Annotated in this window: 59 protein-coding genes and 1 other annotated feature (2 of these 60 running past the window's edge); of the genes, 45 read left to right on the forward strand and 14 right to left on the reverse strand. The window is 41.2% G+C overall.

Annotation, left to right across the window (positions count from 1 at the left end):
• From dxs to spo0A, 6 genes are all read left to right on the forward strand, one after another.
• On the forward strand, positions 1–56 hold the end of the coding sequence (gene dxs, locus ACIQXV_RS04575) for a 1-deoxy-D-xylulose-5-phosphate synthase (RefSeq protein WP_402957128.1). Its footprint begins 1,840 nt before the window's first position; only the last 56 of its 1,896 coding nucleotides appear in the window; its start codon lies off the left edge, out of view; its stop codon occupies positions 54–56.
• Between the two features lie 3 nt (positions 57–59).
• Positions 60–899 (forward strand): TlyA family RNA methyltransferase, encoded by an 840-nt coding sequence (locus ACIQXV_RS04580; RefSeq protein ID WP_402956461.1) that lies wholly within the window; start codon positions 60–62, stop codon positions 897–899.
• 116 nt (positions 900–1,015) lie between these two features.
• Entirely contained in the window at positions 1,016–1,465 is a 450-nt protein-coding gene (gene ahrC / locus ACIQXV_RS04585; protein ID WP_007087923.1) for a transcriptional regulator AhrC/ArgR, read from the forward strand.
• Positions 1,466–1,480: 15 nt separating this feature from the next.
• Positions 1,481–3,169, forward strand: coding sequence for a DNA repair protein RecN (gene recN / locus ACIQXV_RS04590; protein WP_402956464.1), 1,689 nt, complete (start codon positions 1,481–1,483; stop codon positions 3,167–3,169).
• A 129-nt stretch (positions 3,170–3,298) separates the two neighbouring features.
• Entirely contained in the window at positions 3,299–4,594 is a 1,296-nt protein-coding gene (gene spoIVB / locus ACIQXV_RS04595) for a SpoIVB peptidase (protein ID WP_402956466.1), read from the forward strand.
• 285 nt (positions 4,595–4,879) lie between these two features.
• Positions 4,880–5,671, forward strand: a complete 792-nt coding sequence (gene spo0A / locus ACIQXV_RS04600; protein ID WP_402956468.1) for a sporulation transcription factor Spo0A — start codon at positions 4,880–4,882, stop codon at positions 5,669–5,671.
• Positions 5,672–5,803: 132 nt separating this feature from the next.
• On the opposite strand, the gene ACIQXV_RS04605 is transcribed toward spo0A, so the two are convergent.
• On the reverse strand, positions 5,804–5,944 hold the full coding sequence (locus tag ACIQXV_RS04605; protein WP_402956470.1) for a YycC family protein: 141 nt from the start codon (positions 5,942–5,944) through the stop codon (positions 5,804–5,806).
• A 38-nt stretch (positions 5,945–5,982) separates the two neighbouring features.
• Between ACIQXV_RS04605 and ACIQXV_RS04610 the strand changes: the two genes are divergently transcribed.
• Positions 5,983–6,711, forward strand: coding sequence for a glycerophosphodiester phosphodiesterase (locus tag ACIQXV_RS04610; RefSeq protein WP_402956472.1), 729 nt, complete (start codon positions 5,983–5,985; stop codon positions 6,709–6,711).
• Positions 6,712–6,724: 13 nt separating this feature from the next.
• On the opposite strand, the gene ACIQXV_RS04615 is transcribed toward ACIQXV_RS04610, so the two are convergent.
• Positions 6,725–6,958, reverse strand: coding sequence for a DUF2627 domain-containing protein (locus tag ACIQXV_RS04615; RefSeq protein ID WP_402956473.1), 234 nt, complete (start codon positions 6,956–6,958; stop codon positions 6,725–6,727).
• A 187-nt stretch (positions 6,959–7,145) separates the two neighbouring features.
• On the opposite strand from ACIQXV_RS04615, the gene ACIQXV_RS04620 reads away from it, so the two are divergent.
• From ACIQXV_RS04620 to ACIQXV_RS04695, 16 genes are all read left to right on the forward strand, one after another.
• On the forward strand, positions 7,146–9,221 hold the full coding sequence (locus ACIQXV_RS04620) for a sigma-54 interaction domain-containing protein (protein WP_402956474.1): 2,076 nt from the start codon (positions 7,146–7,148) through the stop codon (positions 9,219–9,221).
• Positions 9,222–9,352: 131 nt separating this feature from the next.
• The gene (gene yqiS, locus ACIQXV_RS04625) at positions 9,353–10,258 is read left to right on the forward strand and encodes a phosphate butyryltransferase (RefSeq protein ID WP_402956476.1); all 906 of its coding nucleotides are present in this window, start codon (positions 9,353–9,355) and stop codon (positions 10,256–10,258) included.
• Positions 10,259–10,286: 28 nt separating this feature from the next.
• Positions 10,287–11,390, forward strand: coding sequence for a branched-chain amino acid dehydrogenase (bcd, locus tag ACIQXV_RS04630; RefSeq protein ID WP_402956478.1), 1,104 nt, complete (start codon positions 10,287–10,289; stop codon positions 11,388–11,390).
• A 68-nt stretch (positions 11,391–11,458) separates the two neighbouring features.
• Entirely contained in the window at positions 11,459–12,577 is a 1,119-nt protein-coding gene (buk, locus tag ACIQXV_RS04635; protein ID WP_402956480.1) for a butyrate kinase, read from the forward strand.
• Positions 12,578–12,599: 22 nt separating this feature from the next.
• On the forward strand, positions 12,600–14,021 hold the full coding sequence (lpdA, locus tag ACIQXV_RS04640; RefSeq protein WP_402956482.1) for a dihydrolipoyl dehydrogenase: 1,422 nt from the start codon (positions 12,600–12,602) through the stop codon (positions 14,019–14,021).
• 40 nt (positions 14,022–14,061) lie between these two features.
• Positions 14,062–15,057, forward strand: a complete 996-nt coding sequence (locus ACIQXV_RS04645) for a thiamine pyrophosphate-dependent dehydrogenase E1 component subunit alpha (RefSeq protein ID WP_402957129.1) — start codon at positions 14,062–14,064, stop codon at positions 15,055–15,057.
• A 12-nt stretch (positions 15,058–15,069) separates the two neighbouring features.
• On the forward strand, positions 15,070–16,053 hold the full coding sequence (locus tag ACIQXV_RS04650) for an alpha-ketoacid dehydrogenase subunit beta (protein ID WP_402956484.1): 984 nt from the start codon (positions 15,070–15,072) through the stop codon (positions 16,051–16,053).
• Positions 16,054–16,193: 140 nt separating this feature from the next.
• On the forward strand, positions 16,194–17,492 hold the full coding sequence (locus ACIQXV_RS04655) for a dihydrolipoamide acetyltransferase family protein (protein ID WP_402956486.1): 1,299 nt from the start codon (positions 16,194–16,196) through the stop codon (positions 17,490–17,492).
• A 151-nt stretch (positions 17,493–17,643) separates the two neighbouring features.
• Complete coding sequence (locus tag ACIQXV_RS04660; protein WP_402956488.1) at positions 17,644–19,530, forward strand: methylmalonyl-CoA mutase subunit beta; 1,887 nt, start codon at positions 17,644–17,646, stop codon at positions 19,528–19,530.
• Positions 19,511–21,709, forward strand: coding sequence for a methylmalonyl-CoA mutase (gene scpA, locus ACIQXV_RS04665; RefSeq protein ID WP_402956489.1), 2,199 nt, complete (start codon positions 19,511–19,513; stop codon positions 21,707–21,709). Before ACIQXV_RS04660 ends, scpA begins: the two co-directional genes overlap by 20 nt.
• Positions 21,710–22,831 (forward strand): methylmalonyl Co-A mutase-associated GTPase MeaB, encoded by a 1,122-nt coding sequence (meaB, locus tag ACIQXV_RS04670; RefSeq protein WP_402956490.1) that lies wholly within the window; start codon positions 21,710–21,712, stop codon positions 22,829–22,831.
• A gap of 74 nt (positions 22,832–22,905) precedes the next feature.
• The gene (locus ACIQXV_RS04675) at positions 22,906–23,343 is read left to right on the forward strand and encodes a BrxA/BrxB family bacilliredoxin (protein WP_402956492.1); all 438 of its coding nucleotides are present in this window, start codon (positions 22,906–22,908) and stop codon (positions 23,341–23,343) included.
• A 233-nt stretch (positions 23,344–23,576) separates the two neighbouring features.
• Positions 23,577–24,359, forward strand: coding sequence for a transporter substrate-binding domain-containing protein (locus tag ACIQXV_RS04680; protein WP_402956493.1), 783 nt, complete (start codon positions 23,577–23,579; stop codon positions 24,357–24,359).
• Between the two features lie 63 nt (positions 24,360–24,422).
• Positions 24,423–25,082: an amino acid ABC transporter permease gene (locus ACIQXV_RS04685; RefSeq protein WP_149870897.1), complete on the forward strand. Its 660-nt coding sequence runs from the start codon at positions 24,423–24,425 to the stop codon at positions 25,080–25,082.
• A complete protein-coding gene (locus tag ACIQXV_RS04690) occupies positions 25,075–25,797 on the forward strand; it encodes an amino acid ABC transporter ATP-binding protein (protein ID WP_402956496.1) in 723 nt (240 codons plus the stop codon). The genes ACIQXV_RS04685 and ACIQXV_RS04690 overlap by 8 nt, the downstream gene beginning before the upstream one ends.
• A gap of 101 nt (positions 25,798–25,898) precedes the next feature.
• Entirely contained in the window at positions 25,899–26,408 is a 510-nt protein-coding gene (locus ACIQXV_RS04695; RefSeq protein ID WP_402956498.1) for a L,D-transpeptidase, read from the forward strand.
• A 100-nt stretch (positions 26,409–26,508) separates the two neighbouring features.
• On the opposite strand, the gene prli42 is transcribed toward ACIQXV_RS04695, so the two are convergent.
• Complete coding sequence (prli42, locus tag ACIQXV_RS04700) at positions 26,509–26,604, reverse strand: stressosome-associated protein Prli42 (protein WP_402956500.1); 96 nt, start codon at positions 26,602–26,604, stop codon at positions 26,509–26,511.
• A gap of 157 nt (positions 26,605–26,761) precedes the next feature.
• Between prli42 and mce the strand changes: the two genes are divergently transcribed.
• From mce to ACIQXV_RS04720, 4 genes are all read left to right on the forward strand, one after another.
• Positions 26,762–27,175 (forward strand): methylmalonyl-CoA epimerase, encoded by a 414-nt coding sequence (gene mce, locus ACIQXV_RS04705; RefSeq protein WP_402956502.1) that lies wholly within the window; start codon positions 26,762–26,764, stop codon positions 27,173–27,175.
• Positions 27,176–28,726, forward strand: coding sequence for an acyl-CoA carboxylase subunit beta (locus ACIQXV_RS04710; protein WP_402956504.1), 1,551 nt, complete (start codon positions 27,176–27,178; stop codon positions 28,724–28,726).
• A 125-nt stretch (positions 28,727–28,851) separates the two neighbouring features.
• Positions 28,852–29,973: a tripeptidase T gene (locus ACIQXV_RS04715; RefSeq protein WP_402956506.1), complete on the forward strand. Its 1,122-nt coding sequence runs from the start codon at positions 28,852–28,854 to the stop codon at positions 29,971–29,973.
• A 79-nt stretch (positions 29,974–30,052) separates the two neighbouring features.
• Positions 30,053–31,330 (forward strand): DNA polymerase IV, encoded by a 1,278-nt coding sequence (locus tag ACIQXV_RS04720; protein ID WP_402956508.1) that lies wholly within the window; start codon positions 30,053–30,055, stop codon positions 31,328–31,330.
• A gap of 43 nt (positions 31,331–31,373) precedes the next feature.
• Here ACIQXV_RS04720 and zwf read toward each other — a convergent pair whose 3' ends face one another.
• A complete protein-coding gene (gene zwf, locus ACIQXV_RS04725; protein WP_402956510.1) occupies positions 31,374–32,855 on the reverse strand; it encodes a glucose-6-phosphate dehydrogenase in 1,482 nt (493 codons plus the stop codon).
• 223 nt (positions 32,856–33,078) lie between these two features.
• Between zwf and rnz the strand changes: the two genes are divergently transcribed.
• Positions 33,079–34,002: a ribonuclease Z gene (gene rnz, locus ACIQXV_RS04730; protein WP_402956511.1), complete on the forward strand. Its 924-nt coding sequence runs from the start codon at positions 33,079–33,081 to the stop codon at positions 34,000–34,002.
• A gap of 158 nt (positions 34,003–34,160) precedes the next feature.
• Here the strand turns inward: rnz and namA are convergent, their stop codons facing one another.
• The 3 genes from namA to proC all read right to left on the reverse strand — a co-directional run bounded on the left by namA (position 34,161) and on the right by proC (position 37,329).
• Positions 34,161–35,180 carry an NADPH dehydrogenase NamA gene (gene namA, locus ACIQXV_RS04735; protein ID WP_402956512.1) on the reverse strand — a complete coding sequence of 340 codons (1,020 nt, stop codon included), beginning with the start codon at positions 35,178–35,180 and terminating at the stop codon, positions 34,161–34,163.
• Positions 35,181–35,259: 79 nt separating this feature from the next.
• Positions 35,260–36,408 carry a glycosyltransferase family 2 protein gene (locus tag ACIQXV_RS04740; RefSeq protein WP_402956513.1) on the reverse strand — a complete coding sequence of 383 codons (1,149 nt, stop codon included), beginning with the start codon at positions 36,406–36,408 and terminating at the stop codon, positions 35,260–35,262.
• Between the two features lie 78 nt (positions 36,409–36,486).
• On the reverse strand, positions 36,487–37,329 hold the full coding sequence (proC, locus tag ACIQXV_RS04745; RefSeq protein ID WP_402956514.1) for a pyrroline-5-carboxylate reductase: 843 nt from the start codon (positions 37,327–37,329) through the stop codon (positions 36,487–36,489).
• A gap of 60 nt (positions 37,330–37,389) precedes the next feature.
• Positions 37,390–37,612, reverse strand: a binding site (T-box leader).
• Between the two features lie 190 nt (positions 37,613–37,802).
• Between proC and ACIQXV_RS04750 the strand changes: the two genes are divergently transcribed.
• The 3 genes from ACIQXV_RS04750 to ACIQXV_RS04760 all read left to right on the forward strand — a co-directional run bounded on the left by ACIQXV_RS04750 (position 37,803) and on the right by ACIQXV_RS04760 (position 42,959).
• Positions 37,803–38,765, forward strand: coding sequence for an MBL fold metallo-hydrolase (locus tag ACIQXV_RS04750; RefSeq protein WP_402956515.1), 963 nt, complete (start codon positions 37,803–37,805; stop codon positions 38,763–38,765).
• 33 nt (positions 38,766–38,798) lie between these two features.
• Entirely contained in the window at positions 38,799–39,596 is a 798-nt protein-coding gene (locus ACIQXV_RS04755; protein ID WP_402956516.1) for an SDR family NAD(P)-dependent oxidoreductase, read from the forward strand.
• Positions 39,597–39,782: 186 nt separating this feature from the next.
• On the forward strand, positions 39,783–42,959 hold the full coding sequence (locus ACIQXV_RS04760) for a DEAD/DEAH box helicase (protein ID WP_402956518.1): 3,177 nt from the start codon (positions 39,783–39,785) through the stop codon (positions 42,957–42,959).
• Between the two features lie 123 nt (positions 42,960–43,082).
• On the opposite strand, the gene ACIQXV_RS04765 is transcribed toward ACIQXV_RS04760, so the two are convergent.
• Complete coding sequence (locus tag ACIQXV_RS04765) at positions 43,083–43,274, reverse strand: YqzH family protein (protein ID WP_402956520.1); 192 nt, start codon at positions 43,272–43,274, stop codon at positions 43,083–43,085.
• 146 nt (positions 43,275–43,420) lie between these two features.
• On the opposite strand from ACIQXV_RS04765, the gene ACIQXV_RS04770 reads away from it, so the two are divergent.
• Both ACIQXV_RS04770 and ACIQXV_RS04775 read left to right on the forward strand, forming a co-directional pair.
• Positions 43,421–44,680: a Y-family DNA polymerase gene (locus ACIQXV_RS04770; RefSeq protein WP_402956522.1), complete on the forward strand. Its 1,260-nt coding sequence runs from the start codon at positions 43,421–43,423 to the stop codon at positions 44,678–44,680.
• A gap of 18 nt (positions 44,681–44,698) precedes the next feature.
• Positions 44,699–45,034, forward strand: a complete 336-nt coding sequence (locus ACIQXV_RS04775) for a YolD-like family protein (RefSeq protein WP_402956524.1) — start codon at positions 44,699–44,701, stop codon at positions 45,032–45,034.
• Between the two features lie 40 nt (positions 45,035–45,074).
• Here the strand turns inward: ACIQXV_RS04775 and ACIQXV_RS04780 are convergent, their stop codons facing one another.
• Positions 45,075–45,281, reverse strand: coding sequence for a CDGSH iron-sulfur domain-containing protein (locus ACIQXV_RS04780; protein WP_402956526.1), 207 nt, complete (start codon positions 45,279–45,281; stop codon positions 45,075–45,077).
• A gap of 135 nt (positions 45,282–45,416) precedes the next feature.
• Here ACIQXV_RS04780 and ACIQXV_RS04785 point away from each other — a divergent pair, with 135 nt between their 5' ends.
• Positions 45,417–45,749, forward strand: a complete 333-nt coding sequence (locus ACIQXV_RS04785) for an iron-sulfur cluster biosynthesis family protein (RefSeq protein WP_402956528.1) — start codon at positions 45,417–45,419, stop codon at positions 45,747–45,749.
• Between the two features lie 20 nt (positions 45,750–45,769).
• Here the strand turns inward: ACIQXV_RS04785 and ACIQXV_RS04790 are convergent, their stop codons facing one another.
• From ACIQXV_RS04790 to ACIQXV_RS04800, 3 genes are all read right to left on the reverse strand, one after another.
• Positions 45,770–46,690 carry an alpha/beta hydrolase gene (locus tag ACIQXV_RS04790; protein WP_402956530.1) on the reverse strand — a complete coding sequence of 307 codons (921 nt, stop codon included), beginning with the start codon at positions 46,688–46,690 and terminating at the stop codon, positions 45,770–45,772.
• Positions 46,691–46,811: 121 nt separating this feature from the next.
• Positions 46,812–46,952, reverse strand: coding sequence for a hypothetical protein (locus ACIQXV_RS04795; protein ID WP_402956532.1), 141 nt, complete (start codon positions 46,950–46,952; stop codon positions 46,812–46,814).
• Between the two features lie 78 nt (positions 46,953–47,030).
• A complete protein-coding gene (locus ACIQXV_RS04800; RefSeq protein ID WP_402957130.1) occupies positions 47,031–47,933 on the reverse strand; it encodes a hydroxymethylglutaryl-CoA lyase in 903 nt (300 codons plus the stop codon).
• A gap of 148 nt (positions 47,934–48,081) precedes the next feature.
• On the opposite strand from ACIQXV_RS04800, the gene ACIQXV_RS04805 reads away from it, so the two are divergent.
• The 4 genes from ACIQXV_RS04805 to ACIQXV_RS04820 all read left to right on the forward strand — a co-directional run bounded on the left by ACIQXV_RS04805 (position 48,082) and on the right by ACIQXV_RS04820 (position 51,036).
• Positions 48,082–49,269 carry an acetyl-CoA C-acetyltransferase gene (locus tag ACIQXV_RS04805; protein WP_402956534.1) on the forward strand — a complete coding sequence of 396 codons (1,188 nt, stop codon included), beginning with the start codon at positions 48,082–48,084 and terminating at the stop codon, positions 49,267–49,269.
• Between the two features lie 28 nt (positions 49,270–49,297).
• Complete coding sequence (locus ACIQXV_RS04810; protein ID WP_402956536.1) at positions 49,298–49,987, forward strand: CoA transferase subunit A; 690 nt, start codon at positions 49,298–49,300, stop codon at positions 49,985–49,987.
• 23 nt (positions 49,988–50,010) lie between these two features.
• Positions 50,011–50,679 (forward strand): 3-oxoacid CoA-transferase subunit B, encoded by a 669-nt coding sequence (locus ACIQXV_RS04815; protein ID WP_402956538.1) that lies wholly within the window; start codon positions 50,011–50,013, stop codon positions 50,677–50,679.
• A gap of 102 nt (positions 50,680–50,781) precedes the next feature.
• A complete protein-coding gene (locus ACIQXV_RS04820; RefSeq protein ID WP_402956540.1) occupies positions 50,782–51,036 on the forward strand; it encodes a YqkE family protein in 255 nt (84 codons plus the stop codon).
• Positions 51,037–51,061: 25 nt separating this feature from the next.
• Here the strand turns inward: ACIQXV_RS04820 and ACIQXV_RS04825 are convergent, their stop codons facing one another.
• Positions 51,062–51,973 (reverse strand): aldo/keto reductase, encoded by a 912-nt coding sequence (locus ACIQXV_RS04825; protein WP_402956542.1) that lies wholly within the window; start codon positions 51,971–51,973, stop codon positions 51,062–51,064.
• A 67-nt stretch (positions 51,974–52,040) separates the two neighbouring features.
• Positions 52,041–52,172, reverse strand: a complete 132-nt coding sequence (gene mciZ, locus ACIQXV_RS04830) for a Z-ring formation inhibitor MciZ (RefSeq protein WP_402956544.1) — start codon at positions 52,170–52,172, stop codon at positions 52,041–52,043.
• Between the two features lie 72 nt (positions 52,173–52,244).
• Between mciZ and ACIQXV_RS04835 the strand changes: the two genes are divergently transcribed.
• The 7 genes from ACIQXV_RS04835 to deoB form a co-directional block, all read left to right on the forward strand.
• Positions 52,245–52,799, forward strand: a complete 555-nt coding sequence (locus ACIQXV_RS04835; protein ID WP_402956546.1) for an NUDIX hydrolase — start codon at positions 52,245–52,247, stop codon at positions 52,797–52,799.
• Positions 52,796–53,962 (forward strand): endonuclease Q family protein, encoded by a 1,167-nt coding sequence (locus tag ACIQXV_RS04840; protein WP_402956548.1) that lies wholly within the window; start codon positions 52,796–52,798, stop codon positions 53,960–53,962. The genes ACIQXV_RS04835 and ACIQXV_RS04840 overlap by 4 nt, the downstream gene beginning before the upstream one ends.
• A 126-nt stretch (positions 53,963–54,088) precedes the next feature.
• A complete protein-coding gene (gene spoIIM, locus ACIQXV_RS04845) occupies positions 54,089–54,736 on the forward strand; it encodes a stage II sporulation protein M (protein ID WP_402956550.1) in 648 nt (215 codons plus the stop codon).
• 107 nt (positions 54,737–54,843) lie between these two features.
• The gene (fur, locus tag ACIQXV_RS04850) at positions 54,844–55,308 is read left to right on the forward strand and encodes a ferric iron uptake transcriptional regulator (RefSeq protein ID WP_402956552.1); all 465 of its coding nucleotides are present in this window, start codon (positions 54,844–54,846) and stop codon (positions 55,306–55,308) included.
• A 165-nt stretch (positions 55,309–55,473) separates the two neighbouring features.
• A complete protein-coding gene (locus ACIQXV_RS04855; RefSeq protein ID WP_402956554.1) occupies positions 55,474–55,701 on the forward strand; it encodes a YqzK family protein in 228 nt (75 codons plus the stop codon).
• Positions 55,702–55,707: 6 nt separating this feature from the next.
• Positions 55,708–56,601, forward strand: coding sequence for a site-specific tyrosine recombinase XerD (xerD, locus tag ACIQXV_RS04860; RefSeq protein WP_402956556.1), 894 nt, complete (start codon positions 55,708–55,710; stop codon positions 56,599–56,601).
• Positions 56,602–56,802: 201 nt separating this feature from the next.
• Positions 56,803–57,671 carry the 5' portion of a phosphopentomutase gene (gene deoB / locus ACIQXV_RS04865; RefSeq protein WP_402956558.1) on the forward strand. Its footprint extends 316 nt past the window's final position, so 869 of the gene's 1,185 nt are visible here — the first part of the coding sequence; the start codon lies at positions 56,803–56,805; its stop codon lies beyond the right edge, outside the window.

Below are 57,671 nucleotides of genomic sequence, written 5' to 3' on the forward strand. Positions count from 1 at the left end.
AGGAAGTAAGCAAAAGGATTTCCATTCTGGCAAGGAAAAAACAGCAAAGGGCTTAAATAATGAAAAATAAAGAAAGATTAGACGTGTTACTCGTAGAACGAGGATTGATTGAGACGAGGGAAAAGGCAAAAAGAGCCATCATGGCAGGGTTAGTTTATACAAATGAAGAGCGATTGGATAAACCGGGTGAAAAAGTAAAGGTCGATGTTCCACTAAATATTAAGGGGAATATGCTCCCTTATGTAAGCCGCGGAGGATTAAAGCTTGAAAAGGCACTAAAGGTTTTTGATGTGAATGTGTTAGATAAGGTTTTATTAGACATTGGTGCTTCAACTGGTGGATTCACTGATTGTGCTTTGCAAAATGGTGCGAAAATGTCATATGCCCTCGATGTTGGCTACAATCAGCTTGCTTGGAAGCTAAGGCAGGATAAACGCGTTGTGGTAATGGAAAGAACAAATTTCCGCTATGTAACACCTGCTGACTTAGGTGGGGAAATGCCGAACTTTGCGACGATTGATGTATCATTTATCTCTTTAACCTTAATATTGCCAGTGTTAAAAACACTTCTTATACCCGGAAGTGATATTATCGCACTTGTAAAGCCGCAATTTGAGGCGGGACGTGATCAGGTGGGTAAAAAGGGGATCGTTCGTGAAGAAAAGGTCCATTTACAGGTAGTAGAAAAAATAATTAACTTTTCCCTTCAGCAGGGATATTGTGCTGCCAACCTTTCCTTCTCACCGATTACTGGTGGGGATGGAAATATTGAATACTTACTGCACCTTAAATGGAATGGGGAACAGGAAGCAGGAATGAACTTACTCCCTGTTAGCTCCTTAGAGGTAGTAAAAGAATCTCATTTAGAATTTAAAACGAAACAAACTCCAGAAGGATAGGCAATTGCTTATCCTTTTTGAATGTGTATTTTCCTGTATTTTTATGCTACCATATGGGTAGATACGACATTTTAGTACAAAATACTTAGATGTTTTAATGACTATGGGGTGAAAAAATGAATAAAGGCCAACGCCATATAAAAATTAGAGAGATTATTGCCAGCAATGATATTGAGACACAGGATGAGTTAGTGGACGAGCTTAAAAGTGCAGGCTATAATGTAACGCAGGCGACAGTGTCACGCGATATTAAAGAATTGCATCTTGTTAAAGTCCCATTAATCGATGGTCGCTATAAGTACAGCCTGCCTGCAGACCAAAGGTTTAATCCATTACAAAAATTAAAACGGTCATTAATCGATGCGTTTGTAAGAATTGATTCAGCTGGCCATTTGCTCGTGATGAAATGCCTGCCGGGTAATGCAATGGCCATTGGAGCATTAATCGACAATCTTGATTGGGAAGAAATATTAGGAACGATTTGCGGTGATGATACGATGTTAATTATATGCCGGACACCGGAAGATACGGAAGTTATTACAAATCGATTCCTTGATATGCTTTAATTGGGGGAGTGTTTCTTGTTAGCAGAACTATCAATAAAAAATTTCGCCATTATCGAAGCGCTTGACATCTCTTTTGAAAAAGGATTAACTGTTTTAACGGGTGAAACGGGTGCCGGTAAGTCCATTATTATTGATGCGATTCATTTACTTGTAGGTGGGAGAGGATCGGCAGAATTCGTCCGCCACGGAGAAGGGAAAGCAGAAATCGAGGGTTTGTTTCAGCTAGATGACCCAAACCATCCAGTATTGTTAAAGTCACTAGAATTTGGGCTAGAGATTGAAGAAGGCATGGTAGTTTTACGACGCGATATTTCTCGAACTGGAAAAAGCGTTTGTCGAATAAACGGAAAATTGGTTACAATATCCACTCTTCGGGAAATTGGCGGGACCCTTGTTGATATTCATGGACAGCATGAGCACCAAGAGCTGATGGATGAGACAAGACATTTACCATTGCTTGATCAATTCGGTTCTGAAGAAATTCAAGCTTCATTGGGCGAGTACGTGCAAGTATTTCGACGATACGAGCATACATTACATAAGCTAAAAACTTTAAGTGAAAATGATCAACAGACAGCCCATCGACTTGATTTAATTCAATTTCAATTAGATGAGATCCAAAAGGCCAATTTAAAACCTCTTGAAGATGAACAGCTTTCAGAGGAAAAAAGAAAACTGGGAAATTACGAACGGGTATTTGAAGCCATTCAATCAGGCTATACTGCCTTACACGGCGAACAGAAGGGACTTGATTGGATTGGAATGGTCATGGGCTACCTCGAAGATGCAGCCGCACTTGATTCGACCTATAAGGAAATATATGATTCCGTTTCGAATAGCTTTTACCAATTAGAGGATGCAGCTCGTTCCTTACGGAATGAAATGGATACATTAGAGTACGATCCTGGGCGGTTAAATGAAATAGAAGATCGTTTAAATGAAATTAATCAGCTTAAACGTAAATATGGAAAAACAATTGATGAAATACTAGAATATTCGGCTAAAATTGAAGAAGAAATTGAAACACTACAAAATAAAGAAACACATATTGGAGAACTTGAGAAAGAACTCGCCTCGATTAAAAAAGACTTAGTTCTCGAAGCAAAACAATTAACCGAACTTCGACATAAATGGGCAGATAAGCTGACAAGGCTAATCCATAAAGAATTGAAAGAATTGTATATGGCAAAAACGGTTTTTGAAATTCGTTTTGAATCCGAGCCGCAACACTTTTCAAAAAATGGAGTCGATCATGTCGATTTTTATATTTCGACGAATCCAGGTGAGCCATTGAAGCCACTATCAAAAGTTGCATCAGGAGGAGAATTATCACGAATAATGTTGGCTCTAAAGAGCATTTTTTCCAAGCATCAAGGAGTTACTTCCATTATCTTTGATGAGGTGGACACTGGCGTCAGCGGAAGGGTTGCCCAATCTATTGCTGAAAAAATCTATAAGGTTGCTTCAGGTTCACAGGTTTTGTGTATCTCCCATTTACCACAGGTGGCAGCTATGGCCGATACACATTTGTTTATTGCTAAGATTATTAAAGGGGGAAGAACAAAAACATCTGTCACTCCTTTAGATATTGAAGAGAAAATAAAAGAAATTGGCCGAATGATTTCCGGTGCCGAAATTACCGATTTAACGAAAAAACATGCTGAGGAATTGTTACAATTAGCAGTAAAAACGAAGGTAAATTGAAAAGCTTCCCAATTTGGGTAGCTTTTTTATGTTTATACCAGTTATAAATGATTGTCAAGGAGGCAAAATTAAAGATGTAGCCATTTATAAAGTGAAGTGAAGTGAAAAGAAGCGAGGAGAGTGAAAAATTTGAAGTTAGAAATAATTAGAAAGATTATTGGTGGAATTCTCCTTGTTTCATTAATTAGCCTTATATTTTTTCAGCCCTTACAGCAATACCTGGCAATACCAAAGAACATTACAGTTTTTGAAGGGCAAGATTATACTTTCCAAAAGGCTGCCCCGGTATCAGCCGCCCTTAAATTTAATTCTCACAAATCGAATATCACACTTGATCAGGAAAAACATTCAGTATCTCTAAAAGCAACTGAAAAAGGAAAAAATGAAGTGCTTTTAGAATATGCAGGTATCCCGATTAAAAAGGTCGATGTACATGTTTTAAAAGATTTCAGGGTTATTCCTGGCGGTCAATCAATTGGTGTAAAATTAAATACTGTAGGTGTGTTAGTGGTTGGCCACCATTTAATCAATACTGAAAATGGTAAAAAATCTCCAGGTGAGATTGCAGGGATAAAAATTGGAGATATCATCACAGAAATTAATGGCAGCAAAATTGAAAAAATGACGGATGTTGCCCCTTTCGTGCAATCCGCAGGGCAAGATGGTAAAGCCCTAGATATGGTAATAAGCCGGGAAAGCGGCAAATTGACCACTAAATTAACTCCGTTAAAAGATAAAGGGGAAAACACGTATAAGCTTGGTTTATATATTAGAGATTCAGCAGCTGGAATTGGGACAATGACCTTTGTCCACCCTCAATCTAAAAAATATGGTGCCCTTGGACATGTCATATCAGACATGGATACAAAGCAGCCAATTGTGGTCGAAGATGGCCAAATTGTCCGTTCTACAGTAACCTCTATTGAAAAAGGAAGTAATGGAGATCCGGGTGAAAAGCTTGCCCGTTTTTCATCAGATCGCGAAGTCGTTGGTAATATCCAAAAAAATAGCCCATTTGGAATTTTTGGCGAATTAAATAAAGAGTTAAAAAATGGTGTTCTTGATAAAGCGCTGCCAATTGCTTTATCCCATCAGGTAAAAGAAGGACCAGCGAAAATTTTAACAGTGGTTAATAATGACCAAGTTGAAGAATTTAATATCGAAATTGTTAGCACAATCCCGCAAAAATTTCCGGCAACAAAAGGCATGGTTATAAAAGTAACCGATCCTAAGCTCCTCGAAAAAACTGGAGGAATTGTTCAAGGCATGAGCGGCAGTCCGATTATTCAAGATGGAAAACTGATCGGTGCAGTTACACATGTTTTTGTTAACGATCCTACCTCAGGATATGGGGTCCATATCGAATGGATGCTAAATGAAGCTGGAATTAATATATACGAAACACCAAAAAATAAAGCGAGTTAATGTAAAAGCAAAATAGGGGAAATACCTATTTTGCTTTTCTTAAGTTGTATAAAGATTATTCGACAAAAATCAGTTGTTTATTGGATATAGTGCGAATTTAGTCGAAAATAGAAGGAAAACAAAGAATAGATGAGATTTTATCACTATTTTAAGAAATATTAAAAAAATGAGAGGGATTTTTGTTGCATTGTCGAATTTCTTATTTAGAATAGAATTAAGAGATGACAAATGATTAGAGTATTAAAATGAGAATAGAGATCTGATCTGAATGAGGAGGAACTGGAATTGAAGAAGATAAAGGTATGTGTTGTGGATGATAATAGGGAGTTAGTGGGATTATTAGAGGACTATATTTCGTCCCAAGATGATATGGAAGTTGTGGGAATTGCTCATAATGGTCAAGAATGCTTGGAAATGTTAGCAACTACTGACCCTGATGTACTTGTATTAGATATTATCATGCCGCATCTTGACGGATTGGCAGTGCTTGAACGCTTGCGCGAGTTGAAAAAAGGGGCACTTCCAAATGTGATTATGCTGACGGCTTTTGGCCAAGAAGATGTAACAAAAAAAGCGGTTGAACTAGGTGCTTCCTATTTTATCCTAAAACCATTTGATATGGAAAATTTGGGCAGCCATATTCGACAGGTTAGCGGGAATAGCAATACATTCTCTCGAAAGGCTCCATCAGCAAGCTACCGCTCACAAGCAGAACAAAAACCAAAAAATTTAGATGCAAGTATTACAAGCATTATTCATGAAATCGGAGTACCGGCACATATTAAAGGATATTTATATTTGCGCGAAGCCATTTCAATGGTTTACAACGATATCGAGCTTTTAGGATCAATCACAAAAGTATTGTATCCAGATATCGCCAAAAAATATAACACGACAGCAAGCCGTGTTGAGCGTGCCATTCGGCACGCCATCGAAGTTGCGTGGAGTCGTGGAAACATTGATTCTATTTCCTCCTTATTCGGTTATACTGTAAGTATGTCAAAAGCAAAGCCAACAAATTCCGAATTTATCGCGATGGTTGCAGATAAATTACGCCTGGAACATAAGGCTTCTTGAAATGAACAGTAAACGTATTGAAAGCCTTCATTTCAGTAAATGAAGGCTCTTTTTTTTAAAGAAATAAGAAAGAAATTTCGACTTTGAGAATTGTCCAGCTTCAGGCGCCTTTCGCTTTTCTTATTAATTGATTCAATTATCTTTCTCCTTCTCCAATTCCATAAGTTTTTGAATGAGAATATGTTGCGGCATATGCATAAGCTGTTCTATCGGTACGTTTAGTTTCTGAGATAGCTTCAGCGCTGTTTCGGGTGATAACTGTAATGGTTTCATTTGTTATTCCTCCATATTTAAAGTTGGGAAGTGAAAAGATGACTCAAATTTTTGCACATCGCGGTTACTTAGCTTCTTATGCTGAAAATACAATGGGCGCATTTTTAGAGGCAGAAAAAGCAGGTGCCGACGGTATAGAGCTTGATGTTCAATTGACAAAAGATGGTGAAATCGTGGTAATCCACGATGAAAAAGTGGATCGAACCACAAGTGGGAATGGATTTGTCAAAGATTTTTTATTTAAAGAAATCAGAAAACTAAATGCCAATAAAAAAGGTGTTAAAAAGGAACTAATACCATCCTTAATTGAAGTTTTAGAATGGATGAAAACGAACAAGCTCATATGTAATATTGAACTGAAAAATGGCCTGATACCTTATGAAGGCATGGAAGAAAAGGTTATTCAGCTTGTTCGTAAATATGGTCTCATGGACAGGATTATTATTTCCTCATTTAATCATTATAGTATCGTCTATAGCTATAGGATTGCACCGGAAATTGAGGTGGCCCCGCTGTTTATTGAGGGGATTTATATGCCATGGATCTATGCGCAGTCAATAAGAGCGAAGGGGATTCATCCAAAGCATTCAGCTATGTCGGATAATATCTTTATCAATACGATGGAAAATGGGATTGCCGTTCGCCCCTACACCGTCAATAAAGACGCGGATATGCACCGGCTCTTTAACATTAATTGTACGGCTATTATTACGGACGAACCAGTTAAAGCACTTCGAATAAGGAAACAATATGAAAAGAGACCATAATAATGGCCTCTTTTTACTTTTTAAATCTCTCCTGAACTTTATTTCTTTTGCGATCCCGGCGGAAGATGAATCCCGCTACAAACCCAAGACCGCCAATAAATAAGAGTAAACCGACCAGGAATTGCAGCAAGAGGTTTGGAAACGGTGCCTGAAGAATCCCGAAAGTCATATCACGCATTAATTTTATTCCCAAAGCAGCCAACGCACCTGGAATCACTAAAATGATGAGGGCGATAATACGTATCATAAATAAATCCTTCCAATATCAGTTTTCATGCAACAGTATATTTCAATTATATCTCATGAAAATATTATTACATAGATGAAAATTGTCAAGGTTTGTGTTTAGTTATAAAATAGAAATGAAGATAATTGCATGTTTTTTCAAAGTTGGGGATGAAAAAAATTTCTTGATTTAAAAAGGGGCAGAAAAGATGCAAAACATTATGATTGTTGGCGCCGGAAAAGGTGGAACAGCAATCTTAAAAATTTTAAAAGAATCAGAAGTTTTAAAGGTCGATGTAGTCATTGATCGAAACGTGGATGCTCCAGGCGTTTTATTGGCTCAAGAAGAAGGTATTAAAACAGGAACAAGCTGGAGACCTTTTCTTACTGAGGACATTGATATTATTATCGAAGTGACTGGTCATGACACTGTTTTTCAAGAATTGCGGGATGCAAAAAATAAAAAGACGGTGTTAATTCCAGGGAGTGTAGCCTTCCTTGTTTCAAAACTAATGGAGGAAAAAGAAGAACTTGTCGCTAAGCACAAAAATGAATCTTATCAGCAGGAACTGATTTTCAATGCTACAAATGATGGAATGGTTGTGATTGACAATCATGGTAAGGTAATTTTGTTTAACAAACGGGCAGAAGAAATAATGGGGGTAAACAAAGAGCAGGCAATTGGCAAAGCGGTTTTAGAAGTCATTCCAACAAGCAGGCTTCCAATCATTCTTGAAACTAGGAGAATAGAGGCCAATCAAGAAATGGTATTAAGTAATGAGCGAAAAATTATTACAACTCGGATCCCAATCATTGAAGAAAATGGAACATTGATCGGAGCTTTCGCGGTTTTTAAGGATATTACTGAGGTTGTAAATCTTGCAGAGGAAATCACCGATTTAAAGGAAATCCAAACCATGCTGCAAGCAATCATTCATTCCAGTGATGATGCCATTTCCGTTGTCGATGAAAACGGAAGGGGAATCCTTATTAATCCTGCATACACCCGTTTAACCGGTCTTACACAAGAGCAAGTAATAGGACAGCCTGCAACTGCGGATATCTCTGAGGGTGAAAGTATGCATATGAAGGTGCTTCAAACAAGAAGAGCTGTTCGCGGTGTGCCGATGAGAGTGGGACCAAATAAACGAGAAGTGATTGTAAATGTTGCACCAATTATTGTGAAAGGAAAATTAAAGGGCAGTGTTGGTGTCATTCATGATATGTCAGAGATGAAGTCATTAAGCAGAGAATTAAACCGTGCCAGGCAGATTATCCGTACGCTTGAGGCTAAATACAGCTTTGAAGATATCATCGGTCAATCTGAGGAAATGATGCTTGCAATCGAACAGGCAAAGCTAGGTGCAAAAACACCTGCGACTGTCCTTCTCCGCGGGGAATCCGGTACAGGTAAAGAGTTGTTTGCCCATGCGATACATAATGCAAGTGATCGAAAGTACAACAAATTTATCCGCGTCAATTGTGCTGCTATTTCTGAATCATTATTAGAAAGTGAATTATTTGGTTATGAGGAGGGAGCCTTTTCCGGCGCTATCCGTGGAGGCAAGCGCGGTTTTTTTGAAGAAGCGAATAACGGCAGTATTTTTCTTGATGAGATCGGTGAACTTTCTGTGAATACCCAAGCAAAGCTACTAAGGGTTCTACAGGAAAATGAAATTATCCGTGTCGGAGGGACAAAGCCTGTCACCATTAATGTAAGGGTCATTGCCGCAACTAATGTTAATTTAGAAAAGGGTATTGCCAAAGGTTCCTTTAGGGAAGACTTATATTATCGTTTAAATCGCATGCCGATTCAAATACCGCCGCTTAGAAAACGAAAAGAAGAAATTCCTGTTTTATGTGAGAGGCTGATTCAAAAAATAAATCGTGATTACGGCCGGAATGTTGAAGGGGTCACGCAGTCTGCGTTACTACAATTAATGAGCTATGATTGGCCTGGAAACGTGAGGGAATTAGAAAATATTCTTGGCAGGGCAATCATTTTTATGAAGTATTTTGAGACATTGATTGATGTCCATCATTTACCTGAGTTGAAAAATAAAAAAATAAGAAATGAGACTTCCCTAACAAATACAAGTGAATCCTTTGGATTAGACCAATCCTTATCAGAAATGATGGAGGAATACGAAGCAAACATCATTCAGCAAACACTTTTACGATTAAATGGAAATAAGACATTAACAGCTAAAACCCTAGGTTTGTCTGTGAGAAATTTATATTATAAGCTAGAAAAATATAACCTTGAAAAAAACAGCATGCAATAATTTTCATAGTGTGAAGAAATTTGCATTGTAAAACAGAAGGAAATAAAGCGTTTTCATAAAAATTATTTGGCACAAATATTGCATATTAATATATCGGAGTTGCAGTAAGAGGAGAAAGGGTTGATGACAACTTGTTGCTGGATTCACTGATTGACAAAGCAACCCAGGAAGGCATATACACGGTAGCAGTTGCCGCAGCAGAAGATGCTGAAGTCATAGAAGCTGTGGTCGATGCATTAGACCGAAATCTTGCTCATTTTATCCTTTTCGGTGATAAAGAAAAAATTAATTCACTCATCGAAATGAAAAAGCACGAACTGATTAACAGTAATAAAATAAAAATTGTTCATGCAGGTTCCATTGCCAATGCAGGTGAATTAGCTGTTAAGGCTGTTTCTAACAATGAGGCAAATGTTTTAATGAAAGGCAATGTTCCAACCAATATACTTTTAAAAGCTGTCCTGAATAAGGAATACGGACTTAGAACAGGAAACGTTTTATCGCATGCGGCTTTTTTTGAAATACCAGGATACAATCATTTTACTATTGTCACTGACGCTGCGATGAATATTGCCCCTGATTTAGAACAAAAAGCACAAATAATTAATAATACTGTTTCATTAGCCAAATCCGTTGGAATCGTCACTCCGAAAGTGGCGCCTATAGCCGCAGTTGAGGTAGTAAATCCTGCAATGCAGGCAACAGTGGATGCGGCTGCATTAACGATAATGAATAAACGAGGGCAAATACCCGGCTGCATCGTTGATGGGCCGCTGGGCTTAGATAATGCCGTTTCAGCCCTGGCTGCAGAACACAAAGGAATTTTGAGTGAAGTCGCCGGAAAAGCTGATATTTTATTAGTTCCTACCATCGAAGTAGGAAACGTATTATATAAATCCTTAATTTATTTTGCCAAGGCAAAGGTTGGTGCCGTGATTGCCGGAGCTAAAGCACCAATTGTGTTAACATCTAGAGCCGATTCAGCAGAAAGTAAGCTCTATTCTCTTGCGTTAGCGTTATGCTGTATTAAAAAATAGATATTCAACATTCGAGGAGGAATTATCCATGGAAATCTTCAAGTACTTAGAAAAATATGATTATGAGCAAGTGGTATTCTGTCAAGATAAACAATCAGGTTTAAAAGCGATTATCGCTATTCATGATACAACACTCGGACCAGCACTAGGCGGTACCCGGATGTGGACATATGCATCAGAAGAAGCTGCCATTGAAGATGCTCTTCGCCTTGCCAAAGGGATGACCTATAAAAATGCTGCCGCAGGTTTAAATCTTGGCGGCGGGAAAACCGTGATCATTGGCGACCCTCGCAAAGATAAAAATGAAGCAATGTTTCGCGCATTTGGCCGATACATCCAGGGGCTAAATGGCCGATATATTACAGCTGAAGATGTGGGTACAACAGTTGCTGATATGGATTTAATTCATGAAGAAACAGATTATGTTACGGGAATTTCTCCTGCTTTCGGGTCATCAGGTAATCCTTCCCCAGTTACAGCATTCGGTGTTTACCGCGGAATGAAGGCTGCTGCGAAAGAGGCTTTTGGATCTGATTCTCTTGAAGGAAAAGTAGTGGCAGTTCAAGGTGTTGGAAATGTTGCCTATACTCTTTGCCAATACTTACATGAAGAAGGCGCACAGCTGATTGTAACGGACATAAATAAAGAAGCTGTTAATCGGGCGGTAGAAGCTTTTGGTGCCCTTGCTGTAGACCCGGATGAAATCTATGGTGTTGAATGTGATATCTACGCTCCATGTGCTTTAGGAGCAACGATCAATGATGAAACAATCCCTCAATTAAAAGCAAAAGTGATCGCGGGGTCGGCTAATAATCAACTAAAAGATACCCGACATGGCGATATCATCCATGAAATGGGTATTGTCTACGCTCCGGATTACGTTATTAATGCCGGCGGTGTTATCAATGTTGCGGATGAGCTTTATGGTTATAACCAAGAACGGGCAATGAAAAAAGTGGAGCAACTTTATGCAACGATCGAAAAAGTAATTGAAATTTCAAAACGAGATGGCATTCCAACTTACGTTGCAGCTGACCGAATGGCGGAAGAGCGAATTGAAAGAATCCGCAACTCCAGAAGCCAATTCCTGCAAAATGGTCATCATATTCTCAGTCATCGAATTTCTAGGTAATTTTATTAGAACGGCAAAGCGCTGAATGGGAAATTCAGCGCGTTTGCCTTTAAGTAGATGTTTTTGTAATGGAGGTTACTACGTTGCCAGATAAAGAATATCGGATTCTCATCATCAATCCAGGCTCAACATCCACTAAGATCGGAGTCTTCGATAATGAAATTTCCATTTTTGAAAAAACCATCCGCCATGAGGCTGAACAAATAAATACCTTTGCAAATATAATTGATCAATATGAATTTAGAAAAAATACAATTCTGGAAACACTGGATCATGAAGGAATCAACATTTCCAAATTATCAGCTGTTTGTGGACGGGGAGGATTGCTGCGACCGATTGAAGGTGGAACATATGCTGTAAATGACTTGATGCTAAAGGATTTACGTTCAGGTTTATCTGGACAGCACGCATCGAATCTTGGTGGAATCATAGCCTTTGAAATCGCATCAGGCCTCAATATTCCATCCTTTATAGTGGATCCCGTTGTAGTGGATGAACTAGACCCGATTGCTAGAATTTCTGGTTTCCCTCTGATAGAAAGAAAAAGTATCTTTCATGCGTTAAACCAAAAAGCAGTCGCAAGAAGAGTAGCAAAGGAATTAGGAAAAAAATACACCAATTTAAATTTGATTGTTACCCATATGGGCGGTGGTATTACCGTTGGCGTTCATAAACATGGTAAAGTTATTGATGTCAACAACGGTCTGCATGGTGATGGACCTTTTAGCCCTGAACGTGCAGGAACTGTACCTGCAGGTGATTTAATCGCTCTCTGTTTTTCAGGTGAACATTATCGAGAAGAAATCATGAAAAGACTTGTTGGTCAAGGGGGTCTTTTTGGTTACCTGGGAACAAATGATGCCGTTAAAGTAGAACAACGAATTGAAGCCGGTGATCAAGAGGCAAAGCTTGTTTATGAGGCAATGGCCTATCAAGTTGCCAAAGAAATCGGTGCAGCGAGCGCTGTTCTTTCGGGTAAAGTGGATGCGATTGTATTAACTGGCGGTCTCGCTTATGGTAAAGGTTTTGTAAAATCAATCACCGATCGAATTAATTGGATTGCAGACGTTATTGTACAACCCGGTGAAAATGAACTGCAAGCATTGGCTGAAGGAGCACTTCGCGTTTTACGTGGTGATGAAGAAGTAAAAATGTATCCGGGGAAATTTACAACTGCAAAAATTTAAGGAATATGGGGAGGAAACATACATGGCACAGGAATACGATTTGGTCATTCTTGGCGGTGGAACGGGCGGCTATGTGGCTGCCATTCGCGCCTCACAGCTTGGCTTAAAAACGGCTATTGTTGAAAAAGGAAAACTAGGCGGCACATGTCTGCATAAAGGCTGTATCCCAAGTAAAGCCTTGCTAAGAAGTGCTGAGGTTTTTGCCACAGCAAAACATAGTGAGGATTTTGGGGTTATGACTGGCGAAGTCTCTTTGAATTTTGGTAAAGTACAAGAAAGAAAAAATAAAATTATCGACCAACTACATAAAGGTGTTCAGCATTTAATGAAGCAAGGTAAGATTGATGTGTATGAAGGACTTGGCCGGATCCTGGGACCATCAATTTTTTCTCCAATGCCGGGAACGATCTCAGTTGAAATGAACAATGGTGAAGAAAACGAAATGCTAATTCCAAAAAATGTGATTGTTGCTACGGGTTCAAGACCAAGGACGCTTCCAGGTTTGGAAATTGACGGGGATTTTGTGATGTCTTCTGATGAAGCATTACAGCTTGAAGCACTTCCAAAATCAATCATTATCGTCGGGGGCGGTGTTATTGGCATCGAATGGGCGTCTATGCTCTCTGATTTCGGAGTAGAAGTAACGGTCATCGAATATGCTGATCGCATTATTCCGACAGAAGATAGGGAAATTTCAAAGGAAATGCAGCGGTTGATGAAGAAAAAAGGCGTTAAATTTGTAACGAGTGCCAAGCTTCTACCTGAAACGTTTGTTAGAGATAACGGAGTTGCGGTTTCTGCGGAAGTAAAAGGTGGAGTGAAAGAATTTAAGGCTGAAAAACTCCTAGTTTCTGTTGGCCGTCAGGCTAATACGGAAGGAATCGGAATTGAAAATACCGAAATTCAAGTGGAAAAAGGATTTATCGCCACAAATGAATTTTTCCAAACCAAGGAATCCCATATTTATGCGATTGGCGATTGTATTGGCGGATTGCAGCTGGCACATGTTGCCTCACATGAGGGGATAGTCGCTGTCGAGCACATTGCCGGAAAAGATCCATCGCCGTTTGATTACAATCTTGTGTCCAGATGTATTTATAGTAACCCAGAGGTTTCAAGCGTTGGGATAACCGAGGATCAGGCAAAAGAAAAAGGTCATAAGGTGAAGGTTGGAAAGTTCTCTTTCAGAGCGATTGGAAAGGCACTTGTTTTTGGAGAATCAGATGGATTTGTGAAGATTATTGCCGATGAGGAGACCAATGATATTCTAGGGGTGCATATGATTGGTCCACACGTAACAGATATGATAACAGAAGCGGGACTTGCGATGGTATTAGATGCCACACCTTGGGAAATTGCTCACACGATCCATCCACATCCTACTTTGTCAGAAGCAATTGGCGAAGCGGCACTCGCAGTCGATGGAAAGGCAATCCATTCTTAAGTAAATTTTTTCTAGCGAACAATCGGGAGGTAAGAAATTGATGGTAGAAAAGCGTCATGAAGCATTAGGTTTAAGCGACGGAAAAGTATTGGAAATATATGAAACGATGCTTTTGGCCCGCCGTATTGATGAGCGGATGTGGTTATTGAACCGTGCCGGTAAAATACCCTTCGTAATTTCATGTCAAGGTCAGGAAGCGGCCCAAGTAGGAGCAGCATTTGCATTAGACCGCGAAAAAGATTACGTTCTTCCATATTATCGCGATATGGGCGTTGTATTAACTTTTGGGATGACACCAAAGGAACTGATGCTTTCAGGTTTTGCCAAGGCAGAAGATCCTAACTCAGGCGGACGGCAAATGCCTGGCCACTTTGGGCAAAAGAAAAATAGGATTGTTACAGGTTCATCTCCAGTAACCACACAGGTTCCGCATGCAGTTGGCGTAGCCCTTGCTGGAAAAATGGAAAGAAAAGATCTTGTTACCTTTGTAACCTTTGGAGAAGGCTCTTCAAACCAAGGGGATTTCCATGAAGGGGCAAACTTTGCCGGTGTTCATAAACTGCCGGTCATTTTCATGTGTGAAAATAATAAATATGCGATTTCTGTGCCAATTGAAAAACAATTAGGCTGTGAAAAGGTATCCGACCGCGCAATTGGTTATGGAATGCCTGGAATTACAGTTGATGGGAACGATCCACTCGAAGTCTATAAAGCGGTTAAAGAAGCTGCAGACCGTGGACGCCGCGGCGAAGGCCCAACATTGGTTGAAACAGTTTCCTACAGGCTAACACCGCATTCTTCTGATGATGATGACCGTTCATACCGGGCTCCAGATGAAGTTGCTAAGGCAAAAACACAAGATCCAATCATTACGTTTGGCGCTTATTTAAAGGAAACGGGTGTCCTGAATGATGAGTTGGAAAAAGAAATCAATGATCGCGTAATGAAATTGGTGAACGAGGCCACTGATTATGCAGAAAATGCTCCGTACGCAGCACCAGAGGAAGCATTGAAATATGTTTATGGGGACATGTAAGGGGGACGGAACATGGCAGTAATTTCTTATATTGATGCAGTAACAATGGCCATTCGTGAAGAAATGGAACGAGATCCAAAGGTTTTTGTCCTTGGTGAAGATGTTGGGGTAAAAGGCGGCGTATTTAAAGCCACTCAAGGTTTGTATGAGCAATTTGGCGAAGAAAGAGTCATTGATACACCACTCGCCGAATCCGCCATTGCGGGGGTAGGAATCGGAGCAGCCATGTATGGTATGCGTCCGATTGCCGAAATGCAATTTGCTGATTTTATTATGCCGGCAGTCAATCAAATTATTTCGGAAGCAGCAAAAATCCGCTACCGTTCTAATAATGACTGGAACTGCCCAATGGTTATACGGGCTCCGTACGGCGGTGGCGTTCATGGGGCACTCTATCATTCGCAATCGGTTGAAGCGGTATTTGCTAACCAGCCAGGCTTGAAAATTGTCATGCCTTCCACCCCTTATGATGTAAAAGGGCTATTAAAAGCAGCGATTCGTGATAATGATCCTGTTCTATTTTTCGAACATAAACGCGCATATCGTTTAATAAAGGGTGAGGTACCGACAGAGGATTATACGCTTCCGATCGGAAAAGCCGATGTCAAGCGTGAAGGAGAAGACATCACCGTAATTACGTACGGACTTTGTGTTCATTTTGCCCTTCAAGCTGCAGAGAGACTAGCAAAGGATGGAATCTCTGTCCATATACTTGATTTGCGAACCGTTTATCCACTTGATCAAGAAGCGATTATTGAAGCAGCTTCGAAAACAGGAAAAGTCTTGCTTATTACCGAGGACACAAAAGAAGGCAGCATCATGAGCGAGGTGTCTGCGATTATTGCTGAACATTGCTTATTTGAATTAGACGCGCCAATTAAGCGTCTTGCTGGACCGGATGTACCGGCAATGCCGTACGCACCAACGATGGAAAAATTCTTCATGGTAAATCCTGATAAGGTAGAAAAAGCAATGCGCGAGCTTGCGGAGTATTGAAACGAAAAGCGGAGGCGACTTGTCCAGCCCCGACAAGCGGTGGAGGGCCTGACAGTGAAGTTGTTCTTAAACTTCATTGGCAGGACCGAAGCGACTCGAGGGGCTAGGCGCCGGAGCTGGACAATAGGAGGTATGTATTAGTGGCAGTAGAACAAATTAAAATGCCTCAGTTAGGGGAAAGTGTAACCGAAGGTACGATCAGTAAATGGTTAGTATCTGTGGGCGACAAAGTGAATAAATACGACCCTCTAGCAGAGGTAATGACAGATAAAGTAAACGCAGAAGTCCCATCTTCCTTTACAGGTGTGATCAAAGAACTAATTGCCGGTGAAGGCGATACATTAGCAGTTGGGGAAATTATTTGTACGATTGAAACCGAAGGCGGCGGGGGTGCGGATGAAACTTCAATTGCAGTGGCCGAGAAAACCCCTTCAGAAACTAGTGATACTGTTGCTGAGGCCCAAGAAGACCAGGGGAACAAAGCCCGTTATTCACCTGCTGTTCTGAAAATTTCTCAAGAGCATGGCATTGATTTAAATCAGGTGTCAGGCACGGGTGCTGGTGGACGGATTACTAGAAAAGACCTGCTGAAATTAATTGAGTCAGGGAATATTCCGGCCGCAGGTCAAAAAGTGGAAGCACCGCAGCAGCCAGCAGCAGTTCAGGCACCAGCGCAGCAAGTATCTAGTCAGCCCGTTTCTACACCGGCACCAGCTGTGAATATTCCGGTTGCAGTTGGAGATATTGAGATCCCGGTTACAGGCATCCGGAAAGCGATTGCTGCTAATATGCTGCGCAGTAAGCATGAAGCACCGCATGCCTGGACAATGATTGAAGTGGATGCAACTAATTTGGTTGACTACCGTAACACCCTTAAAGATGAGTTTAAGAAAAAGGAAGGCTTTAATTTAACATTCTTTGCATTCTTTGTGAAGGCTGTTGCGCAGGCTTTGAAAGAGTTCCCGCAAATCAATTCAATGTGGGCCGGTGAAAAAATCATCCAAAAGAAGGATATTAATATTTCAATTGCGGTTGCAACTGATGATGCGTTATTTGTGCCGGTTATTAAGAATGCGGATGAGAAGACGATTAAGGGAATTGCCCGCGAAATTTCTGAGCTAGCTGTTAAGGTGAGAACAGGGAAACTTCGATCCGAAGATATGCAGGGAGGAACTTTTACTGTTAACAACACAGGTTCTTTCGGCTCTGTTCAATCAATGGGTATCATCAATTACCCGCAAGCAGCGATTTTGCAGGTGGAGTCCATCGTTAAGCGTCCAGTAGTGATGAACAATGGCATGATTGCTGTCCGGGACATGGTAAACTTATGTATGTCACTTGATCACAGAGTATTAGACGGACTTGTTTGTGGTCGTTTCTTACAGCGTGTGAAGGAAATTCTTGAAAATACATCAAAATCAACAACTTCGATTTACTAAAAAACAACCGCTGCAACGGATTTGCAGCGGTTGTTTTGTTTGTAAGCGACCGTGAAGTGACAGTTTTCATTGCTTGAATTGTGTTTGTACCATAAAATAGTACGTAGAAGAATTAATTGAATTTTAATTCAATTAGGCAAGCGGAAGGGGGATGGGGAGTTTGGAAAAGATAAAAAATCAATCTTTTGCCTTAAAAACAATACAAGAATGGAAAGAAAAAGCAGAGGCGTCTTTAAAAGGAAAAACGGTTGAATCCTTACAAACTACTACATATGAAAATATTGTTTTGAAACCGCTTTATAGTAGGCAAGATCAGCAGTCCGTTCCAGAATATCCGGGTGGTTCAGATTTCAGAAGAGGGGTTTACCCACTAGGATATATGAAGAATGAATGGAAGGCAGCACAGCGTATTTCCTATCAAACACCCGAAGAATTGCAAAAAAAGCTCCATAAATCATTTGAAAAAGGGCAATCTGCCATTTCATTTGATGTGAAGACAGTTTTGTTTGAAACTGAAGAAAACTTGAAAAACATCCTGGCAGAGTCTTATTATCAATATCCATTTGCTATCAACGCCAAAGAGTTTCAAACGGTATTCCTTGCGGTCGCAGCTCAATTGGATAAGCACGAGCAAATTAGCGGCTATATAGCCGCTGATCCAATTGCCCTATTTGCTGAAAAGGGTCTAATTTCCGAAGAATTTTTCAATAAATGGGTAAAAAACATCCAGCTATCAAATGAAAAATCCCCCAACTTACGAACCGTCTTAATTGATACAGTTCCATATCATAATGGCGGGGCAAACGCTGTTCAAGAGCTTGGGATCGCCATAGCTGAAGGGGTATATTATTTGGAAAAGCTCCAGGAAACCGATATGGAACTGGAAGAAGTTTTAGCAAAAATGATCTTCCAATTCTCGATTGGCAGCAACTATTTCATGGAGATTGCCAAACTCCGGGCAGCAAGAGTACTGTGGAATCGAATTACCGAACTTTATGGTGCAAAAGATGAAGTCCGTGGAATGATGATTGCTGCTGAAACTTCTTCTTTTACTAAAACCGTTCATGACCCGCATGTAAACTTACTTCGAGCTGGAAATGAAGCCTTTGCGGCTGTAATAGGGGGCATCCAATATTTACATGTGAGCTCTTTCGATGAACATACTGGTACAACACCTTTTTCCGAAAGGATAGCTAGAAATATCCAACTTCTCTTAAAAGAAGAAGCCCATCTGAAAAAAGTGATTGATCCTGCAGGCGGTTCTTGGTATGTGGAAGACTTAACAAATCAGCTTGCTGAGAAGGCCTGGGGATTTTTTCAGAAAATCGAAGCCAACGGCGGCATTCTTGAAGTTTTGAAATCGAATTGGCTGCAGCAGGAAATAGCTGCTGTTTATCAAAAAAAGAATATGGATATTCAGACAAGAAAACACAGTATTGTTGGAACAAATGTATATGCTAATTTAGCTGAAAATGTACCAAATAAACTACTGTTGGAGAAAAGAGCACATTTTGCCGGTGAAGAAAATTCCTTAATAAAAATGGAGGCTATTTCTATACGAAGATTGGCCGAACCATTCGAAGAATTGCGAAGTAAGGCAAAGTATCTCGAAGAAAAATTAGATAATATGCCAGCTGTTGGCATGATTTGTCTTGGCGATTTAAAACAATATAAAGCAAGGCTTGATTTTATGAAGGGATTTCTAGCAGCTGGAGGTATAAAAGCGATAGAAAGCAAACCTATTTTATCAATAGTAGATGCTAGACAATTTGTGTCCCAACTTCCTTCAATACACTACTGTTTTTGCGGATCTAATGATCAGCTTGAAATGATGGGACATGAAATACTAACGATATTAAAATCTGAATTCCCAGAGCGATATTTTTATCTAGCGGGACTTCCGGAAAAAGAAAAACAAGACCAGTGGATAGACCAAGGTATTAAACAGTTTATCCATATGAAAAGCAACTGCTATGAAACTCTATCCACCATATTAAATGAGTTGGAGGTGAACACTATTGAAGAAACAAAAGCCTGATTTTCAAAATCTATCATTATTTGACGACAAAAAATTCATTACCAATGAAGAATGGCAAGAAAAAGTCAAACAGGAAATAGATACTTCGATTGATGAGTTATTATTTGAAACAAATGAACAAATTGCCATAAAACCGCTTTATACAAAAGAAGATCGGGATAAACTGGAGCATCTTGATGATCTTCCTGGGCTTCCGCCCTATACAAGAGGACCTTATCCGACGATGTATGTAAACCGTCCATGGACGGTTAGACAATATGCAGGATTTTCAACGGCCGAGGAAAGCAATGCCTTTTATCGCCGCAATCTTGCAATGGGGCAAAAGGGATTATCGGTCGCTTTTGATTTGGCTACCCACCGGGGCTATGACTCTGATCATCCACGCGTGGTTGGAGATGTTGGCAAAGCGGGTGTTGCAATAGACTCTATACTTGATATGAAGACGCTTTTTGATGGGATACCGCTTGACCAAATGTCCGTTTCGATGACAATGAACGGGGCGGTTTTGCCAATCTTAGCTTTCTTCATCGTGACAGCAGAGGAACAAGGTGTGAGCCAAGAAAAACTTTCAGGGACAATACAAAATGATATATTAAAAGAATACATGGTTCGTAACACCTATATTTACCCGCCGGAAATGTCGATGAAAATCATAGCGGATATCTTTGAATATACCTCTAAATACATGCCAAAGTTCAATAGTATTAGTATTTCTGGCTACCATATGCAAGAAGCTGGGGCTCCGGCTGATTTAGAATTGGCCTATACACTTGCAGACGGCTTGGAGTACGTAAGGACGGGTCTCAAGGCGGGAATCGAAATAGATTCTTTTGCACCGCGCTTGTCATTTTTCTGGGCAATTGGGATGAATTACTTCATGGAAGTCGCCAAAATGCGGGCAGCAAGGCTGATTTGGGCAAAAATGATGAAATCCTTCAACCCTAAAAACGAAAAATCATTGGCCCTAAGGACCCATTCGCAAACATCGGGATGGAGCTTGACCGAGCAGGATCCGTTTAACAATGTCACGAGAACACTAATCGAGGCACATGCGGCGGCAATGGGTCATACACAATCCTTGCATACAAATGCATTGGATGAAGCGATTGCCCTGCCAACAGATTTCTCAGCTCGGATTGCCCGTAACACGCAGTTGTTTTTACAAGAGGAAACAGGAATAACAAACGTAATCGATCCTTGGGCAGGCTCGTATTATGTAGAAAAGTTGACGGATGAATTGGTCCAAAGAGCTTGGACGCATATTGAAGAGATTGAAGGTCTTGGGGGAATGGCAAAAGCGATTGAAACAGGCCTTCCGAAGATGAGAATCGAAGAGGCAGCAGCAAGAAGACAAGCTCAAATCGATTCAGGGAAGGAAACGATTATTGGTGTCAATCGCTATCGTCTGGAAATAGAAGAAGCGATCGATATTTTAGATATTGATAATACGGCTGTCCGTTTAAAACAAATCGAAAAATTGCATTCATTAAAGGCCGGCCGCAATGACGAAAAAGTCCAAGAGGCGCTTAACGCATTGACAATAGCCGCGGAAACGGGAGAACAAAATTTACTAGAGCTTGCGGTGCAAGCAGCAAGAGTGAGAGCAACTCTAGGTGAAATCTCCGATGCAGTGGAATGTGTGGCGAGCAGGCATAAAGCGGTGATCCGTTCAATTAGTGGTGTCTATAGTACAGCATTTAGCAATGAAGAAGAAATTCTAGAAGTGAAAAAAATGACCGATGAATTTCTTGAGAATGAAGGAAGAAGGCCGAGGATTCTCATTGCAAAAATGGGGCAGGACGGTCATGACCGCGGGGCAAAGGTGATTGCCACTGCTTTTGCTGATCTAGGGTTTGATGTGGATATCGGTCCATTGTTCCAAACACCCGAAGAAACAGCGATGCAGGCCGTTGAAAACGATGTCCATGTGATTGGGATGAGCTCACTCGCTGCCGGACATAAAACATTATTGCCGCAGCTTTTAGAAGACTTAAAAAGATTGGGACGAGAAGATATTTTAGTCGTTATTGGCGGTGTCATTCCGGCTCAGGATTATCACTTTTTATATGAGCATGGTGCCTCGGCTATCTTTGGACCGGGAACCATTATCCCAGTAGCCGCACAAAAGGTAATCAAGGAAATTTATAAAAGACTCGGTTATGAGGAAGTGGCACAATAAATGGGCGCGGATCATAAACCGGAATGGAGCGACCCAAATAATCCGGAAAGTTGTTCAAGCATTGTTAGAAAGGGGCAGGAGCAGGAGGGTCAGGCGGCTGCCCTCCAAAAAAATATTCGCTTTCAAAAACGAAGGTCCTCTGAGCCTACGGTTGATGAGCTCTATGAAGGGGTCATAAAAGGTAATAGAAGTATCTTGGCAAGAGCTATTACGTTAGTTGAAAGCAATGCCGAACAGCATTTCCAAAAGGCACAACAGCTGCTGCAAAAACTATTATCCCACAGCGGTAAATCGATTCGCATTGGGATCACCGGTGTTCCCGGTGCCGGAAAAAGTACGTTTATTGAGGCGTTTGGCACCTACCTTTGCAGTTTAGGGCACCACGTAGCTGTGTTGGCCATTGACCCAAGCTCCAGTATTAGCGGCGGCAGTATTCTCGGGGATAAAACGAGGATGGAACAATTGTCTAGAAACCCAAGAGCTTTTATCCGCCCCTCACCAACCGCGGGAAAGCTTGGAGGGGTTCATCGAAAAACAAGGGAAGCGATGCTGATTTGTGAAGCGGCCGGTTTTGATGTCATCTTAATAGAAACCGTTGGGGTTGGCCAAAGCGAGGTCATTATTCGGGATATGGTAGATTTTTTTATGCTGCTTGTTCTAACCGGTGCCGGTGATGAGCTGCAGGGGATGAAAAAAGGGATTATGGAGCTCGCAGATGCCATCCTTGTTCATAAAGCAGATGCTGCGAATAAACAGAAGGCGGAACAAACTAGAAAAGAGTATAACCGCATCCTCCACTTCCTGCAGCCTGCAACAAAAGGCTGGGCAACCAAAGCATATACATGCTCATCCTTGACCCAGGAGGGAATCAGTGGAATTTGGGACGTTATTCAATCGTTCGAACAAACGGGGAAAACATCAGGCGTGTTTGACAATAGAAGAAAAATCCAAGCACGGGAATGGCTCTATTCGATGATCGCCGACCAGCTTCTTTTTTCTTTTTATCATCACGTGGATGTAAAAAGTGCGCTGCCAAAATTAGAAAATGAAGTGATTGCCGGTGAAACAACGGTAGCTACTGCTGTTGAAAAATTATTCAATACCTTTTCCGGCAGTAAATAATCATTTTCATTTGGAAAAAACACATTTTTACTGTTATGATGTAGTTATGTACATAACATAAAGGAGTGATTTTCATGAGCATGGATTTTAACTTTTTCATGAATGATGTGGTGAACCAGGCGCGTCAAGAAATCGCGTCTGCAGGGTATAAAGAACTAAAAACAACTGCGGATGTAGAAGAGGCATTATCACAAAAGGGAACAACATTAGTGATGATTAATTCGGTATGTGGCTGCGCCGGTGGTGTCGCAAGACCTGCAGCTGCACATGCTGTTCATTATGATAAACGTCCTGATCATCTTGTTACAGTTTTTGCCGGGCAGGATAAGGAAGCGACAGAAAAAGCACGTAGCTATTTCACTGGCTTTCCACCATCCTCACCATCCTTTGCCCTCTTAAAAGACGGAAAGATTTGCTCAATGGTCGAAAGACATCAAATCGAAGGCTTCGATCCCGCAACTGTCGTTTCAAGATTGCAAAAGGAATTTGACGAATACTGCGAAGAATTTTAGGGTATCTTATGGGTTAATCTCAGAACAGAGGTTAACCCTATTTTTTTTGGAAAAAGTTACCGTGAAAAAATATAAACGGATTTTTAAAAATATATTTGCATAATTATTAGTTTGTGTTAAAATTCATTACATTGAATAATTATTAATCAAACAAACTATTAATCTTGAAAATTACAATATGTAAGGTATATATTAATGTTTTAATTTTCAGACAAATTATAGGAGGAAAACAAATGAAAAAGGCATTTATTTTATTAGTTGCAATGATAATGACTGTAGGTTTACTTGCAGCATGCGGCACGGGTGAAAAAGCCAGCAAGAAAAGCGGGGATAAAAAGGTATTAACGATGGCAACGTCTGCTGACTATCCGCCATTTGAATATGTAGAAACTGGGAAAAGTGATGATATTATTGGTTTTGATATTGATTTAGCAAAGGCAATTTCACAAAAGCTTGGATATGAAATTAAAGTTAAGGATATGGATTTCAGCGGTTTAGTTCAATCGCTTAAATCAGGTCAAGCAGATTTTGTCTTAGCAGGGATGTCACCAACTGAGAAAAGAAAGAAAAATGTTGATTTTAGTGATATTTACTATACAGCTTCCCACTTAATCATTTCTAAAAAAGACAGCGGTATTGAAACGATTGAGGATTTAAAAGGTAAAACAGTTGGGGTACAGCTTGGTTCGATTCAAGAAGGGAAAGCAGACGAAATTAATAAACAAGTTCCAATTAAGATTGAAAACCGCGACCGTATTCCAGATCTTATCCAAGAATTGAAATCAGGCCGTTTGGACGCCGCCATCATTGAAGACACTGTGGCAAAAGGATTCATGGAGAAAGAGCAGGAATTAGCAGGTTTTGCAATTAGTGATGACCCTAAAGAAGCAGGTTCGGCGATTGCGTTTCCGAAGAATAGTGATTTAACAGAGAAGTTCAACAATGAATTAAAGAAAATGAAAGAAAATGGCGAACTGCAAAAATTGGTTGTAAAGTGGTTCGGTGGGGAACAATAGGATTTGCCTAGAGACGTTCAAACTGAACGTCTCTCCATTTTTGATAGAGAGGATAGATGATGAATGAATTTAGACTTCGCTCCATTCATTCCCTCCATGCCGTATATATTAAAAGGTATTTTAGTTACCCTTCAAATTGTAATCATTGCAGGGGTATTGGGGTTTGTACTTGGAACTATTTTATCATTATTTAAAATAAGCAAAATAAAAATCTTAAACTGGTTTGCAAATGTGTATACCTCGATTTTCCGGGGAACACCATTGATCCTGCAATTAATGTTGATCTATTATGGATCTCCACAAGTATTAGGGTATCAAATTGAGCCCTATACAGCCGCCATTTTGTCTTTCGGCCTGAATTCTGGTGCCTATATCTCGGAAATTATTCGTGCGGGAATTCTTGCGGTAGATAAGGGACAACAGGAAGCTGCGATGGCATTAGGCGTACCATACGGAAAAATGATGTGGGACATCATACTGCCGCAGGCATTAAAAAATATTCTTCCAGCTTTAATGAATGAATTTATTTCACTCACAAAAGAATCAGCAATTGTTACCTCGATTGGAGTTATGGATATCATGCGCCGCTCGTATCAGGTCGGAGCTGATAATTATTCCTTCTTTGAACCTCTATTAATTGCTGGATTCATTTATTATCTAATGGTTATTACCTTGACCTTCTTAGGGAAAGCACTTGAAGGGAGAATGAGACGCAGTGATTAAGGTAGAGAATTTATTTAAGAATTATGGACAACTTGAAGTGTTAAAAGGAATTACGACCTCCATTGAAACAGGAGAAGTTGTCGCCATCATCGGGCCCTCTGGTTCAGGAAAGTCTACTTTTCTTCGCTGTATGAACCTTTTAGAAGAGCCAACCAAAGGGAAAGTTTGGATCGGAAACCATGATGTTACAGATAAAAAAACAAACATCATGAAGGTGCGGCAAAATGTTGGAATGGTATTTCAGCACTTTCATTTGTTTCCACACAAAACTGTTCTGCAGAATCTAACCTATGCACCCATTAAGGTAAAAGGGTTGTCAAAGGATCAAGCCGAAAAAATTGCCTATGGACTGCTGGAGCAAGTAGGTTTATCAGAAAAAGCGAATGAATATCCGACCAGATTATCTGGAGGGCAAAAACAGCGGGTCGCAATTGCCCGTGCTCTTGCGATGGAGCCTGACGTGATGCTTTTCGATGAACCAACATCTGCTCTTGACCCAGAAATGGTAAAAGAGGTATTAGAGGTCATGAAATCGCTAGCGCATACAGGGATGACAATGGCTATTGTGACACATGAGATGGGATTTGCAAGGGAAGTGGCCGACAGGGTGCTGTTTTTAGATGGAGGAGTTCTCGTTGAGGACGCATCACCAGAAGAATTCTTTACCAATCCAAAAAGCCAGCGTGCCCGGGATTTCTTGGAAAAAATGCTATAATTACCCAAAAGATGAACTTAATAGGTTCATCTTTTTTCTTTGAGGAATAATCGCTGTTTGTTAGATGCAAACTATGGAAAAAAAGGCAGGTGGCTCCATTTATGAAAATTCTAATGCCGCTCCTCATGACTTTTTCTCTTTCACCACTTTGGCCGCTTGGGCCGAACCCTTTGCCTGGTGATCCATTCGTTATTGTCAACAAAACTAAAAATGAATTGGCTTTAATTAATGAAAATAAAGTTCAAACGGTCGTAAGTGTCGGTACGGGTAAAACGCAAGAATTAACACCGGAAGGTCTCTTTACCATAATAGTAAAAGCGAAGGAGCCTTATTTCCGAAGAGGGAACATTCCCGGGGGAGACCCAAAGAATCCGCTGGGCGCGAGGTGGATTGGCTTTGATGCAAAAGATACTGACGGCAGGACGTATGGTATTCACGGGACAAATCAGCCTGCCACAATAGGAAAATATGTTTCAAAGGGCTGTATTCGCAGCCAGAATGAGGTCATCTCTTCGCTCTTTCCCTTAATCCCATTAGGGACGAAAATATTGGTTATTTCATCCAAAAAATCATTTGAGAAGTTAGCACAAGAAAATGGAGCAATTGAATAAATGAAAAGGGACTGTTCTTTGAACTGCACCTCCAATTGTTAAGTGGTGTCTAACAATTGGGGTGCAGTTCATTTGTGAACAGTCCCTTCATATATGTTTTTTATAGTAATGAACCGATTCCGATTAGGAGAGTTGAGGCAAGCATGGCAAAAAGCATTAAATAAACGATTATTTTTCTTGTTTTCTTATTTTTCAAAAATAGAACCTCCCTGATATAGGCTTTATTCATATTGTACTAGGAAAAGCCCAAATGGACAACGGAACTACTTAGCAATTTTGGGAAGGATTTATGAACTTTTTACCGAATACAATAATTGTCGAAAAAATTTTAATAGTGGAACAGAGGGGTATACATGATTAAAAAAGTCGACCATATTGGAATTGCCGTGAAATCCTTGGAGAATACACTCCCTTTTTATACGGATGTGTTACAGCTTTCCTTATTAAGAATAGAAGTGGTGGACAGTCAAAAGGTCAAAGTCGCTTTTTTGCAAGCGGGAGAAACGAAGCTCGAACTGCTTGAGCCGACATCAGCAGAAAGTTCGATTGCTACATTTATCGAAAAACGCGGTGAGGGGATTCACCATGTGGCACTTGGTGTCACATCAATTGAAGAAAGAATTGCCGAAATGAAAGCTAAAGGGATCCGGATGATTGATGAGGCGCCAAGACCTGGTGCAGGAGGAGCAGATATTGCTTTCATGCATCCTAAATCGGCATCAGGTGTTTTATATGAGCTTTGCGAGAAGAAAGGGATGAAGGGATAAATGATCGACATCTATGAAAAATTAAATGAATTATATGATAAACGCAGGGAGGTTGAGCTCGGCGGCGGCGACGAGCGAATCGATAAACAGCATGATAAAGGGAAATTAACGGCAAGAGAAAGGATCGAATTATTAGTAGATAAAGGTACATTTGTCGAATTGAATCCGTTCATTGAACATCGCACGAATGATTTTGGACTTAATGAGCAAAAGGGGCCTGGCGATGGGGTTGTAACTGGATATGGAAAGGTAAACGGCCGGCCGATTTATCTATTCTCTCAAGACTTTACGGTTTTTGGCGGCGCATTAGGGGAAATGCACGCGAAAAAAATCGCCAGTGTAATGGATTTAGCGGCTAAAAATGGGACGCCATTTGTCGGTCTTAATGACTCTGGCGGAGCCCGGATTCAAGAAGGGGTTGTTTCGCTTGATGGATACGGGCATATCTTTTACAGGAACGCGATTTACTCTGGTGTGGTCCCGCAAATCTCAGTGATTATGGGACCATGTGCAGGCGGTGCTGTTTATTCACCGGCGATTACCGATTTTGTGTTTATGGTTGAAAAAACAAGCCAAATGTTTATTACTGGGCCAAAGGTAATTGAAACAGTAACAGGTGAGAAAATATCGGCAGAAGATCTAGGCGGGGCTGATGTTCATAATTCCATCAGTGGAAATGCTCATTTTCAAGCGAAATCGGAGGCTGAGGTTTTAGAAAATGTCCGTAGGCTGTTAAGCTATCTTCCGCAAAATAACGAAGAAAAGCCGCCAAGACAAAAAGTGGAGGATGAAAATGATTATCGCCCGGATTTAACGGACGTGATTCCATTTGATGCAGTAAGGCCTTATGATGTTCGTAAAGTTATTGAACAAGTTGCCGATGCCGACTCGTTTATGGAAATTCAAAAGAATTTTGCGAAAAACATCGTTGTTGGATTCGCCCGGATTAAAGGAGAGACGGTGGGGCTCGTCTGCAATCAGCCTAAAGTAATGGCGGGCGGATTGGATATTGATTCATCCGATAAAGCGGCTCGATTTATCCGAACTTGTGATTCTTTTAATATTCCGATTATTACGTTTGAAGATGTGACAGGTTTCTTCCCTGGGGTTAAGCAGGAGCACGGGGGAATCATCCGTCACGGGGCAAAGATTTTATTCGCTTATTCAGAAGCAACCGTACCGAAGCTGACGGTTATTTTAAGGAAAGCTTATGGCGGTGCCTATGTGGCGTTAAATAGTAAATCGATTGGTGCTGATTTGGTGTTTGCATGGCCAAATGCCGAAATTGCCGTCATGGGGCCGCAGGGGGCTGCCAATATTATTTTTGCTAAAGAGATTAATAATAGTGAAAATCCTGAGCTGACAAGACAGCAAAAAATTGATGAATACCGGGAAAAGTTTGCGAATCCCTATGTCGCTGCAAGCAGAGGCATGGTCGATGATGTCATCGATCCACGGGAAACGAGAATTAAAATTATTCAATCGTTAGAAATGCTGCGAAATAAAAAGGAATCCAGACCCTATAAAAAACATGGAAATATCCCGCTTTGATTTGACTCACATTATCTTTCATTTGATGATATTAACCGGAAAGAGGTATACTGGAATAGGAAAAGCGGAGGCGCCTAGGCGCTTCCGCTGGACAATAGTGTTTACATAATTGGGAGGGTCAAACAATGGTGAATCAAGAACGTCTTTTGAATGAATTTTTAGAACTTGTGCAAATTGACTCAGAAACGAAATATGAGACTGAAATTGCGAAAGTATTAAAACAAAAATTTACTGATTTAGGTCTTGAAGTTTTTGAAGATGATACAACCGCGGTAACAGGCCACGGTGCTGGAAACTTAGTTTGCACACTTCCTGCAACAAAAGAAGGAGTCGACCCGATTTATTTTTCTTGCCATATGGATACCGTAACACCTGCGAAGGGCGTAAAACCTTCGATTAAAAACGGCTATGTTGTCACCGATGGCACAACCATCTTAGGTGCCGATGATAAAACGGGCATTTCTGTTATGCTTGAAACCATCCGCTTATTAAAAGAAAACAATCTTCCACATGGCATGATTCAATTTGTGATCTCCGTCGGTGAAGAATCCGGTCTACTTGGCGCAAAAGCGATAGATCCATCCTTGCTGAAAGCGAAATATGGGTATGCCCTTGACAGCGATGGATTGGTTGGTAATGTGGTTGTCGCTGCTCCAACCCAAGCAAAAGTAAAAGCCGTGATCTATGGCAAAACAGCACACGCAGGGGTGGCACCTGAAAAAGGTGTTTCTGCGATTACGATTGCAGCTAAATCAATTGCAAGAATGCCGCTTGGAAGAATTGACCATGAAACGACAGCAAATATTGGCCGTTTTGAAGGTGGTCAAGCAACCAATATCGTCTGTGATCGAGTGGATATTTTAGCAGAAGCACGGTCGCTTATTCCTGAAAAAATGGAAGCACAGGTTAGCAAAATGAAGGAAGCTTTCGAAACAGTTGCTGCCGAAATGGGCGGAAAAGCCGAAGTTGATGTGGAAGTCATGTATCCAGGCTTTAAATTTGGCGAGGGCGACCAAGTAGTTGAACTTGCCCGCAAAGCAGCTGGCAAAATTGGCCGCAGCTGTGAACTGCAGCATAGTGGCGGCGGCAGTGATGCCAATGTATTTAATGGCTTTAACATCCCAACAGTGAACCTGGCTGTTGGCTATGAAGAAATCCATACCACAAACGAGCGTATGCCGCTTGAAGAATTATACAAACTCGCTGAAATGACCATTGCGATCATAGACGAAGTGACAAATCAATAGATGCAGCTTTACGAAGGGGAGCCAATGGCTCTCCTTTTTGTTATACTGATAGTACAATTGTTTTAAGGATGTGTTCGCTGTGAAGGAAATGTATCCGAAGAACGGACGTGTCATTTTACATGTGGATATGAATAGTTTTTACGCTTCGGTTGAAATGGCCTATGATTCAACACTGAAGGGCAAACCGCTGGCGATTGCCGGGAACGTTGAAGAGCGGAGAGGGATTATTGTTACCTGCAGCTATGAGGCGAGGAAGTTTGGCGTCAAAACGACCATGCCGCTGTGGGAAGCGAAGAAACTGTGCCCGCAGTTAATTGTGAAGAGCCCCAATTTTGAACGGTATCGGGCGGCTTCTATGGGGATGTTTGACATTCTGAGGCAATATACGGCGCTTGTTGAACCTGTTTCGATCGACGAGGGCTATATGGATATTACCGAAAGCTTTGAATTTGGCAGCCCGATTGAAATCGCCAACAGTATTCAAAAACGAATCTTGGAGCAGCTCGATTTACCCTGCAGCATTGGCATCGCCCCGAATAAATTTTTAGCAAAAATGGCTTCTGATATGAAGAAACCAATGGGGATTACCATCCTTCGCAAACGTGATATTCCCAAGGTACTTTGGCCATTGAATACGAATGAAATGCATGGGGTTGGAAAAAAGACGGCAGAGAAGCTGACAACAATTGGCATTCACACAATAGGAGATTTAGCCAATGGGAATGAAATCCAGCTAAAAACCCTCCTTGGTATTAATGGAATTCGGATAAAAGAGCGGGCGAATGGGATTGATCAGCGGCCAGTTGATCCCGAATCCATTGAGGAGTTTAAAAGTATTGGCAATTCCACGACCCTGCCTAGAGACATTAGTAATCAACAAGAGCTTTTCCATGTGCTTGAATCATTGGCGGAAACGGTGTCTGTCAGATTAAAGCGAAAAAATGTCCTCGCATCTGCTTTGGCCATTACCATCCGTTTTAAAGATCGGAAGACGATTACTAGAAGTAAGAAACTTCCGAATCCTATTCAACATAAAGAAGATATTGCGGCGTTTGCTAAACAGCTTTTTCTAAAATCCTGGAATGGGGACTCAATTCGGTTATTGGGGATTACCGGGAATGATTTAGTTGATCATGATCATGCTTATAAACAGTTAGATTTGTTTTCCTATGAAAAGGATGCGAAAAAGGAGCCTCTGCTTAAAACCCTTTCCAGTCTTCGTGAAAAGTACGGAAAAAATATTATTGAACCTGCAGGATCACATAATGTAGATTCCACTCATAACATCGGAACAGGCACAAGCTTTAATAAAGATTTTCTGCGCACTTTCCCCGATAAAAATAAAGATGAAGAATAAAAAGCTCCCCTTTGCCAACTAAACAAAGTGGAGCTTTTGCTGCTTACTTACAAATATCTACTTCTAAATCCGAAACAGGCCACCAGAAGCGTCCGTCTTTTTCTAATAGCTCATCCGCTTCCATTGGACCCATTGATCCCGACTCGTAATTAGGAAATGCTGCTTTTTCTTTTTCCCATGCCTCCGAAATCTTATCAACAAAGGCCCACGAATAGGCCACTTCATCCCAATGCGTGAAATTGGTGGCATCACCGCGCATGCAATCGTAGAGAAGTTTCTCATAGCCTTCAGGAGTATTCATCGCATGAACCCCAGTATTGGCGAAGCTTAATTTCACCTCTTGAGCATCCAAGTGACCGCCTGCCTTCTTAGCGTTAAGATGCAGGGTAATTCCTTCCTCCGGTTGAATATGAATTACGAGCAGGTTCGGATTTAATAATTTGTCCGTTTGATAATATAAATTCATCGGAATGTCCTTAAATTGAATCACAATCTTTGTTGATTTTGCAGTCATTCTTTTACCTGTGCGGATATAAAAAGGAACACCGGCCCAGCGGAAATTATCAATCATAATTTTTCCAGCAACAAAGGTCTCGGTATTCGATTCTTTGTCCACCATTGCCTCATCACGATACTTCGGGACTTGCTTATCCTCAATTGCTCCCTCACCATACTGACCTCGGACGAAGTAATTATTCACTTCATCCCCCTCGACCGTTCTTAATGCCCGAAATACCCTAACCTTTTCGGAACGAATTTCATCAGTCGTCAGTTTAATTGGCGGCTCCATCGCAAGCAGCGCCACCATTTGCATCATATGGTTTTGCAGCATATCCCGTAAGGCGCCGCTCGTTTCGTAATAACGTCCGCGTTCTTCGACTCCAAGGGTTTCACTTGAGGTAATTTGAATATTGGAAATATACCGGTTATTCCAAAGTGGTTCGAATATAGCATTGGCAAAACGGATGACCTCTATGTTTCGAACCATTTCTTTTCCCAAATAGTGATCAATCCGGTAGACCTCTTTTTCTAAAAATGCACTTCTAATTTGCTTGTTTAATTCTTTGGCAGACTCTAAGTCGTGTCCGAATGGCTTTTCAATTACAAGCCGTTTATAGCCTTTTACATCTGTTAATCCATCTGATTTGAGATGCAAGGCAATCGGGCCGAAGAATTCCGGTGCCATTGCCAGATAAAAGATGCGGTTCCCCTCAAGCTGGTAATTTTCATCAATCTGATTGGCAAATTTTCTTAACTGAATATATGAGCCCGAATCTGCTACATCGTGTGATTGATAGTAAAAACGGGAAATAAATTCATCAAGATTATCCTTATTCCCTAAAGCTGATATAACCGATTCCCTTACAGACTGTTGAAACTCTTCATTCGTAAGAGATCTTCTTGCTACACCAATTACCGCAAATTTGTCTAGTTTATTTTTTGAATATAATCGGTAAAGGGAAGGAAATAACTTTCGTTTTGCTAAATCACCCGTTGCTCCAAAAATCATTATTAAGGAAGTCATGTTTTGCTCCACCTATTTGAACCCTCTCTTCTTAAAGCCTGAATGCTCAGTAAATTGTTGTATCAAGTATTAAATTTATCTCTTTCGTCTAGGATTCGCAAATATAATGTTTTGAATGTAACGATTTATTACTTTAGGTAAAGTTGAAAGAGAATTTGATGAAAGATTGTGATATATTATCACTATTGAATGAATGGTACGGTGAAGAAGGGAGCTTTTAACAGTGGATATTTTTTTCTTAGGAACGGGGGCAGGAATGCCGGCCAAGCTTCGCAATGTGACATCAATTGCGCTTAAATTGCTCGAGGAGCGGGGGGCGATTTGGTTATTCGATGCCGGAGAGGCTACCCAGCATCAAATTTTACATACATCCATCAAACCGCGGCGGATTGAAAAAATTTTTATAACCCATCTTCATGGGGATCATATTTATGGTCTGCCCGGTTTGTTATCGAGCCGTTCTTTTCAAGGCGGGGAATCTGAAGTAACGGTGTATGGGCCAAAAGGGATTAAAGAATTTATTCAGGTAAGTCTTTCTTTAAGTCAGACTTATTTAAAATATCCGTTAAAGGTTATCGAAATTAATGAGGGCGTTATTTTTGAAGATGAACAGTTTACGGTGGAAGCCCGCCTGCTTGAACATGGTATTCCATCTTACGGCTATCGGATTGTCGAAAAAGACAGGCCGGGTACATTGCTTGCAGAGAAGTTGAAGGAGGCAGGAGTTCAGCCGGGGCCAATTTTTCGCAAAATAAAAAACGGGGAAACCATCACACTTGAAGATGGCCGGGTAATTAAACCTGATGAGTTTCTAGGGCCAATCCAAAAGGGGCGGGTTGTCACGATTCTTGGCGATACAAGATATTGTGAAAATGCACTGGTGCTAGCAAAAAACGCCGATTTTTTGATCCATGAAGCTACCTTCGCAAAAGGGGAAGAGAAGCTGGCATTCGATTATTTTCATTCGACCACCCATCAGGCTGCAGACATTGCCTCAAGGTCCGGGAGTAAGCAGTTGTGCCTGACCCATATTAGTTCTCGTTACGACAGAAATAATTGGCGTGAATTAGTGGATGAGGCGAAGGAAGTATTTCCGAATACAGAAATAGCGGAGGATTTTAAGGAAATAAATATTCCGCTCAAGTAGGCAATCTAGTAGTCGAATTATAATAAATAGAAATAAGTAAACAATTAGAAGTCTAATTCATTTTGGGCTTCTTTTTTTATTTGGAAAATTTATCCCAAAATAGAAAAAGCCACTATTTTAAACGTGGCTTCCTCTCTTTTTTTCATTATCATATTTAGTTATATCCAGCCGCGCTGGTATTGCTTTGGTCCTTCCAGGCTTACACCGAGCTCTTTGGCTGCTGTTCTTGGCCAATAGGGATCACGCAGTAATTCGCGGGCTAAAAAGACTAGGTCCGCTCTGTCATTTTGTAAAATTTCCTCGGCCTGGATTGGAGAAGTGATTAAACCGACAGCACCTGTTGGGATGTCCGCACCATTTTTAATGGTTTCTGAGTATTTTACCTGATATCCTGGGTAGGCGTTAATATGTGCCGGAACAACAGAGCCTGAGCTTACATCAATTAAATCGACGCCTTGCTCTTTCATCCACTTGGCGAATACTATGTAATCTTCTGCGGTTAACCCTTCCTCATGATAATCATGAGCAGAGACTCTGACGAATAACGGGCCGTTCCAAACCGTTTTAACCGCATCAATGACCTCATGCAAGATTCGGTAACGATTTTCTGCGGAACCTCCATATTCATCGCTTCTTTTATTGGAAAGCGGTGAGAGGAATTCATTCAGTAGATATCCGTGTGCACCGTGAAGCTCGATAACATCGAACCCGGCTTTTGCGGCTCGTTCGGCCCCTTTTTTAAAGGCCTCGACTGTTTCTTCAATATCTGCTTTTGTCATTTCCTTAGGTGTTTTCGATTTCTCATTAAAGGCGAGGGCAGATGGGGCGATGATTTCGCCTTCTAAAATGGCTTTTCGGCCGGCATGGGCGAGTTGAATCCCTGTTTTGGCACCATGCTCCTTCATTAAACCAACAAGCTCCTGAAAGCCCTCAATATGTTCATCACTCCAGATCCCTAAATCCTGAGGAGAAATCCGGCCTTGTGGTGTTACCGCCGTTGCTTCAACAATGATCAGGCCGACTTGACCAACTGCTCGGGTTGTATAATGGGTGCGATGCCAGTTTTGAATATGGCCGTCTCCGTTATGGCTGGAATACATGCACATTGGTGCCATCACAATTCTGTTTTTAAATGTAACTCCCTTAATGGTATAAGGAGAAAATAATTTTACTGCCATTTAAATAGGCCTCCTGTCTATTTAGCTAAACCACTTTTAGTATAGCAAACGGCACAAAATTAATGTAAAATCCTGCTTTTTACTCTTTCTCCCGGAGCTCACTTAAGCGGTAGGTTGTGCCCCGCCAGACAATTCCGCCGCGTTTAAAGGTGAGAAAACTTGCCCGAATAATGGAATAGATAAAGAGTAAAGCTGTAATGGGTAATACAAGAAAAAGGGCAGGGGAGAAGACCGTCATCCGCTTGATGATGACAACGTAAAGAATTCCGCTGGTCACGATATTCCCTAAGCTTAGGAGTACGATCGTCTTGTTTCCGGAAAAAATGGTCAAGAAGGGGAGAACATTCGTGACAAACACCCCGAAAATAGAAAAGAATACCATGCTGATCCGATAATTTAACCCAGCGAAGGTATTTTTTTCAAGCCCAACAAATGCTTCTTTCAAACTTCCATACCATTCCACTTCAATTAGTCGCTGTGCCGTCACAATTCGTTGCCTGTAGCCGGCCCTTTTCATTTTCATCCCCAGCTGCAAGTCATCATCCGGTCTCATTTTAATTTTTTCATGGGTGCCAAATGACTCATAAGCTGTTTTGGAAACAAGATTAAATGCCCCAATCCCTGTTCCAATCTTCGACTTTGGATTATTTGCCATCCATGGACGTTTAAAATAGGAAAATCCGAAAAGGAAGAAGGCAACAAATGTTTTTAGCCAAAAACGGTTTGCATTTAAATTGGGGGCAGCCGTTAAAAGGTCTAGCTGGTGTTTTTCAAAGTAATGTAAGGCCTTGGCAAATGCTTCTTCTTCAAATCTCACATCCGCATCCGTAAATAATAGCCATTTTCCGGAAGATTGAAGTGTCCCTTTATATAATGCATGGTTCTTTCCCAGCCAGCCTTCTGGAAGTTCTGTTATGTGAATAACGGTAATGCGTGCATCTTCTCTAAGCAATTCGTCCATTATTTTGCCTGTGCCATCGATGGAACGGTCATTCACAAGGATCCATTCAACATGTTTATAGGTTTGCTTCAGCTGACTAAGAATACTTGCAGTGATTTGCTTTTCTTCGTTTCGTGCTGCCACGATTACCGACAATAATGGCCCTGTTTCGAGTTCTGGCTCTTTTTCAAGAGCATCTAAATGGCGGAAACCAATTAGTGCATCTAATAGAAAAACAAGCCATACAAGAATACCAAGTGTAAATAATATGATTAGTATGCTTTCCATTTCCCCAGCCCTTTTTATCGAAGTTAAACATCATAATCCTATGTTTAGTTTAAGGCAACTGGAGGCAAAGATACACTTTTAAGAGGATCTTCCCACTTTTAGCTGCGAACATAAGGCGTCTCCCATCTTTTTCGATTGAGCTGTAGCTGCTTGAATACATGAAATGAATGCTTGCTGCACTCCATGTGCCTCTAAAATCTTGACTCCTGCCTCAGTTGTTCCACCGGGGCTTGTCACTTCCTTCCGTAATTGCTCAGGTGATTTTGAAGAGTTTTTCACCATTTCTGCGGCTCCGATTAGTGTTTGTACTATGAGTTCCTTCGCCACTTGCTTCTCAAGTCCAATCTCGGCTGCACTATTTTCCATTGCCTCGATGAGATAATAAATATAGGCAGGGCCGCTTCCAGACAGTCCGGTTACCGCGTCAAGCTGTTCTTCCTCTACAAACCTTGCTAAACCCACGGTACCAAAGAGTCGCTTTGTTGTTTCGAGCTGATCTGCGGATACGCGTTCATTTACGGCAATGGCAGTTGCGGATCTTCCGACTGCTGCAGATGTGTTCGGCATGGATCTGGCAATCGAAAGCGGTTTTCTCGCTACTATTTCGATTGCATTCATGGAAACACCCGCTAGGACGGAAACAACTAGCATGTGCTCGGTTAAATGTTCACGAATAGTATCAATTGCTGTGGCCGCATCCTTTGGCTTCATCGCTAACATGACAATGTCTGCACCTTCAAAAAAAGTATCTAAATCATAGGTGCTGTGAATGCCATAACGCTCTCTAAGATCAGCTAACCTTTCTTCATTCGAATTATTTGTCACCCAAACATTTTGTCGTTCTATTAAACCATTTTCTAGAATACCTGAAATAAAGGCCTCAGCCATCGAACCGGCACCAACAATTGCAATTTTTTTCATTGATCTTCCTCCTATTTTTTCTGGCGTCCGCTTAAAAAAATACAAAAAGACCCTTCATCCATAAAGGACGAAAGGTCTAGCTTCCGCGGTACCACCTTCATTTACCCTTATTGAATGTTTCAATAAGGGTTCACTCGACTCCCGATAACGTGGGATTACGTTAGGTTTTCCTAAGTGCTCATAAGGTAGGTTCAATGATTAAGAGGGCGGTGAAGTTTTTCAGCCGCTGAACTTCACTCTCTTTCGCCATTTCTCATTTACTGGCCTTACTCATCGCTTTCAACGAATCAAATTTTAATAGTGATTATGCTTGAAAAACAGCCTGTCTGTCAAGAGATAAATAGTATGAATTTTTTATTTTTTCTAAAAGGTTATGCAGGAATAATGACAATTAAGGGAAAAATCGCTACACTTTAATTAATAATGTTCACATGGATTTTTTATACAGTCATAAAAGTAAGGAGTTTTTTTATATGACAGAATGGAAAGATGGAATTGCCAAGATTATCTTGCCAACACCTTTTGCAGTTGGTGATGTAAATGCCTATTTGATTAAAGGAGAGCGGTTAACCCTTGTTGATGCAGGTGTAAAAACGGAAGAATGCTGGAATTCTCTCACTGAACAAATGGCTGAATTACGCTTAAGTCCTTACGATATTGAGCAAGTGGTGCTTACTCATCATCACCCTGACCATGCCGGAATGCTCGACTTTTTTCCGGATTCGTTAGAGGTCTACGGTCATCCACTGAATGAACGCTGGATTCATCCGACAGAAGAATTTTTTCAAGAACAAGAAGAATTTTTCAAAGTGAATTTTCAGGAGTTTGGGCTGCCTGCAGAATATATCCCGTTACTTTCTAAGTTAAGAAAAACACTAAAGTATTCATGTAATCGCTCACTAACCGGACATCTCGTTGAGGGGATGAGACCTCCTGGATTGAGCGACTGGCAGGTCATTGAAACACCGGGTCATGCCCAAAGCCATATTGCGCTTTTCAGGGAAAAGGATGGGATCTTAATTGGCGGCGACCTTATTCTCGCACATATTTCACCGAATCCCTTGCTAGAGCCGCCTGTCCCTGGTGAAAAAGAAAGACCCAAATCGCAGTTACAGTTGAATGACTCCATGAAGAAACTTTTGTTTTATCCGATTCAATGCGTCTATACAGGGCACGGTGAGGAGGTTTATCAGTTGGAGGAACTAATTGAAAAAAGACTATTGCGACAGCATGAGAGGGCAATGACGGTTAATAATTGGCTGAAACAGGAGCGGCTTACCGTATTTGAAATTTGCCAACGTCTGTTTCCTTCTGTCTATCAGCGTGAGCCGATGCTGACAATCTCAGAAACAGTTGCCCAGCTTGACTATTTAGCCTCTATCGGGGAAATTAGTAGTAGTAATAGTCAGCCCGTTCTTTATCAAGCTAAGCTGTAATGGTCCGGGTTCAGGCTCTGATGAGGTGTTAGGATGGTTAGAGAACAGTTAATAGGTAAAAATATTGTCATTACCGGGGCATCTGGTGGAATCGGTGCGGAAATTGCTAAGCTTTGTGCAGCAAGTGGTGCTAATCTTGTCTTGCTTGCACGCAGTTTTGATAAGCTTGAACAGCTGGAAATCGAACTGGAGCAAAAATATCGAGTGAAAGTGGATATTTTTAAGCTTGATGTGTCAGACACCAATCAAGTGCAGGTAGTTTTTCAACGGATTTTTGATTCGATTGGGGACATTGATATTCTTGTGAATAATGCCGGCTTTGGGGTGTTTCGTGAGGCCCATGAAGCTTCGATTGATGAAATTAAAGGAATGTTTGAAGTCAATGTAGTCGGGCTGATGGCATGCACCAGCATGGTCTTGCCAAAGATGCGCGTCCGGCGTTTTGGCCATATTATTAATATTGCTTCGCAGGCGGGGAAAATTGCCACCCCAAAATCTAGTGTTTATTCTGCTACGAAGCATGCCGTGCTTGGTTACACGAATGCATTGCGAATGGAACTATCTGATTATAATGTTATGATTACATCAGTGAATCCGGGGCCGATTGCGACTGATTTTTTTACTATTGCTGATGAACAAGGTACTTATGTCAAAAGTGTGCAGCGGTTCATGCTCCAGCCTGAATTTGTTGCCCGTAAGGTCGTCGATAGTATGTTGACGAAAACGAGGGAAATCAACCTGCCGCGCTGGATGAACATGGGAAGCGTCATTTACGTTCTTTTTCCACGGCTATTTGAGCGGATTGGCAAACGAGTGCTTAATTCAAAGTAGATGGAAAAGCTGCCTTGAGTCACGTAGGGCAGTTTTTTGCTTGGGAAGGGTCGATATACCTGGGTTCATAAAGCCCGTTGGGGGTGAGATTGGCTCGAGCTGGTCGTTATGACTAGGTTTATAAAGCTCGCCATAGGTAAAATTTATTCTTCACGCTAAAAGTGTCTTCGGAAAGGTGTCAGTCAGTTGAATATCAGATTAAATCAAAAAATGATTAAAGAATTGTGCGGGACTGTCTCCTTCAAAAGAGGCGAGGCTTTTTACCGTGCGAATAAAGTAACATTTGAACATTATGATTCCGACCTATGTGAAGCAAGAGTATCGGGCACAGAGGATTTCCATGTGGTGATTAAAAGGAAAGATCATGATGGTTTCAGGTCCAAGTGCAGTTGCCCTAAGCTAGCCTCCTTTCAAAAGGATTGTCAGCATATTGCTGCAGTCTTGTTTGCCATTGACGATTATCAGCGCAACGGAACCACGCCGCTAAGGCTTCCGGCAGACACCATATCCGACGACTCGGACCTGGCCGCAGGCTTGCTGAGCATCTTCACTCATCAGCCAAAACGCTCCAGCGGTCATCAGCTTCATTTTGAAAACAGAAAAGTGCTTGATGTGGCGTTTATCATCAAGCCCCTTATGTTTGAAACGGAATCCAACATGTTTAGTATCGAGTTGTTCATCGGACAAACGAAAGTAGAAAATATCAGGCGGTTTCTAGAGGCTGTGAAACGAGGTCATTCAAGTTCATTGTTGTATAATCCAAGCCTTCACTGCTTCCAAAAAGAGGCTGATGCCGTGATTCAACATCTCATTCAGGTGGGGCAAGATGAACAGAATCCATCAGATTACACCAGCATGGAACTGCTTCTTATTCCCCCATCTTCTTGGAAACTGCTGCAAGCTTTACTTACAAGGGCACCACTGGTGAAACTGGAATATGACGGTCATACGTTTGACGGTTTGACCATAACGGATGAGCTGCCCCCTTTGCAGTTTGATTTTAGCGAAGTAGAGGGCAAAAACTATTCGTTAAAAGTGAAAGGCTTATCCCGTATGGTTATTTTAGCCTCCTATGATTCTGTATTATCAACAGGAAAAATAATCAGAATGAAAACCGAGGATTGCCAGCGTTTATCTGATCTAAAACAGATGCTGGATGGTTCAGGAACGAACCAAATTTTCATTCCTCAAGGGCAAATTCAGCACTTTTTCGAAAAAGTAATTCCGGGTTTGAAGAAATTGGGTCATATCCAACTATCTGGGACTCTTGCAAAAGAGTTTATGAAAACGCCTCTGATTGCCAAACTTTACTTGGATCGGGTGAAAAGTCGTTTGCTTGCCGGACTGGAATTTCACTATGAAAATATTGTCGTCAATCCTTTTGAGGATCGGGGAATTATTGCAGGCACTAAGCTGATCAGGGATGAAGAGAAGGAGAAAGAAATTCTCCAATTGATCGAGGATAGTTCGTTTGCCAAGACGGACGGTGGTTACTTTTTACATAATGAGGAATTGGAATATGACTTTCTTACCCATGTTGTCCCACAGCTTCAAAAGTTGGTGCAAATTTATGCGACAACAGCGGTGCGAAATCGAATTTTTCGCGGAAATACTCCTCCGGCATTTAGAGTGAGAATGAAAAAAGAACGGACGAATTGGCTGGAATTTAAGTTTGAACTGGATGGGATCCCACAGCAGCAAATCAAAGAGGTTCTAATGGCGCTAGAGGAAAAACGGAAATATTATCGTCTGCGAAACGGTTCGCTACTCTCGTTGGAATCAAAGGAGTTTGAAGACATCCAACATTTCCTAAATGGGATTTCAGTGGAGAATAAAAATCTAGAAAATGGCTTCGAGGTTTCAATTTTACAAGGGCTTTCGCTGCTTGATTCAGTGGATGAAAGCCAAGTGCTTATTGTGGAGGACTCATTCCGTCAATTTCTTGATAACCTCCGCCATCCGGAGAGTTTGCAATTTGAAGTGCCAGTTAGTTTGGAGTCTGTTTTGCGTGATTATCAAAAACGGGGGTACCAATGGATGAAGAACCTTGCCCATTATGGGTTTGGTGGCATTCTAGCTGATGATATGGGGCTTGGCAAAACACTGCAAAGTATTTCGTTTATTTTATCAGAGCTAGCTGACATTCGTGAAAGGAAGCAGCCGGCTCTGATTGTCTGTCCATCCTCTTTATCATATAACTGGCTAAGTGAAATGATGAAGTTTGCTCCGGAAATTCAGGCTGTTGTTGTGGACGGTAATCAGGCTGAACGGTCCCATATTCAAAAGGAAGCCACAGATATGGACGTGATCATCACATCCTATCCACTGCTGCGGCGGGATATCAAATGGTATGAGAAAAAAACCTTCCATTCGGTATTTTTTGATGAGGCCCAAGCCTTTAAGAATCCGATAACCCAGACTGCACGTGCGGTAAAAAGACTTAAGGCTGATTACCGGTTTGCGCTTACCGGTACACCTGTAGAGAATTCACTGGAAGAATTGTGGTCCATTTTTCACGTGGTATTTCCTGAACTATTCAAGGGACTAAAAGAATACAGCAATCTAACAAGAAAGAAAATTGCGCGAAGAGTCCGTCCCTTTTTGCTGCGGAGGATGAAGGAGGATGTGGCTTCCGAGCTTCCGGAAAAATTGGAATTCGTGGAGACAGCAGAGCTGTTCCCGGAGCAAAAGAAGCTGTATGCCGCATACTTGGCGAAGCTCAGGGAAGATACGCTGAAACATCTTGATAAGGACACGATTCGGAAAAATCGGATCAAAATTCTCGCTGGTTTGACCAGATTGCGACAGATTTGCTGTCATCCTTCTTTGTTTGTGGACGGGTATCAAGGTCGTTCTGCGAAATTTGAAATGCTGCTAAGAATCATAGAGGAGTCTAGGCTTTCCGGACGTAGAGTGCTGATTTTTTCCCAGTTCACGAAAATGCTTGAGTTAATCGGGAGAAATTTAGCGCTTAAGGGGCTTCCATTTTTCTACCTGGATGGCGGGACTCCATCTGAAGAACGATTGGAAACCTGCAATCGGTTTAATGAAGGGGAACGTGACTTTTTTCTGATCTCGTTGAAGGCGGGAGGAACAGGGCTTAATCTGACGGGAGCGGATACGGTTATCTTATATGACATTTGGTGGAATCCTGCGGTCGAAGAACAGGCTGCCGACCGGGCGCACCGCATTGGTCAGAAAAACGTCGTCCAAGTCATCAAACTCATTACTCGCGGCACCATTGAAGAGAAAATCAGCGAATTGCAGGACAAAAAGAGACACTTGATTGAAGAAATTATCGATTCTGAGGAACGGGAGAGTTCTGGTTTAACGGAAGAGGACATTATGGAAATCTTATCTTAAAAAAACTCATGAGGACAGTTTTGAGGAAGTTGGCCCCATTATTGTCCGCATGAGCCCTTCATGAGGACAGACCGCATGGTTTCATTTCGATTACTGTCCCATGATTTCCTCTATAATCAACAGTTAGTCTGCCAAAAACTCATATACGACATCATTGACAACCTCATATAGATCTGCAGTTGGATCCTCTTCTTTTAATTGAAAAATCCGCCCAGTCAACACTTCTAAATCACTGTCACCAATCGGCACGGAATCCCCCTCATAATACTGTTTAAAACAGTTCTTAATCATTTTGACCACAAGTTTTTTCTCCATCGACACACACCTCTCCACCATTATACTGCTTTTTGTAATCGAAAGCCTGTGAAAAAATTCCATTGAATACGAACGCATATTCGCTTAAAATATGAATATGATAATAAGGAACTAATGTTCGATAATTTAACTATGGGGGAAAAGTCATGGTCGATTACAGCGCATTACCGAAAAATAAAATTTTATGCGTGGACATGAAAAGCTTTTATGCGAGCTGTGCCGCTGTCATACTCGGGCTCGACCCTTTGAATTGCTATTTAGCGGTAGCCGGAAACAAAGAGCGGCAGGGAAGTGTCGTGCTTGCTGCTTCACCGCGGCTAAAAAAGGAATTTGGCATCAAAACAGGCTCACGGCTGTTTGAGATTCCAAAAGATCCGCGTATTCAAATAGAGGAGCCGAAAATGGCCACGTATTTGCGGATTGCAACAGAAATTTCCCGTGTGTTTAACCGCTATGTGCCAAAAGAAGCCATTCATGTCTATAGCGTCGATGAGAGCTTTATTAAAGTGGATGGTGCACTTCATTTGTGGGGGGATGCTCATACCATTGCCCAAAAAATAAGAGATGATATTGAACGCGAATTTCAGCTGCCGTGTGCCGTCGGAATTGGCCCTAATATGTTACTTGCAAAGCTTTGCCTTGATCTTGATGCCAAGAAAAAGGGAGTGGCGGAGTGGACATTTGAAGATGTCGAGACAAAGCTGTGGAACGTATCGCCGCTTCGGGAAATGTGGGGAATTGGCAGGCGCGTGGAAAAAACCTTAAATGGCATGGGCATTTTCACGGTCGGTCAGCTGGCTCGTTATGATTTAGAAAAGCTGGAAAAGAAATTCGGCATTATGGGGAACCAGCTTTATTACCATGCCTGGGGAGTGGATCTTTCCGATTTGGGGGCACCAATTATCCAAGGGCAGATCAGCTTTGGAAAAAGTCAAATTCTGTTAAGGGATTACAAAAAGGAGGAGGAAATTAAGGCGGTTATTTTAGAAATGTGTGAGGAAGTCGCCCGAAGAGCGAGGACACATCGAAAAGCGGGGAGAACAATCAGTCTCGGAGTTGGCTACAGTCAAGATGAGTTTGGCGGCGGTTTTCATCGCTCCAGAACCATCCAACAGCCAACGAATGTGACGATGGAGCTTTACCGTGTCTGCCTTGAATTGTTTCATGAACATTATACTGGTAAAACGGTACGGCAAATTTCGATTGCTATTAGTAATATTATCGACGACTACGAGCTTCAACTCGATCTTTTTGACATGGGTGCCTATAAGAGGAGGGAGCTTGGCTATGTAGTAGATTCTGTTCGCAAGCGCTTCGGTTCAGGTTCCTTGCTCCGCGCTGTTTCTTATACAGCTGCAGGAACTGCGAAGCACCGGGCAACACTCGTTGGCGGACATAAAATGTGATGAAAGAAGGCGAGACGTATGATTCGTGACCGTGGAAGAATCAAATGGACGTCGATGATGCTTCCTGAGCACGTGAAACTGCTCAGGGATTGGGTAAAAGAAGATGGGTACGAACAGAAAAGAGAAATGGATGAGCAGCAGCTTGAGCTTATGAATGACACCTTATCCGAAGCAATTGAATTTGATCAGTTTGTTACGATTACTCATTATCGGAATCGGAATTATGAGATCGTGATTGGAAAAATTCATTACTGGGATGAACTAACGCAAAGGATTCATATTGTAGACCGTTTTGAAGAAGTGCACCGGATTCCGATTGATACAATCGCCGACATCAGGATGACCAATTTATAAAAAAGAGCGGCTCCCTAAGGAAAGCCGCACTCTTAAACACTTAATCTTCTTTTGGAACCCGAACTTGGGATTCAAGGTTCCCTTTATGCGAGCCATCGCAAAACGGTTTATTTTTAGACAAACCGCAGCGGCAAAGAGAAAAGGATGGTTTTGTTGTATACACATTGCCTTGGCCATCGAGCAATTCTACATCACCGGTAATTCTAAGTGAACCATTATCATTTACTTTGATTTGAACTTTTGACATAAAGAGCCCCCCTTTTAACTTTGAGATTAACTGGTATAACAGGAAAATGCAAACAAAAGATTACGAGCAAAAAAATAAGCAGCCCCTAAAACATGTGATACAATCATTATATGCTAGAAGAGGGGTGCTTTAAACGTGGAAATAATCATTACAGAAGCTGCAGCTAAAAAAATAACTGAGCGAACAAAAGGTCATGAAGGTTACCTAAAACTAAAATATGATACAGACGGCTGTGGCTGTGCGGTAAACGGAGTAGTAGCCTTGTGGTTTGTTCCGGAAATAGATGAAGATGAAATCGCAATTGAAACAAATGAGAGAACGGTTTATCTAGAAAAATCAAAAATAGTATTCTTCGATGAGCAAATGAAAATAGATTTTTCCGAAAGCACAAATTGCTTTCAATTAAAAAGTCCGCAGCAAATATTAAATGGACATATGAGCCTCATAATCAAAGAAAAAACAGACTGATCCCAATGGACAGTCTGTTTTTAGCTTGGTAAAGCATGGTCAACATATTTTTGTAAAAATTCATCAATCACCCGTTCATAATCGACCCGGTTTTCATTGAAGGACTGGGCATGCCGGCCATTTTCAGCAATATACAGCATTTTTGGGCCCTTTTTTTGTTCAAATAAATCCTTTGACATCGAAGGCAAAATAAAATCATCTTTCCGGCTATGGATAAATAGGACTGGATGTTTAATATTTTCAATGACCGAAATGGGAGAGACATTTCGGATCGAATATTTGTCCCGCAGGCGTAAAAGGGCATCCCCAATCGGAAGTAAAAGACCAGGGATGAGCTTGAAGTCTTTTTTAATCAAATAAGCAAGCTGTTCCTTAAAATCAGAGAATGGGCAATCCGCGATATAGAAATCTGCGCCGTCCTCAAGGAGTCCCGCATATAAAAGCATCGTAGCAGCACCCATTGATTCGCCGTGAATCCCTAGTTCAAGATCAGGTCCCCTTTCGTTTTTGAGCCAGTCAACAACCGTCTTTAAATCGAATTTTTCATAGTGACCGAAGCTGGTTGTTTTTCCGCCGGATTCCCCATGGCGGCGATGATCGTAAATTAAGGTATTAAACCCGCGCTCTAGGAAAAGGTTCGCATATTTAATTGAATTAATTTTCGTTTCCGTCACACCATGAGAAATAATGATATAGCGGTTGGTCTCGTGTGGTTCAACTAAAACCGCTTTAATCATGTATCCGAATGGGGAAGGAATATCTACCTCCCGCTTCGGAAGTGACTCAAACTCATCGGGATTATACCTTCCAGCTTCTTTTTCCCGCTTTAAAATCAATTCCTCGTCTTTCTTTTTCATATACATGACACGATTTGTAAAATACAAAGCAAGCGAAAACCAGAAAAATAACAAAATAAACAGAGCTCGAAATGCCTTCTTCAAAAACGGGCACCTCCTGAAGTAATTTAGATATCATATGAAAATTTCCCATAAATCAACAATTTTTATTTTAACAAAAAAAAGCCGCTGACACCAAAGAGCGGCTTCGGGTGCATGGGATCATTTACTGCTCCGCATTTTGTCGTTTCGTTGGGTGTAAAGCTTTTTCTAGTTCTTCAGCGGCAATCATCCTCTTGCCTCCACCTGCTGTGTCGGCATAGTTTTTCCCGCTTTGGCTGTTTCCCTTATCACGCTTTTGGCTCATGAACATAATCTCCCTTCAAGCTAGTCTCATTTAATAAGATGGATTACTCGAAGACTGATTATTCATGATAAAAACATTCTAGACAGTTTGGGCATGAAGCCGATAATAGCCGGTTTCAATCTGCCTTGATAGATGTGGGCGAACAACTTCAATCGCATCCATCAGCCTATTAAGGTCTACACCTGTGTCAATTCCCATCCGTTCAAGCATGTAAACAACATCCTCTGTCGCTGTATTACCACTGGCACCAGGCGCAAACGGACAGCCGCCAAGCCCGCCTGCTGATGTATCAAAGCGATCAACTCCGGCTTGAAGTGTGGCCAGAATATTCGCAAGGCCAAGCTTGCGTGTGTCATGAAAATGCGCTGTTAGAAGTGTCCCTTTGAATTCCTTTTTTAATTTTGAAAACAATGAAAAGGCTTCATTCGGTGCCGCCATCCCAATCGTATCGGCCACGCTTAATTCATCAACACCCGCTTCGGCAAATTCGCGGCAAAGTGCTAATGTATCACTTTCATCAATTTTTCCCTCATAAGGACAATAAAACGCTGTCGAAATGCAAGCACGGACAAAATACTTCTTTTGTTTTAGTTCGTGGATAATTGGATTCAGCTCTGCCATACTGTCTACTGTTGTCTTGTTAATATTTTTTAAATTAAAGCTGTTACTGACACCGACAAAAACGGCCACGGATTTACAATTTGTGGAATAGACCCGTTCAATCCCTTTACGGTTTGGGGCTAAAACAATGTCTTTTGCATCCCCGTCAAGGCAGTCAGCTACAATCTCCGCAGCATCTCCCATTTGCGGCACCCATTTCGGTGAAACGAATGAAGTCAGTTCCATTTCCTTCAATCCGGCATTCCTTAAACCCGCGATAAATTGTTTTTTTATCTCAGTCGGTACGAATAACTTCTCATTTTGCAGCCCATCACGCGGGCCAACCTCGATAATCGTCACTTTTTTAGGTAAAGAAAACATCATGATCCCCCTCTAATGTTCATACTTTCATTGTAGTGGTATTAATTTCAAAAAATCAAGAATTATAGAAATTTTGACAAAATAAGAGGATTTTCTATGTTTTTACTAGAAGTAATAACAGAAAACTGGTTGAAGGGGAGAGAATGTAATGGGTCAAACAGAAGTAGTCATTGTCAGTGCGGTTCGGACTGCACTTGGAAATTTTAATGGCAGGCTAAAAAATGTATCCGCACCAGAATTAGGAGCGACAGTGATTAAGGGGGCACTTGAGCAGGCAGGGATAAAGCTGGATCAGGTCGATGAAGTAATCATGGGAAATGTCCTCCAAGCCGGATTAGGACAAAACCCGGCAAGACAGGCTGCTATAAAAGCGGGGATTCCTGAAAGCGTTTCCTCAATGACGATTAATAAGGTTTGCGGTTCGGGGTTAAAGGCTGTGCACCTCGCTACACAAGCTATTTTGGCAGGAGATGCTGAAATCGTTGTGGCTGGCGGGATGGAAAATATGAGCCAGGCACCATATCTGTTAAAAAATGCTCGCGACGGTTTTAAAATGGGCGACCAAAAATTAGTCGACACGTTAACATCAGACGGGCTAACATGCGTCTTTAATGATTATCATATGGGGATAACTGCTGAAAATTTGGCAGAAAAATATTCCATTACGAGAGAAGAACAGGATGAATTTTCGGCATGGAGTCAGGAGAAGGCAGTTAAGGCGATTGAAACTGGAAAATTCAAAGATGAAATCGTTCCGGTTGTCATCCCGCAGCGCAAAGGAGAACCAATTATCTTCGAAACAGACGAATACCCGAAAAAAGGAACAACGGCGGAAAAATTGGCCGGTTTACGTCCTGCTTTTAAAAAGGATGGCAGTGTAACAGCAGGAAATGCTTCCGGAATTAATGATGGGGCAGCGGCTGTCGTTGTGATGAGCAAGGAAAAGGCTGATGAACTAGGGCTGAAGCCATTAGTTACGATCAAAGCAAACGCCAGTGCCGGGGTAGACCCAAGCATTATGGGAATCGGACCGGTACCGGCAGTGAGAAAGGCACTGGAAAAGGCGTCTGTTTCAATCGAAGATCTAAACTTAATTGAAGCAAATGAAGCCTTTGCGGCACAATCTTTAGCCGTTGACCGGGAGCTTCATTTTAATAAAGAAATCTTAAACGTAAATGGCGGTGCAATCGCACTCGGACATCCAATCGGGGCAAGCGGTGCGAGAATCCTTGTTACTTTAATTCACGAAATGAAAAGAAGGAATGCGCACACAGGATTGGCTACCCTTTGTATTGGCGGGGGTCAAGGGGTCGCAACGATTATTGAGCTAGCGTAAAAACCTTAATTTGAGGGAGAGAGCGGAAATGAAGAAAATTTGTACATCCTTCCAGGATGCAGTTGCCGATATTCAAGATGGGGCTACATTGATGGTTGGTGGATTTGGTTTGTGCGGAATACCGGAAAACCTGATTCTAGCATTAGCAGAAAAAGGCGTGAAGGATTTAACGGTCATTTCGAATAACTGCGGGATCGATGAATGGGGATTAGGGCTGCTCTTAAATAATAAACAAATTAAAAAAATGATAGGCTCCTATGTGGGTGAAAACAAAGAGTTTGAGAGACAGGTTTTAACAGGGGAACTTGAAGTAGAATTGACGCCGCAAGGCACATTAGCTGAAAAAATCCGGGCAGGCGGGGCCGGTATTCCGGCATTTTATACACCGGCTGGAGTGGGAACACCAATTGCCGAAGGAAAAGAAACGAAGATCTTTAACGGACGAGAATATCTTTTAGAAGAGGCGTTGACGGCTGATTTTAGTTTGGTAAGGGCATGGAAAGGCGACAAAATGGGAAATCTCGTATATCACAAAACAGCGCGGAACTTCAATCCAATGATTGCCGCAGCAGGAAAAGTGACGATTGCCGAAGTGGAAACACTATATGAAATCGGCGAACTAGATGCTAATTTTATTCATACCCCAAGCATCTATGTTCAATCAATTATCGAAGGAACGCAGGAAAAACGAATTGAGCGATTAACGGTAAAAAAATAGAGTGAGGGAAGGGAGTAAAATCAATGGCAAATGATAAGGCCTCAGTCAGAGAAAGAATTGCGATTAGAGCAGAAAAAGAAATTGAAACCGGCTTTTATGTAAACCTAGGCATCGGTATGCCAACCCTCGTTGCCAACTATATAACGGAAAATAAGCAGGTTGTCCTGCAATCGGAAAATGGGCTTCTTGGTATTGGACCCTATCCTGAGAAGGAAGAGGTTGATCCGGATTTAATTAATGCCGGTAAAGAAACAGTAACAGCAATAAATGGTGCGGCTTATTTTGACAGTGCTGAATCGTTTGCGATGATTCGCGGCGGACATGTCAACCTAGCGATTCTTGGCGGTATGGAGGTATCTGAAACCGGTGACTTGGCAAACTGGATGATCCCGGGAAAGATGATTAAAGGGATGGGAGGTGCGATGGACCTTGTCCATGGCGCCCGGAAAATCATAGTCATAATGGAGCATGTAAATAAAATAGGCGAATCAAAAATCTTAAAACAATGCACCCTGCCATTAACGGGAAAAGGGGTAGTCAACCGGATTATCACTGAGCGTGCGGTCATGGATGTTACCGATTCCGGATTAAGGCTTGTGGAAGTGGCAAGTGGATTCACGGTTGAGGAAGTTGTCGCGTCGACAGAAGCGGCAATGCATGTTGATGAAGAAGTAAAATTAGAAGCTTTCTAATAGTAAAGGCAGGCTGGACTAAGACAGTCTGCTTTTTTATATAAAGTGGATTAAGTGAAATGGTATAATAAAAGCGAGATTTTGATAATGGAGGCGTTTAGAATGAAAAAACAAAAGAGACAACAAAATCAATCTAAACCAAAAAAAGATGATTCAGCGGTAACGCTTAAAGATTTAATTGATCCAAACTTAATGAAACAATTAAAAGAGCAGCAGGATCAACTGAAGGCTGAGGAAGAGAGTAAAAAAGAAGCGGAAGAGCAAAGAAAGCGAGAAGAACGCAGATTAAAGGAAAAAAACAAATCGTTTGAAGAACTTTTAAATGAGAGCGGAATGAACTGGCAAGAATTCAAATAAAAAGGAGAGCGGCAGGCTCCCCTTTTTATCGATGCTCTTTATATTTACTTGCCTTAGTTAATTCCTTAATTACAGCAATTTCTCCATCCGATAGCGGCTGGCTCCGAACTGCCTCGGCATTGCTCTTTATCTGTTCCGGACTGCTGGCGCCAGCAATAACTGAGGCCACGGCAGGGTTAGCCAAATTATACTGAAGGGCCACTTCCGTAAACGAACGGGTTGCTGCCACTTTTTCTTTTAATAGAGGTAAAACAATACGCAGATCTTCATAATTGTAATCAAAATATCCTTTCTCAGAAGCCTTGTCTAACAGTTTATCGCTTAATAGCCCCTTCGCCAGCGGACCGCGTGTCACAACACTAATACCATGTTCATGAAGCAGCGGTAAAGCCTCTTCCTCAGGCCTCCGGTCCAGGATGCTATATTGCATCATCACAGATACGATGCTAGACTTCGCAACATACTCCTTAATCACGTTTGGACGAATCGACGAAATCCCATAATAGCGAATAAAACCTTCTGCTTTCAATTCTTCAAACGCTTCAATCGTTTCATCAATTGGGTCTTCGATCGTGCCTCCATGCAATTGATAAAGGTCGATATAATCAGTCCCAAGCCGTTTTAAGCTATTTTTCACTTCTTCCTTTATATATGCTTTGGAAGGATCCCATGACCAGCCGGCCTGATCCTTGTTCCAGCGATTTCCGACCTTTGTCGCAATAATGACCTGTTCCCGGACACCCTTTAACGCCAGCCCGACTATCTTTTCATTTTTACCAAAATCATATAAATCGGCCGTATCAAAATAATTGATGCCTTCCTCAAGAGCAGCCTCTATTATTTTTCGGGCAGTTTTTTCTTCCATGCCAATGGACATACAACCCAGGCCTAATTCCGTCACAAGCAAATCTGAATTCCCTAATCTTCTTTTTTTCAAAAAAAATCACCCCGTCCCTTTTTTTACAATTTTATAAAAGAAAAGGGCAGACTACAAATAACAGGTCTTATTTTTGTGTCACATTTTTGATCCACTCCGACACAGAAACGTATTCCTTGTTATACTCCTTAAGCTTTTGCAGGATCTCCCATCCTTTGCCGACAAGGATGATGCCCTTTTCATGCACCACTACCTTCATCCCATTCCCCTCCAATTAAAGTATGGTAAAATGTATGACGAGATCTAATTGGAAAGAACAGGAGAGACAGTTATGACCAAACTTGAGGAAAAAACGCTACATAGCGAAGAGATTTTTTTAGGAAAAATAATCAGTCTTCATTTACAGGATGTGGAGCTGCCAAACGGTAAACACGCAAAACGGGAAATTATCAAGCATCCGGGGGCTGTCGCTATTTTAGCCATTACCGATGACAACAAAATCGTTATGGTTGAGCAATACCGTAAAGCGCTGGAAAGAACAATAGTGGAAATACCTGCTGGAAAACTGGAAAAAGATGAAGAGCCTGCCCTTTGTGCCCGACGTGAACTAGAGGAAGAGACAGGCTATGAGTGCGATAGCCTGGAATTACTCACTTCTTTTTATACATCACCAGGTTTCGCCGATGAAATCGTCCATGTATATTTAGCAAAAGGTCTTACGAAAAAAGAAAATGCTGCAGATCTTGATGAAGACGAGTTTGTTGAACTTGAGGAATTAACACTTGAAGAGGCCGAGCAATATGTAAAGGAACAAAAGATTTATGATGCGAAAACCATTTTTGCTGTTCAATACTTCCAATTACAAGAGGCGTTGAAAAATAAATGAATCGCTACTATGTAGACTTACATATTCACATTGGAAGGACATGGACAGGCAAGCCGGTCAAAATCACCGGGGCCAAGTCACTGACGTTTACCAATATCATTGAACATGCGAGGCATGAAAAAGGACTCAATATGGTTGGTATCATTGACAGCCATTCACCAGAAGTGATCCTCGAAATGGAAAGTCTGATCGAAAGTGGAGAAATCGTCGAACATCCAGACGGTGGATTAGTATTTGGTGATTTGACCGTTATCCCTGGTTCGGAATTGGAGATTTACGATGAACAATGTAATGGCCCGATCCACCTGCTCTGTTACTTTCCGAATCTTTCCGTGATGCGAGAATTCTCCTCATGGCTGTCGGGGCATTTAAAAAATATTCAATTGAGTTCACAAAGGATATACGCTACAGGACTTATTTTGCAAAAAAAGGTAAAAGATTTAGGTGGTATTTTTATTCCTGCCCATGTGTTTACACCGTTTAAAAGTTTATATGGAAAAGGAGTTAACCGTTCACTTACTGAGGTGTTAGACCCGGAGTTGATTGATGGGATTGAACTCGGTTTAAGCTCAGATACAAGTATGGCGGATCAAATAGGTGAGTTACACAACTATACGTTTGTAACCAATTCGGACGCTCACTCGCTTGCGAAAATTGCACGTGAATATCAGGTCATTGCGATGAAGGAGCCAACATTTTTAGAATTACACAAAGCATTAAAAGGTGAAGATGGTCGAAAAGTTATTGCCAACTACGGACTCGATCCCTATCTCGGTAAATATCACAAGACAGTTTGTGCGGAATGTCTTAATCCCGCAACCGATGATGACCAAATATGTACTCTTTGCGGTAACAAGAAGATTATTAAAGGGGTCGCAGACAGGATTCTTGAACTGAAAACGGCTGAAAAGGGCCGGGATGACCGACCGCCATATGTTCATCAAGTGCCGCTTGAATTCATACCTGGACTAGGGCCAAAGTTACTTGAAAAGCTTGTCAATCATTTTGGCAGTGAAATGGCCATTCTACATGAAATCCCTTCCGAGGCACTCAACGAGGTTGTACCCCCGAAAATCGCCGACCTCATCATGAAGGCTAGGGAAGGAAAAGTAAATTTAGCAGCCGGAGGCGGTGGGAAATACGGAAAAATCGCCGATCAATAAAACATGTATACCCGGTAGCATTAGCTATCGGTCTTTTTTTTTGGAATCTATTAAATTTGGTCATAGAATAACTAGACTGGCATAGAATGTAATAACTTACCTTGAGAATAATAGGAGGAAAAGCAAATGAAAAAACGATTGTACCAGTCCGATGCCGCTAGTTATTTCCGTGAGCATTCCTCAATTTTTTTATTTATTGTCGTTTTATTTTTAATGGGGGTAATCTTTGGAGCAATAGTGGTGAATAGCATGAGCATTACGCAGAAGGAAGATTTATTCTATTATTTATCACAATTTTTTGGCCAAGTTTCTGACGGTAAGGTGGCAGAAGACAACGATTTATTTTTGCAAAGCTTTTTCCACAACAGTAAGTTTATTGGTCTGATGTGGATCCTGGGAATATCCATTATTGGTCTGCCTGTTATTCTCATTCTCCTATTTATAAAAGGAATGGTTGTTGGGTTTACAGTTGGCTTTCTTGTAAGCCAAATGGGCTGGAAAGGTTTTATGTTAGCCTTTGTTTCGATTCTGCCGCAAAACTTGATTATCATTCCGGTGTTTATTATGATGGCGGCATTATCAGTAATCTTCTCACTTCGAATGATAAAAAAGCAATTTATGAAAAAATATGCACAACCAATTATGCCTTTTTTCAAAAGATACATTTTTGCCCTACTAGCAGCAGTGATTTTTATCTCCGCTGCATCAGGGATTGAAGCCTATTTATCGCCATGGTTGATGAAAACAATTATTAGTTCAACTAGTTTAAAATAATTATTAAATGATAGTATATATAATTTCTTCTTTATAATAATTTTATTTTGAATCTCTTTTGTCATCTGTTATAATGAGAATAACAGTGGCGAGGGAGGGCCTTCAGGATGGAAACGAGAATTGAAAGAATTAAGAAACAGCTGCATTCAGCGAGTTATAAATTAACACCACAGCGTGAAGCAACTGTTCGGGTTTTGCTAGAAAATGAAGAGGATCATTTAAGTGCAGAAGATGTGTACCTCCTCGTAAAAGAAAAATCGCCTGAAATTGGTTTAGCAACTGTTTATCGGACGTTGGAATTGCTAACGGAATTAAAAGTTGTCGATAAAATAAATTTTGGTGATGGTGTTTCTCGGTATGATCTCCGTCAAGAAGGTGCGGCCCATTTTCACCATCATCTTGTTTGTATTGAATGTGGTGCCGTTGATGAAATTCAGGAAGATTTACTTGAAGATGTAGAAGCAGTTGTAGAGCGCAGATGGAATTTTAAAATAAAAGACCACCGACTTACATTTCATGGCATCTGTTACCGCTGCCAAGATAAAGGAAACGAAGAAGAAACAGTTGAATAAAAACCAAAAGGTCCTTTTTCAATGAAAGGGCTTTTTTCTTTCCTATCCCATAATTGTTGTGGGCGTTTGAACCTAATAAATTCCATCCATTACCGATTACTAGGTATAAAACTTGTACATTTTGGCATACCTTTAACTAGATAATCGTTAATTGGGGGAAGAAGAATGATTACATTTATAAGAATAGCACTGCAGACCGTAAAGGTTTTTATCATATTCACCGGGTGCACGATACTCTTTTATTATGGTATCATGTGGGTATCGGAAGAATACCAAAATTATCATCGCTATGATGAACCGGAAGGAGCTGCGTTAAAGGTTTCGAACGCAGTGAATGAAGAAAGTTCTTCCTTGTTAGATCGGCTGATGTTGTTTTATTTAAATGGGGAGTAATCGCAAATGGAAGAGCACTTGAAGGATTTTAAAACCTACTTGACAGTTGAAAAAGGGCTGGCAAAAAATACAATTGTGTCATATGAACGTGATTTAAAAAGCTATCTTCATTATTTGAAAAATGTAGAATCCATTCAAACTTTAAATGATGTCCAGCGTATTCATATCATCCATTTTTTAAGTTTTTTAAAGGATCAAGAGAAATCATCAAAAACAGTGGCAAGACATATTGCCTCCGTTCGAGCTTTTCATCAATTTTTGTTAAGAGAAAAGGCAGCAGACCGAGACCCATCCGTGCTCATTGAACCGCCAAAGCTGGAAAGAGCGATTCCTAAAGTATTAAGTTTACAAGAAGTTGAGATTCTTTTAGATGCGCCAAATTCACATGACCACTTCGGTATAAGGGACAAGGCTATGCTTGAGCTCCTCTATGCTACAGGTATCCGTGTTAGTGAGCTAATTGGACTTGATACTGAAAACATTCACCTAACGATGGGATTCGTTCGCTGTATTGGTCAGGGCAATAAAGAGCGGATTATTCCAATCGGCAGGACTGCATCGGAAGCAATCAAGCATTATTTAGAGCATGGCAGGCCCCACTTTGTTACAGCAAAGCATCATGATGATGCATTGTTTTTAAACCATCAAGGGCGTCGGCTAACACGACAAGGGTTTTGGAAAATTTTAAAAAAACTGGCAAACGAAGCTGGGATTGCCAAAGAGCTCACCCCACATACACTAAGACATTCCTTTGCCACACATTTGTTGGAAAATGGTGCTGATTTAAGAGCGGTTCAAGAAATGCTGGGACATGCTGATATTTCAACCACGCAAATATATACTAACGTTACAAAAACTAGGTTAAAGGATGTATATAGTAAATTCCATCCCCGAGCTTAATAGAATGATAGGTTTTGAAAAGTGTCAAAAAGCTGCCATAAAATTTTGGCGGCTTTTTTCTTGTAATTTCTTAAACATTTAGTACAATATAGATGTCAGACTTCTGACGAATATTTTTACTTTAGGATTTCATAATCCTAATTTTCTAAGGGCAACATATTATTTGCAAACGTTTTCTAGGTTAAAAGGAGGAAGTTTCGTATGGCTGTAAATACATATAAACGTATTTTTATTATCGTAATGGATTCGGTCGGGATAGGGGAAGCACCTGATGCAGATAAATTTGGTGACAAAGGTGCAGATACCTATGGACATATTGCAGAGAAAATGAATGGCCTAAACATGCCAAACATGGCGAAGTTAGGTTTAAGCAATATTCGGGAAATTAAAGGAGTCGAAAAAGCCGAAAAGCCATTAGCGTTCTATACAAAAATGATGGAAGCTTCTAATGGGAAAGATACGATGACAGGGCACTGGGAAATTATGGGTTTAAATATCCAAACACCTTTCCGTGTATTCCCTGATGGGTTTCCTGATGAACTTGTTTCTGAATTGGAACAACGTACCGGTCGAAAAATTATTGGCAATAAACCTGCGAGTGGTACAGAAATTCTAGTCGAGCTGGGCGAAGAGCATATGAAAACAGGGGCATTGATTGTTTATACATCGGCAGATTCCGTACTTCAAATCGCTGCCCACGAAGAAATTGTCCCACTCGAAGAGCTTTATAAAATTTGTAAAATTGCCCGTGAATTAACACTTGATGAAAAGTACATGGTTGGCCGCGTCATTGCCCGCCCATTCTTAGGTGAACCAGGGAATTTTAAACGTACGTCTAACCGCCATGATTATGCTTTAAAACCATTTGACCGTACGGTAATGAGCGAATTAAAAGACTCCGGCTTCGAGGTCATTGCCATCGGGAAAATTTCTGATATTTATGATGGCGAGGGAGTGACAAAGTCGCTAAGAACGGTTTCAAACATGGATGGTATGGATAAGCTTGTCGAGACCTTTGACATGGATTTCACAGGAATTAGCTTCGTAAATCTAGTTGATTTTGATGCATT

Source organism: Neobacillus sp. NPDC097160, assembly GCF_044762155.1.
Lineage (GTDB): Bacteria > Bacillota > Bacilli > Bacillales > Cytobacillaceae > Neobacillus.

Coding starts and splice junctions, on each gene's coding strand:
- ACIQXV_RS04695 (WP_402956498.1), top strand. CDS start 25,899: ATGAAAATTCTAATGCCGCTCCTCATGACTTTTTCTCTTTCACCACTT.
- xerD (WP_402956556.1), top strand. CDS start 55,708: ATGGAAGAGCACTTGAAGGATTTTAAAACCTACTTGACAGTTGAAAAA.
- mce (WP_402956502.1), top strand. CDS start 26,762: ATGATTAAAAAAGTCGACCATATTGGAATTGCCGTGAAATCCTTGGAG.
- ACIQXV_RS04740 (WP_402956513.1), bottom strand. CDS start 36,408: ATGGAAAGCATACTAATCATATTATTTACACTTGGTATTCTTGTATGG.
- meaB (WP_402956490.1), top strand. CDS start 21,710: ATGGGCGCGGATCATAAACCGGAATGGAGCGACCCAAATAATCCGGAA.
- ACIQXV_RS04750 (WP_402956515.1), top strand. CDS start 37,803: ATGACAGAATGGAAAGATGGAATTGCCAAGATTATCTTGCCAACACCT.
- ACIQXV_RS04780 (WP_402956526.1), bottom strand. CDS start 45,281: ATGTCAAAAGTTCAAATCAAAGTAAATGATAATGGTTCACTTAGAATT.
- proC (WP_402956514.1), bottom strand. CDS start 37,329: ATGAAAAAAATTGCAATTGTTGGTGCCGGTTCGATGGCTGAGGCCTTT.
- spoIIM (WP_402956550.1), top strand. CDS start 54,089: ATGAAAAAACGATTGTACCAGTCCGATGCCGCTAGTTATTTCCGTGAG.
- ACIQXV_RS04775 (WP_402956524.1), top strand. CDS start 44,699: ATGATTCGTGACCGTGGAAGAATCAAATGGACGTCGATGATGCTTCCT.
- ACIQXV_RS04680 (WP_402956493.1), top strand. CDS start 23,577: ATGAAAAAGGCATTTATTTTATTAGTTGCAATGATAATGACTGTAGGT.
- ahrC (WP_007087923.1), top strand. CDS start 1,016: ATGAATAAAGGCCAACGCCATATAAAAATTAGAGAGATTATTGCCAGC.
- fur (WP_402956552.1), top strand. CDS start 54,844: ATGGAAACGAGAATTGAAAGAATTAAGAAACAGCTGCATTCAGCGAGT.
- ACIQXV_RS04765 (WP_402956520.1), bottom strand. CDS start 43,274: ATGGAGAAAAAACTTGTGGTCAAAATGATTAAGAACTGTTTTAAACAG.
- ACIQXV_RS04620 (WP_402956474.1), top strand. CDS start 7,146: ATGCAAAACATTATGATTGTTGGCGCCGGAAAAGGTGGAACAGCAATC.
- ACIQXV_RS04805 (WP_402956534.1), top strand. CDS start 48,082: ATGGGTCAAACAGAAGTAGTCATTGTCAGTGCGGTTCGGACTGCACTT.
- ACIQXV_RS04800 (WP_402957130.1), bottom strand. CDS start 47,933: ATGTTTTCTTTACCTAAAAAAGTGACGATTATCGAGGTTGGCCCGCGT.
- ACIQXV_RS04710 (WP_402956504.1), top strand. CDS start 27,176: ATGATCGACATCTATGAAAAATTAAATGAATTATATGATAAACGCAGG.
- ACIQXV_RS04610 (WP_402956472.1), top strand. CDS start 5,983: ATGACTCAAATTTTTGCACATCGCGGTTACTTAGCTTCTTATGCTGAA.
- namA (WP_402956512.1), bottom strand. CDS start 35,180: ATGGCAGTAAAATTATTTTCTCCTTATACCATTAAGGGAGTTACATTT.
- ACIQXV_RS04715 (WP_402956506.1), top strand. CDS start 28,852: ATGGTGAATCAAGAACGTCTTTTGAATGAATTTTTAGAACTTGTGCAA.
- ACIQXV_RS04660 (WP_402956488.1), top strand. CDS start 17,644: ATGGGGAGTTTGGAAAAGATAAAAAATCAATCTTTTGCCTTAAAAACA.
- ACIQXV_RS04840 (WP_402956548.1), top strand. CDS start 52,796: ATGAATCGCTACTATGTAGACTTACATATTCACATTGGAAGGACATGG.
- ACIQXV_RS04770 (WP_402956522.1), top strand. CDS start 43,421: ATGGTCGATTACAGCGCATTACCGAAAAATAAAATTTTATGCGTGGAC.
- lpdA (WP_402956482.1), top strand. CDS start 12,600: ATGGCACAGGAATACGATTTGGTCATTCTTGGCGGTGGAACGGGCGGC.
- ACIQXV_RS04815 (WP_402956538.1), top strand. CDS start 50,011: ATGGCAAATGATAAGGCCTCAGTCAGAGAAAGAATTGCGATTAGAGCA.
- ACIQXV_RS04580 (WP_402956461.1), top strand. CDS start 60: ATGAAAAATAAAGAAAGATTAGACGTGTTACTCGTAGAACGAGGATTG.
- ACIQXV_RS04615 (WP_402956473.1), bottom strand. CDS start 6,958: ATGATACGTATTATCGCCCTCATCATTTTAGTGATTCCAGGTGCGTTG.
- ACIQXV_RS04835 (WP_402956546.1), top strand. CDS start 52,245: ATGACCAAACTTGAGGAAAAAACGCTACATAGCGAAGAGATTTTTTTA.
- bcd (WP_402956478.1), top strand. CDS start 10,287: ATGGAAATCTTCAAGTACTTAGAAAAATATGATTATGAGCAAGTGGTA.
- ACIQXV_RS04650 (WP_402956484.1), top strand. CDS start 15,070: ATGGCAGTAATTTCTTATATTGATGCAGTAACAATGGCCATTCGTGAA.
- ACIQXV_RS04795 (WP_402956532.1), bottom strand. CDS start 46,952: ATGAGCCAAAAGCGTGATAAGGGAAACAGCCAAAGCGGGAAAAACTAT.
- zwf (WP_402956510.1), bottom strand. CDS start 32,855: ATGACTTCCTTAATAATGATTTTTGGAGCAACGGGTGATTTAGCAAAA.
- ACIQXV_RS04645 (WP_402957129.1), top strand. CDS start 14,062: ATGGTAGAAAAGCGTCATGAAGCATTAGGTTTAAGCGACGGAAAAGTA.
- buk (WP_402956480.1), top strand. CDS start 11,459: ATGGAGGTTACTACGTTGCCAGATAAAGAATATCGGATTCTCATCATC.
- ACIQXV_RS04685 (WP_149870897.1), top strand. CDS start 24,423: ATGAATTTAGACTTCGCTCCATTCATTCCCTCCATGCCGTATATATTA.
- ACIQXV_RS04810 (WP_402956536.1), top strand. CDS start 49,298: ATGAAGAAAATTTGTACATCCTTCCAGGATGCAGTTGCCGATATTCAA.
- ACIQXV_RS04605 (WP_402956470.1), bottom strand. CDS start 5,944: ATGAAACCATTACAGTTATCACCCGAAACAGCGCTGAAGCTATCTCAG.
- ACIQXV_RS04855 (WP_402956554.1), top strand. CDS start 55,474: ATGATTACATTTATAAGAATAGCACTGCAGACCGTAAAGGTTTTTATC.
- mciZ (WP_402956544.1), bottom strand. CDS start 52,172: ATGAAGGTAGTGGTGCATGAAAAGGGCATCATCCTTGTCGGCAAAGGA.
- ACIQXV_RS04755 (WP_402956516.1), top strand. CDS start 38,799: ATGGTTAGAGAACAGTTAATAGGTAAAAATATTGTCATTACCGGGGCA.
- ACIQXV_RS04675 (WP_402956492.1), top strand. CDS start 22,906: ATGAGCATGGATTTTAACTTTTTCATGAATGATGTGGTGAACCAGGCG.
- ACIQXV_RS04820 (WP_402956540.1), top strand. CDS start 50,782: ATGAAAAAACAAAAGAGACAACAAAATCAATCTAAACCAAAAAAAGAT.